The organism is Kitasatospora sp. NPDC056531 (genome assembly GCF_042794375.1).
In the GTDB taxonomy this organism is placed as follows: Bacteria; Actinomycetota; Actinomycetes; order Streptomycetales; family Streptomycetaceae; genus Kitasatospora.
In genome coordinates, this window is sequence record NZ_JBHTTU010000017.1 from 1 (window position 1) to 57671 (window position 57671).

Annotated in this window: 33 protein-coding genes and 3 pseudogenes (1 of these 36 running past the window's edge); 11 read left to right on the top strand and 25 right to left on the bottom strand. The window is 70.0% G+C overall.

The window, feature by feature from the left end:
* Both ACFQ87_RS17310 and ACFQ87_RS17315 read right to left on the bottom strand, forming a co-directional pair.
* On the bottom strand, window positions 1-374 hold a 374-nt coding region (locus ACFQ87_RS17310; protein WP_380611610.1), incomplete at its 3' end, for an IS3 family transposase.
* Window positions 371-682 (bottom strand): transposase, encoded by a 312-nt coding sequence (locus ACFQ87_RS17315; protein ID WP_380611611.1) that lies wholly within the window; start codon window positions 680-682, stop codon window positions 371-373. The genes ACFQ87_RS17315 and ACFQ87_RS17310, both read right to left, overlap by 4 nt.
* 74 nt (window positions 683-756) lie before the next feature.
* Between ACFQ87_RS17315 and ACFQ87_RS17320 the strand changes: the two are divergent.
* Window positions 757-1104, top strand: a pseudogene (locus tag ACFQ87_RS17320) (transposase family protein); the annotation flags it as partial.
* A gap of 420 nt (window positions 1105-1524) precedes the next feature.
* Here the strand turns inward: ACFQ87_RS17320 and panD are convergent.
* The 4 genes and pseudogenes from panD to ACFQ87_RS17340 form a co-directional block, all read right to left on the bottom strand.
* Window positions 1525-1974, bottom strand: a complete 450-nt coding sequence (gene panD, locus ACFQ87_RS17325) for an aspartate 1-decarboxylase (protein WP_380611694.1) — start codon at window positions 1972-1974, stop codon at window positions 1525-1527.
* 128 nt (window positions 1975-2102) lie between these two features.
* Window positions 2103-2279: pseudogene (locus ACFQ87_RS17330) on the bottom strand (transposase); the annotation flags it as partial.
* A 180-nt stretch (window positions 2280-2459) separates the two neighbouring features.
* Window positions 2460-4427 (bottom strand): B12-binding domain-containing radical SAM protein, encoded by a 1968-nt coding sequence (locus tag ACFQ87_RS17335; RefSeq protein ID WP_380611612.1) that lies wholly within the window; start codon window positions 4425-4427, stop codon window positions 2460-2462.
* Window positions 4428-5129: 702 nt separating this feature from the next.
* Complete coding sequence (locus tag ACFQ87_RS17340) at window positions 5130-7469, bottom strand: amino acid adenylation domain-containing protein (RefSeq protein WP_380611613.1); 2340 nt, start codon at window positions 7467-7469, stop codon at window positions 5130-5132.
* A gap of 590 nt (window positions 7470-8059) precedes the next feature.
* Between ACFQ87_RS17340 and ACFQ87_RS17345 the strand changes: the two genes are divergently transcribed.
* Window positions 8060-9268, top strand: coding sequence for a MalY/PatB family protein (locus ACFQ87_RS17345; RefSeq protein WP_380611614.1), 1209 nt, complete (start codon window positions 8060-8062; stop codon window positions 9266-9268).
* Window positions 9269-9896: 628 nt separating this feature from the next.
* The gene (locus ACFQ87_RS17350) at window positions 9897-11189 is read left to right on the top strand and encodes a condensation domain-containing protein (RefSeq protein ID WP_380611615.1); all 1293 of its coding nucleotides are present in this window, start codon (window positions 9897-9899) and stop codon (window positions 11187-11189) included.
* A gap of 236 nt (window positions 11190-11425) precedes the next feature.
* Here ACFQ87_RS17350 and ACFQ87_RS17355 read toward each other — a convergent pair.
* The 19 genes and pseudogenes from ACFQ87_RS17355 to ACFQ87_RS17445 form a co-directional block, all read right to left on the bottom strand.
* Window positions 11426-14083, bottom strand: a pseudogene (locus ACFQ87_RS17355) (amino acid adenylation domain-containing protein); the annotation flags it as partial.
* 134 nt (window positions 14084-14217) lie between these two features.
* The gene (locus ACFQ87_RS17360; RefSeq protein ID WP_380611616.1) at window positions 14218-17658 is read right to left on the bottom strand and encodes an amino acid adenylation domain-containing protein; all 3441 of its coding nucleotides are present in this window, start codon (window positions 17656-17658) and stop codon (window positions 14218-14220) included.
* 55 nt (window positions 17659-17713) lie between these two features.
* Window positions 17714-18466 carry a thioesterase II family protein gene (locus tag ACFQ87_RS17365; RefSeq protein WP_380611617.1) on the bottom strand — a complete coding sequence of 251 codons (753 nt, stop codon included), beginning with the start codon at window positions 18464-18466 and terminating at the stop codon, window positions 17714-17716.
* On the bottom strand, window positions 18463-18678 hold the full coding sequence (locus ACFQ87_RS17370) for an MbtH family NRPS accessory protein (protein ID WP_053690741.1): 216 nt from the start codon (window positions 18676-18678) through the stop codon (window positions 18463-18465). Before ACFQ87_RS17370 ends, ACFQ87_RS17365 begins: the two co-directional genes overlap by 4 nt.
* Window positions 18679-18714: 36 nt before the next feature.
* Window positions 18715-20103: a condensation domain-containing protein gene (locus ACFQ87_RS17375; protein WP_380611618.1), complete on the bottom strand. Its 1389-nt coding sequence runs from the start codon at window positions 20101-20103 to the stop codon at window positions 18715-18717.
* Window positions 20104-20325: 222 nt separating this feature from the next.
* The gene (locus ACFQ87_RS17380; protein WP_380611619.1) at window positions 20326-21009 is read right to left on the bottom strand and encodes a hypothetical protein; all 684 of its coding nucleotides are present in this window, start codon (window positions 21007-21009) and stop codon (window positions 20326-20328) included.
* A 44-nt stretch (window positions 21010-21053) separates the two neighbouring features.
* Entirely contained in the window at window positions 21054-22760 is a 1707-nt protein-coding gene (locus ACFQ87_RS17385; protein WP_380611620.1) for an amino acid adenylation domain-containing protein, read from the bottom strand.
* Window positions 22760-22942: a hypothetical protein gene (locus ACFQ87_RS17390; RefSeq protein WP_380611621.1), complete on the bottom strand. Its 183-nt coding sequence runs from the start codon at window positions 22940-22942 to the stop codon at window positions 22760-22762. The genes ACFQ87_RS17385 and ACFQ87_RS17390 overlap by 1 nt, the downstream gene beginning before the upstream one ends.
* Before the next feature lie 34 nt (window positions 22943-22976).
* On the bottom strand, window positions 22977-24167 hold the full coding sequence (locus tag ACFQ87_RS17395) for a cytochrome P450 (RefSeq protein ID WP_380611622.1): 1191 nt from the start codon (window positions 24165-24167) through the stop codon (window positions 22977-22979).
* A gap of 2 nt (window positions 24168-24169) precedes the next feature.
* Window positions 24170-24430, bottom strand: a complete 261-nt coding sequence (locus ACFQ87_RS17400) for a hypothetical protein (RefSeq protein ID WP_380611623.1) — start codon at window positions 24428-24430, stop codon at window positions 24170-24172.
* Window positions 24427-25122, bottom strand: coding sequence for a thioesterase II family protein (locus tag ACFQ87_RS17405; RefSeq protein WP_380611624.1), 696 nt, complete (start codon window positions 25120-25122; stop codon window positions 24427-24429). Before ACFQ87_RS17405 ends, ACFQ87_RS17400 begins: the two co-directional genes overlap by 4 nt.
* Window positions 25119-26786: an AMP-binding protein gene (locus ACFQ87_RS17410; protein ID WP_380611625.1), complete on the bottom strand. Its 1668-nt coding sequence runs from the start codon at window positions 26784-26786 to the stop codon at window positions 25119-25121. The genes ACFQ87_RS17405 and ACFQ87_RS17410 overlap by 4 nt, the downstream gene beginning before the upstream one ends.
* A gap of 32 nt (window positions 26787-26818) precedes the next feature.
* Window positions 26819-27592: a thioesterase II family protein gene (locus ACFQ87_RS17415; protein WP_380611626.1), complete on the bottom strand. Its 774-nt coding sequence runs from the start codon at window positions 27590-27592 to the stop codon at window positions 26819-26821.
* A 49-nt stretch (window positions 27593-27641) separates the two neighbouring features.
* Window positions 27642-29399: an ABC transporter ATP-binding protein gene (locus ACFQ87_RS17420; RefSeq protein WP_380611627.1), complete on the bottom strand. Its 1758-nt coding sequence runs from the start codon at window positions 29397-29399 to the stop codon at window positions 27642-27644.
* Window positions 29396-31132, bottom strand: a complete 1737-nt coding sequence (locus ACFQ87_RS17425; RefSeq protein WP_380611628.1) for an ABC transporter transmembrane domain-containing protein — start codon at window positions 31130-31132, stop codon at window positions 29396-29398. Before ACFQ87_RS17425 ends, ACFQ87_RS17420 begins: the two co-directional genes overlap by 4 nt.
* 210 nt (window positions 31133-31342) lie before the next feature.
* Window positions 31343-32608, bottom strand: a complete 1266-nt coding sequence (locus tag ACFQ87_RS17430; RefSeq protein WP_380611629.1) for a condensation domain-containing protein — start codon at window positions 32606-32608, stop codon at window positions 31343-31345.
* 20 nt (window positions 32609-32628) lie between these two features.
* Window positions 32629-33771, bottom strand: a complete 1143-nt coding sequence (locus ACFQ87_RS17435) for an acyl-CoA dehydrogenase family protein (protein WP_360345797.1) — start codon at window positions 33769-33771, stop codon at window positions 32629-32631.
* A 76-nt stretch (window positions 33772-33847) separates the two neighbouring features.
* The gene (locus ACFQ87_RS17440) at window positions 33848-35059 is read right to left on the bottom strand and encodes a pyridoxal-phosphate dependent enzyme (protein WP_380611630.1); all 1212 of its coding nucleotides are present in this window, start codon (window positions 35057-35059) and stop codon (window positions 33848-33850) included.
* A 221-nt stretch (window positions 35060-35280) separates the two neighbouring features.
* Window positions 35281-36213, bottom strand: a complete 933-nt coding sequence (locus ACFQ87_RS17445) for a TauD/TfdA dioxygenase family protein (protein WP_380611631.1) — start codon at window positions 36211-36213, stop codon at window positions 35281-35283.
* 314 nt (window positions 36214-36527) lie between these two features.
* Here ACFQ87_RS17445 and ACFQ87_RS17450 point away from each other — a divergent pair, with 314 nt between their 5' ends.
* From ACFQ87_RS17450 to ACFQ87_RS17485, 8 genes are all read left to right on the top strand, one after another.
* Entirely contained in the window at window positions 36528-36740 is a 213-nt protein-coding gene (locus ACFQ87_RS17450) for an acyl carrier protein (RefSeq protein ID WP_380611695.1), read from the top strand.
* A 328-nt stretch (window positions 36741-37068) separates the two neighbouring features.
* On the top strand, window positions 37069-39060 hold the full coding sequence (locus ACFQ87_RS17455) for a carbamoyltransferase C-terminal domain-containing protein (protein ID WP_380611632.1): 1992 nt from the start codon (window positions 37069-37071) through the stop codon (window positions 39058-39060).
* Between the two features lie 160 nt (window positions 39061-39220).
* Window positions 39221-39829, top strand: a complete 609-nt coding sequence (locus tag ACFQ87_RS17460) for a class I SAM-dependent methyltransferase (protein WP_380611633.1) — start codon at window positions 39221-39223, stop codon at window positions 39827-39829.
* A 64-nt stretch (window positions 39830-39893) separates the two neighbouring features.
* Window positions 39894-42434 (top strand): amino acid adenylation domain-containing protein, encoded by a 2541-nt coding sequence (locus ACFQ87_RS17465; protein ID WP_380611634.1) that lies wholly within the window; start codon window positions 39894-39896, stop codon window positions 42432-42434.
* Window positions 42427-47016 carry an SDR family oxidoreductase gene (locus ACFQ87_RS17470; RefSeq protein WP_380611635.1) on the top strand — a complete coding sequence of 1530 codons (4590 nt, stop codon included), beginning with the start codon at window positions 42427-42429 and terminating at the stop codon, window positions 47014-47016. Before ACFQ87_RS17465 ends, ACFQ87_RS17470 begins: the two co-directional genes overlap by 8 nt.
* Window positions 47013-51563 (top strand): SDR family NAD(P)-dependent oxidoreductase, encoded by a 4551-nt coding sequence (locus ACFQ87_RS17475; RefSeq protein ID WP_380611636.1) that lies wholly within the window; start codon window positions 47013-47015, stop codon window positions 51561-51563. The genes ACFQ87_RS17470 and ACFQ87_RS17475 overlap by 4 nt, the downstream gene beginning before the upstream one ends.
* The gene (locus ACFQ87_RS17480) at window positions 51563-56962 is read left to right on the top strand and encodes an SDR family NAD(P)-dependent oxidoreductase (RefSeq protein WP_380611637.1); all 5400 of its coding nucleotides are present in this window, start codon (window positions 51563-51565) and stop codon (window positions 56960-56962) included. The genes ACFQ87_RS17475 and ACFQ87_RS17480 overlap by 1 nt, the downstream gene beginning before the upstream one ends.
* Before the next feature lie 44 nt (window positions 56963-57006).
* Window positions 57007-57671 carry the 5' portion of a 3-hydroxyacyl-CoA dehydrogenase family protein gene (locus ACFQ87_RS17485; RefSeq protein WP_380611638.1) on the top strand. Its footprint extends 187 nt past the window's final position, so 665 of the gene's 852 nt are visible here — the first part of the coding sequence; it begins with the start codon at window positions 57007-57009; its stop codon lies off the right edge, out of view.

Genomic DNA, 57671 nt, shown 5'->3' on the forward strand with positions numbered 1-57671 from the left:
AGCTGGTTCGGGCGCTCGGCGGCGAAGTGCCGGTTGACCAGGTCCGACGGGCGCGGGGCGGCCGGCTCGGGGAGGGTGGTGCGGCGGCGCTGTCCACGGATGACGCCCTCGATGCCGATCTCGCGCATCAGCCGCTCGACGGTGCACCGCGCGACCCGGTGGCCGGCGCGGACCGGGGCGCGGGTGACGCGGCGGGCGCCGCAGGTGCGGCCGGAGTCCTCCCACGCGGCTGTGACCAGCGAGATCAGCTCCTCGTCGCGCAGGCGGCGGGCCGACTTCGGCCGCTGCTTGCGCGCGAAGTACGTCGACGGCGACAGCTTCAGCACCCGGCAGACGGGATCGACCCCGAAGCCGTCTCGCAGGTGGTCGATCACCTGCTCGGCCTCGTCCGGGGACGGTCGATCTCCTGGGCAAAAAACACGCTGGCGGCCTTGAGGATCTCGTTCGCGCGCCTCAACTCCGCGACTTCCTTGCGCAGTTCCCTCAGTTCGTCGCGCTCGGCGGTGGTGAGGCGATCGTCCCGCTCTCCGGAGTCGGCCTCGGCCTGGCGGACCCAGGACCGCAGGGCTTCCTTGTGGATGCCGAGGTCACGGGCCACGTGAGCGACAGGCCGGCCAGTCGACCGGACCTCGCGCACGGCGCGCTCACGGAGCTCATCCGGGTACTTACGTGGTGCTGGCACTGCTCGTGGTTCTCCTTACGCCTGGATCGTAACAAACCCAGACATCAGGGACTCCACGAAAGCCAGAGCAGCTCAAGCTGCTGTGGATCTCACCCGCGTTGCCCGGCCGCACTCACGACCTGACCGCGGCCCGAACCCACCGCATCATCCGGATCTGCGAACGCCAGGGTGTTCCGATCCTCGCCGACCGCGCCTACATCAGGGCCGGCGCCTGGGTGACCACACCGATCAGACGGCTCCCGAACCGGGGCCTCACCACGACTCAGCGAACGATCAACCGGGCCCTGTCAGCGGCACGAGCACCGGTCGAACGAAGCATCGCGCGACTCAAGTCCTGGCGGATCCTCCGCAGATCCCGTTGCAGCCCCAACCGGATGACCGTCATCGCCGCAGCCATCCTCACCCTGGAGCGGCAACGCTGAAAGCGCTCACTGATCAAAAGAACCGCTCCTGGACGAAACACTGCGGGAGCTGGGCGTCGCATGGGCATAGCCGTGCGGATGAGTAGCCGGGCTGGGCAGCAGCGCGGCTCTGCGTCCATCGGTCTGGCATGCACAGGCGGTGCTTCGAGGACGGCCGGGCGTGGTGACAGGCCCATGTGCCCGAGCCGAGGGGGCGGTCTCGGGAGCCGGACGCGTGGTGCGCGGGCTTTTGGCCCTGGTCACACCGCTCAGCGCACAGACTCCGCGACCGTCCCCAGGACTCTCCCCAGGACTCACGAAGAGACCGTGTGAGACGGCCAGGAGTACACCGTGAAACTGGGAGTGTGGCTGTCGAACACCAAGACCAGGCGCACCAAACTCACCACCGAGCAGCTCCAGGCGCTGGCCGCAGAGGCCAGGTCAGCCAGCGAGTCGGCTCTGCCGGCGTGCCATGTCTTGAGAGGAAGGAGGAACGATCCTGTCGCCACGCAGGAGTCCGCTGTCCTGTGGGGCCTCCGCGGGGTCATGGCCGGCAGTGATGATTCGGTTGTCCTCGTCAACGAAGACAACCTGGGGCTTCATGTCGCGGGCCTCCTCATCAGATACCTGCGCGTAGGAGATGATGATGACGAGATCTCCTGGGCTGATGAGTCGCGCAGCGGCACCGTTGATGCCGATGATTCCTGTGTTCCTCGGCCCTTCGATGACGTAGGTGGAGAGGCGGGACCCGTTGTTGATGTCGACGATGTCGACCTTCTCGCCGGGCAGTAGATCTGCGGCCTCCATGAGGTCGGAGCTGATGGTGAGCGAACCAACGTAGTGGAGGTCGGCCTGTGTGACTGTGGCTCGGTGGATCTTGGACTTCATCATGGTGCGACGCACGGCGATTGATCCTCGTCGTTCCTGTTCAGGCAGCGGCTAGGAAACAGCTGCGGTATGTACGTATGATCTTGGTCAACAGGCCGGTAGCTCAGATGATTAGAGCGCACCCCCGATAACAGCACATCGTCGGATATCGCCGGCACATCGCCGATCAGAGCCAGCAGTTCAGTCTCGTCGTTCTCGATCCGGCGGGACAGCAGCCACTCGCCCTCCTCGTTGATCACCACGACATGGGGGTGCGTTTTGCCGATATCCACCCCGGCCCAGATCTTGGTCACGTCCCCTCCCGCCAGCTCGACTCACATCGATCCCGCGGACGACCTCGCCGGCGTTGTCCTACAGCAGCGATCGAGTCGCGTATCCCCATCAGCCGTCGAGTCGTCACGGGGCTCCGGGTGGGCACGTCCCGTAAGCCATCCAGCGGCTCAGCCCTCACAGCCATGCCCGGAGCCTCTGGGCGCCTTTAGATGTCGTCATAGTCCGGCGTGGACATGCCGGGGACTGTCGGATTGCTCTTCCTGGACAGGAACTACGGCAGCATCATTGCGGGCCCCACCCCAGCGTTTCTCGGTCTCCCTGTGAATGTGCCAGATGTCGTCCTCGGTGAGGAGGGCGGAGACGACACCGGGAAAAGCTTCCTCGAAATAAATATAGGGCTTTCGGTTGTCGATGCGCGGGGAGTGGTAGTCGAGTTGGTCCTGCATGCCGTGCTGGCGCGTGACCGGTGTCGCGGGGTGATAGGTGAGTATATTCGGGCTAGCCAGATCGATCAGCTTGTCGTCGATGAGACGGCCCACTTCATGGATGGTCTCGTCGATACTGTCCCGCGTCTCACCGTCGAGGCCGAAAAGAACGGAAGTTCCCAGCTGCAGGTCCTGCGCCTTGACGAGGGCCGCAGCTTCCCTGACCTTTTCCCTCCAGGGCTTCCGTTCGTCCCGGCGGATATTCTTGTGGATGTTGTTCATGACTTGCGTCGACATGCTCTCGATGCCGATGTAGATGTAGCTGCATCCGGCATCCTTCATCTTTCGCAGGATTTTTGACGACTCTTCAGCCGTATGCAGCGCGACGAGGGTGTCCACGGTCAGCTGAGCACCCCACTGGAGGTCGCGCAGCCGCTGGACATCGTCTTCCTCGCGAACGAATCTGCGGTAACGCGGTTCGAGTGAACCGCTCTCGTCCCGGCGGATCCGGCTGAGCTCTTCGCAGAAGTTCTCGATGTCCCGATACCGACCGCTCCAGAAGACGGAGTCGTCGAAGAAGAGCGACTCGGCTCCGTAGCTGACGTACTCACAGACCCGCTCCGCCGCCGCACCTATCGCATCGTCCTTGAACCGCTTGAGCCCAGTACCGAGTTGCGACGACTCGGAGCAGAAATTACATCGGTACGGACAGGCGTTGGACACCATGAAGTGCGCGGTGCGCATCACCTCCCCCGTCCCGGGGCGAGTGAAGATGGGGAATCGGGATCGGATCGCGAATGCCTCGTACGGCGAGGGTAAGGACGCGAGGTCGATCGTTCGGCCACGGAGCGGAACGGCGTCGAAGGTCTCCCCCGCCGCCAGGACGACGACCGACGTGCCGGCCACGGGACCCTCTTCGGCGAGCAGCCCCTGTAGGCACGGCAGGACCTGGTCACGGTCCACCCAACGCCGGTCGAGATCGGTGGCAAGGGCGAGGGCCCGCATGAGCAGGTCCACGGCGAAGTAGGCCTCGCCGCCGACGACGGCGTCGACCACTCGGGGAGCCTTGCCCTCCTGAATGACTGCCACCGTGCTGCTGGGTTCGAGCACGAGGGCCTGGCCGTCGGGGGTGCAGGTGACGGTCTCGTCCACATGACGGCCTCCGAGTATGACGAAGGCATCCGGGACCTCGCGCTTGACCAACCTCGCGATCTCGAGCGCGTAGCGGTGCGCGGGTGACACGGCGCTGATGAGCACGACCCTGGGCTGGACCTCGCGCAGTAGCCGCAGCCATCTCGTGCGCGCCGCGTCGTCCCAGACCCGGGGGTCGAAGACCGTCTGGTCGGTGTTGGGTGACGTGCCGTAGGCCCGGTATCCGTCGTCACTGGCGGAGAGCCGGTACTCCTTGGACGGGAACCGGGTCCACTCGGGCGCGAGGTCGCTGTAGTGCACGGCTTCCTCCAGCGGGCCGGCGTCCGCCACGGCACGGTGCACGGCAGCGCTCAGCGCTGTGTAGAGACACATCGGGTCGCCCGGATAGGTGATTTCACCCTCGGATTGGGTCATGACGGGCGCCAGTACCGACAGCACAGGGAAATAACGGGTGTCCGTTCTCGCACTCGCCAGATCATCTGACAGCCGGCGCCTGCGCGTCAGACGCCGTTCCCGAAACGCGTCCAGATCGGACACTTCCCCCGGGCGGTGCATCTGAATGCCGCCGCCCCCCGAACGTATCTTCTGAATAGCGTGCGTGGCCATCAGTTCCCCCTGATTCTGGCTCTTCCAGGATCTTATCCCCGAACACGGACATCGATGGCGCGATTACTCCGGCGGGCCACCGACGGACGTTCCCGTCCTTCCCCGAAAAACACACATCCCGATCCGTCACGGATTGGGACATCCTCAAAGCCCGGCCGCATTCTTCTTGTGGCGGTCCAGCAACTCTTCAATCGAGGGCCCACTCGGTGCGACCTCGAACTCACCCGCGATCTTACTCGACCCTACTAGGTCATGTCTTCAAATGTCACGTCCACATCAGTCCTCAATCGTTCACGTGCGCGCGCCGGCCTGAGGGCTTCGACCGGGGTTTCTGCGAACGCGAACTGGCCGACCAGGCCAGGCAGTTCCGGGCCCGCATCGAAGAACTCACCCGGCAGCCGCGGCTGTTGCGAAGACCGATGCAGTTGTCGAGGTGTCCGTTGTCGCTCCGTGCCCGTTCCGGTGGGCAAGTCCCGTCTCCGACCGCGCAGATCGCGCGGGCGGGCAACCCGGGCGGTACGACGGCGATGTGGGTGAGAGACCGGCGGGACGGGCTGTGGTGCGACGAGGACTTCGCGGGCTGGTACCCGCGCGACGGACGCCCGGGCATCTGGCCCGCCCAGCCGGCCACCGTCTGTGTGCTGCGGTGCCTGCTCGGTCTGTCGGACCGAGCAGGCAGCGGAAGCAGCTCGCTGCCGTCCCTTACGCTGCGCCGCTCGGCCCGGGGTCAGAGTTCCCCGCCCCGGGCGGAGCGGCCGTGGCCTGAAGATACGCGGCCAGGCTCTGCAGCGTCGGATGGCGGTGCAGAGCCACCAACGTCAGCTCGGGCACCTGCGCCATACTGCGCATGGCCTTCATCGAGTCGCCGCCCAGGGCGAAGAAGTCGTCGTCACGCCGGATCGCATCGATGCCCAGAACGTCCTGCCATGCCGCGGCGATCCGCTTCTCCCAGGGACCGCTGGGCTCGGCACCCACGGGCACGGTGGCGCCACGGCGCTCCTCGTGCGGTGAGGGGGCCGTGGGAAGCGACTTGCGGTCCAGCTTCCCGTTGGGGCTCAGCGGCATGGCCGGCAGCACGAGCACAGTGCCGGGAACCATGTGAGCCGGGAGGCTGGCCGCGAGGGTCCTGCGGATGTCCTCCGGGTCCAGGACCTCGCCGTCGCGCGGCACGGCATATCCGACCAGGACCGGGACGCCGACGGCATCGGTCTGTGCGGTCACCGCCGCTTCTTTGACCTGAGGATGGTCGCGGAGTACGGACTCGATCTCGGTCAGCTCCACCCGCAGCCCGTGAATTTTCACCTGAAGGTCGGCCCGGCCGATCAGTTCGATCAGTCCGTCGGCACCGAACCTCGCCAAGTCGCCGGTGCGGTACAGCCGCTCGTCGGCCACTGTGCCATACGTCCACTCGATGAACCGCTCGGCGGTGAAGGCGGGCTGGTCCAAGTAGCCGAGCGCGAGGCCGACGCCGGCGAGGTACAACTCGCCTGTTACACCCGGCGGAACGGGTTGAAGTGACTCGTCCAGGATGTATGTGCGCTGATTGGCCATCGGGCGCCCGTACGGAATGCTCCTCCAGGTGGGTTCGGTGGTTTCGACCTCGAATATCGTCGAATAGATCGAGGCCTCGGTGGCCCCACCGAGGGAGATGAACCTGGCGTCGGGCGCGGCTCCGCGGGCGCGTCCGGGCAGCTTCAGCGGGATCCAGTCTCCGGCGACCATGATCAGCCGCAGCGCGTTCACCGGTGAGGGACCGTCACCCCCGCCGCGCTCGACATGATCGAGTACCAGTTCCAGCAGCGCCGGTGCGGTGTTCCACACCGTGACGCCGTGGTCCGCCGCCAGTTCGGCCCAGTGCGCCGGATCCTTGGCCCGGCCGGGCGCAGGAAGGACGAGAGTGCCGCCTGCCGCCGTCATCCCGAGGAATTCGTAGACCGACATGTCGAAACTCGGGGATGACAGGCCGAGGACACTGTCGCCGATGCCCACAGCGAAGCGGGAGTTGAGATCCTCGATGTTGTTCACCACGCCCCGGTGGCGCAGCGCGATCGGCTTCGGCTTTCCGGTGGAACCGGAAGTATGGATGACGTAGCAGAGGTTGTCCGGCCCGGCCTGGGCCTTCGGGTCGTGATCGGGCCGAGCGGACAGGGCGGCGGTCTCGCGGTCCAATAACACCAGGAGTTCCTGCCGTACGGAGTCCTCCCCGGTCAGAGCGGCAGCGAGCTTGCCATGGCTGATCAGAGCCTTGCAGGAAGCACCGGTGATCATGGTGGACACCCTGGCCTGCGGATAGCCGGGGTCGAGCGGCACATAGGCCCCGCCGGCCTTGAGCACCCCGAGCATCGAGATCAGCAGATCGGGCGAGTGCTCAAGGTAGAGGCCGACGCGGTCGTCGGGGCCGACGCCCAGGTCCCTCAGATGATGTGCCAGCCGGTTCGCCGCGACGTTGATCTCCTGGAACGTCAGCCGGGTCGCTCCTTGGATCACGGCGACGGCCTCGGGGGACCGCGCGGCCCGCTCCTCGAACGCCTCGTGCAGACAGCTCTCCTCGCGGGACAGCTGGGCAGCGGTGTCGTTCCATTCCACGAGGATCCGGTGCGCCTCGGGCCCAGTGAGAAGCACGAGATCCGCCAGCGCCTGGTCCGGCCGATTCGCGCCGTCCTCAAGCAGGTTCTGGAAGTGGGCGAGCAACTGGTCGCCGGTCGCCGTTTCGAAGAGTCGCTCGTCGAAGCGGAGAGCGGCCGACCGGGACGCCGCCTCGGCCACGGGCAGCACGAGCTCGGCCTCGTACGGCTGATCGCCCTCGCCGGCCCGATCCGCACCGAAACGTACGCCGATGCGCGCGGGCTCCTTCCCGGGGGCCGCCACGGTACCGGCCGCACTGGTCAGTCCGCGGAGCGTGCTCTCCCCGGTGACGGAGAAGCGGAGCAGCGAGTCCTCACCTCCTTCGCGGCGCACGTGGAACTCAACCTGGTTCTGGCCGGAATACCGGTACAGCAGCGCGGCGAAGCCGGCGAGCAGCACACTCTCCGGTGCGGTCACACAGGACACCGCCACATCCCTGACGGCACTGGCGTAAAGACCGGGAATGTCTCGGTGCACTACCCCCGTGCAACGGGGTGCTTCGACGCCACGCGGCCGGTCCGCAGGGATTTGGGCGGCATGGGAGGACAATTCCTGTCTCCTGTCACAGATTCTCGACATCGCAGATGTAATTCGACTGTGAATATCGGATGGGCGCATGGGCGCACCGACTGCCGGGCCAGGAAGCTCCAAGCTTTGCGAGCGACTAGCCTCAGCGTCTAATCCGGGCTGAGGAAAGCGCTGTTGGCGACAGTACCGGCGGGTTGCGAACGCCGCAATGTGGCCGACATCACACTTCGCGGCCGAAGTCTGCCGCATAACCTTGTGTGCTCCCCTCATAGGGCAACCATGACGTACTCGGGGAACTCCCCTGCGGCCCAACAGGACTGTGGGGATGCGATTGGAGGGCCAGGGGCCCCGCAGGAGTTCTGCCGAGCGATCGGTTTCCTGCCGCCGACTTTCCGTACCAGCCTCCTCTCCGTCGTGCGGCACTGCACCGACATTGGTCCGCACAGCGCTGTGCCATCCAACCGACACCGGACAGGACTATGAACGCCGACACTTCGTTAACTGCTCTCGACTCCCTCGAACTGAGCCGCCTGTCACAGCGGGACGGGGAGAAGTGGGCCACCGCGGGAGACGGCATGCTGGCCTCTTGGGTCGCGGACATGGACTTTCCGACCGCACCCGCGATACGCCAGGCCCTGCTGCGCCGCGCCGACGGCGATCTCGGCTACCCCCCGTGGTTCGATGAGAGCCGCGGCGGCCCGCTCGGCGAGGTGTTCGCCGAGCGGACGCGGCAGCGGTACGGCCACAGGCCTGATCCCACGCACGTCCGGCTGTTCACGGACATCAACCAGGCAATGCTCGCGACGCTCCAGGTCGCCACCGACCCAGGCGATGCGGTCCTTCTGCACACCCCCGTCTGCCCGCCGTTCGTCGATGTCATCGAGCGGATCGGCCGCAGGGCGCTGACCGTTCCGATCCAGGAGGGCGAGGGCGGGTGGGAGTTCGATCCCGCGCTCATGGAGCGGACCGCGGCGGACGAGGGCTCGGGGCGCTGCCGTGTGCTTTTCCTCGTCAACCCCCACAACCCCACCGGCCGGGTATTCCGCCGTGACGAGCTGGAGTCACTCGCGGAACTCGTGCTCAGGTTCAACCTGTTGGTGATCTCCGACGAGGTGCACGCGGACCTGACCCATGCCCCGCACCAGCACATTCCCTTCGCCTCGCTCAGCCCGGAAATCGCTGCCCGCACCGTCACCCTCACCTCGGGGAGCAAGGCATTCAATCTCGCCGGGATCCGCTGCGCGCTGGCACACATAGGACCGCGGGCCGTACGGGATGCCGTCGACGCCCGGCGCGGGCTGCTTTTCGGCCAAGTAGGAGTGCTCGCGGTCGAGGCACTGAAGGCCGCCTGGACCTCGGGCGATGCCTGGCTGGACGAAGTGCTGGCCATCTTGGACCGGAACCGGCGGCTGCTGGCCGAGCGGCTCCCGGAGGGGATCCGATGTCAGACTCCGGAGGCCACTTTCCTTGCCTGGCTCGACTGCCGGCAGCTGGGGATCGGTCCGGACCCCATGCCCTTCTTCCGCGACGAGGCCAAGGTGCTCCTCTTCTCCGGTCCGGCCTTCGGGGCCGGCGGCGACGGATTCGTACGGCTCAATTTCGGTACGTCCCCGCAGGTCCTGGAAGAGACCCTGGAACGTATGAGCGCCGCGTTGCGACGGCGCGGACGTGATGGAAAACCGCGTTAGCCTCGATCGTTCATGAGTCCTCGTGCGCCGGCTTCCGGAGGCCTGAGCCCCTCCGGATGAACCCCCATCAGAATTCGTCGAGTCAGGCCGCGAAGGCGTTTTGATCTCATTGAGGGAAAATTCACGGAGGCCGCATTATCAAAGGAGTGAAATCGAGAAAAAGGAGGGAAATCAAGAAAAACAGCCACAGTCGGGCAATGTGATCCGCATCACATTGATCGTTTTCCCTGCAACGCTGTAGCGTAGACGAAACCGTTGAGCCAGGCCATGCGTCCTGCGGTCGTGAAAACTGGACGGAGCCGACCACCTCCGGTGAACCGTGACACAAGGTGACACAGCGAGGGATTCGGCCCCATTCAGGAATCGGAGGCGACCGAATGGGATTCGACTCCGATCCCGCCAAAATCCCGTCTGGAAATTCAGCAGAGGTGGCGGAGAATCTCTGGAGGCAAACCCGCAGGGGCGGTGCGATCGCCCGCCCGCTCGCGGCCGACACCCCGGGGAGCCCGGACCTCACTGTTCGAGCCCGGGACCATCGACCGCCTCGCCCGGCTGCTGCCGCGACGCGTGGAACTCTTCGCTCCGATCAGCACCAACAACCCCACAGGCGCAAACAAGGAGCTTTCCTGTGACTGACCACGCGACGGTGCGGGTTCAGCTGGCCTCCGCTCTGGAAATGCAGTTCTGGCTCGGTGAGCAGATCGACCCGGCGAGCCGCGCCGGCTGGATCCTCGCCCAGGTCCGCGTCGACGGCCCGCTCGATCTCCCTGCCCTCGACGCAGCGCTGTCGGCAGTGGCCCGCCGCCAGGAGGCGCTGCGCACCGCCTTCGACTTCGAGCATGAGCAGGTGGTCCGCAAGGTCCTCGCGGAGCCGGTCACAGAGCCGCTGCTGCGCCTCGAGTCCGGCACCGGCTTCGAGGAGGCGGCCGCCACCCTGCTGAACGCCGACACCTTCGATCTCGCCGCGGGCCGCGTCTACAGGGCCGCAGTCGCCCCGGACGCACAGGGCGCCACCGTCTTCCTGGCGGTCCATCACATCGCTTTCGACGGTCTCTCCCAGGAGGTGTTCGCCGCCGATCTGGCGTGCGCCTACGCGCGGGCCGTCGACGGCGTCGCGACCGATCTGCCCGTGCTGGAACGAGTGGAGGCCGCAGAACTCACGCCGGCGCAACACGCCGAACTCACCGCACACTGGCGCGCCTTGCTGACTGGGGCGGCCGACCTGCCTACCCCGGACGGCAGCCCGGCGCCGAACCAGCACGAGCTCGCTGTCGGTGGGTCGGCCGAGCTCCGAACCACCTATCCGCCCAGCACCTGGCAAGCGGTGCGCGACCAGGCCAGGCGCAGCGCCTGCTCACCATTCGCGGTGCTGCTGGCCGCGTACGGCCGGGCTCTGGCCGAGATCACCGGCGGCTCCGACTTCTGCGTCGGCACACCGGTGGCCACCCGCTCGGCCGGGCAGGAGGACGAACTCGGCTGCCTGATCAACATCCTGCCGGTGCGGATGCCCGAGCTGTCCGCACCCGGGGTGGTCGAGCGGGTCTGGGCTGCCGTGCGGGAGAGTGTCCTGGGCTCCGCGCTGCCCCGTTACGAAGTCGTCCGGGCCGTACCTACGGTCGCCGGTGGTCGGATGCCCGTCTACCAGGTGCTGTTCGCCTTCGAGAACTGGCAGCGCGTCGAGCATGCGGCCGGTCCGGTGAGGATGCACGCCGTTCCGGTGCCGCCGGTCGGCGCGGTCGCCGAGGTTCAGCTCCAGGTGTGCGAACTGCCCGACGGGACCCTGAAATGCGTCGTCCAGGCTCCGCTGACCGGTTCCTGGCCGCAACGGCTCCCTGATCTGCTGCGCGCCTTCGACAGCCGACTCGCCGAAATCGCCCCGTCGGCCACGCCTCACTCCTTCTCCTCGGAGGCTCCCGCATGACCACCACGTTGATGTGCCTGCCGTACGCCGGTGCGGGAGTTCGACGGGGACGGCGCCGAGGTGCAGCAGACCCCGCTGTCACGTTGTCGAGTGTGTGAGTGCCTGACGGTGTGTCGGGTGTGGTGGGGCCGGGTCCCGGCTCAAGGCTCAGGCTGCGGTGGGCAAGGCGGTGGCGGCGGGGCCTGAAGTGGGGTGAGGTACCGCGTACGGGCGGTAGCGCGGGTCCCGGTCCAGGATCAGCGGCCCGGACACGGGGCTCCGTCGGATCCGTGGGCCAGCAGTTCGGCGAAGGCGGCCACTGTCGGGGCCTTGAACAGGCTCGGGACGGTCACGTCGATACCCAGCGCCTCACGGATCCGGGCCACCAGGCGGATCGCATCGAACGAGTTGCCGCCCAGACGGAAGAAGTCGTCATGGATCCCCATGTCGGGTGCGGCAAGCACGTCGGCGAACAAGGAGCGGAGCAGCGCCTCGGTCGTGTCGCGCGGAGCGGCCGGTCTCCCGGTCGGTCGGCGCCGGGGCGCAGGGAGTGCCGCCCGGTCGAGCTTGCCGTTGGCCGTCAGGGGAAGCGCGTCGACGATCACGAAGTGGTCCGGAACCAGCTGTGGCGGGAGCCGGAGCTCCGCTTCTCGCCGCACGTCCTCGACGTACAGTTCCGGGGACGACCAACCCGGTCCACGGCGCGCCGGTGCGGCGCTCTCCCCGCCACCGGAGGCCGGCTGCCCGCCGCGGACTGCGTAGAGGGTGACCAGACCGGTCTCCGAGAGCATCGCCAGCCCGTCGACGGTGACCCGGTACCCCCGCTCCTCCAATTGGTCCCGGATCCAGTCGATCCGGCCCGGGGCGTTGTGTGCTTCGATCACCAGCTGGCGGACCAGGTTCCAGTGCTCCTCACGGAGCCCCTGAAGCACCGCGCGTTCGCTCTTCTCCGCATCGATCTTGAGCAGGTCGATCCGTTCCACACCGGTCTCGTCGATGACGTCCGACAGCGTGCGCAGCTCGCAGGTCACGTCGGTGTGTTGCAGCCGCTCTGTGAGCAGACTGTCGAGGTCCGCCGCACCGCTCTGCGGGAGGGCTTCCCGCATCGGCTGCTCGTTGCGGACGAAGGCCTCCAGGACACCGCGCTCCTCGGCGATGTCACCGAATCGCCCCGACATTATCGAAAGTTGCGGGTAGTAGGTGAACGACGCTGTCCCCGCCGCTTCGGCGAGGCCGCACGGAAACAGCCTGGCGTCGACTCCGTGCAGCCGGGTGTTGAGTTCGAGCATGCGGAACAGCTGCGGAATCGGCTCGAACGAATGGACCACGCTGCCGGGACGGGAGCGGGCCACCGCGAGCGCGAAGAACCCGATGTGCGCGCCCACGTCGAAGACGCAGGCCCCGGTGTCGGGCAGTGTGATCCCGTGCCGCAGGTACTCGCCCTCTTCGAAGATCTCGCGGTACAGGAAGTCCGCCTCCGCCCGGTTGGACGCGACGACGGCCATGCCGTTCGGTAGGGTCTGCAGGTCCTTCCGGTCGAGGAGCCCGGCTTCTTCAAGGCGGCACAGGTTCCGCAGCGCGGCGGCCTCGACGGGGTCGGGTACGAGGTAGGCGGTCAGCCGCGTCTCGCCGGCCTCGTCGGGCCTCGCGGCCACCACCGCGTCGGCGACCGCGGCGTGCCGGGCCAACGTCGCTTCGATCTCGCCGAGTTCGACGCGCACGCCTCCCACCTTGACCTGGTGGTCGTTGCGGCCCAGGTAGTGCAGGACCCCGTCAGGGTCCCGCCGGGCGAGATCCCCGGTTCGGTACATCCGGCTGCCTTCGGGGCCGTAGGGATCGGGGATGAATCGCTCCGCTGTCAGCCCCGGCCGGTTGACGTACCCCCGGGCCAGCTGGACACCCGAGATGTAGAGCTCGCCGGCCACACCGGGCGCGGCCTGGTTCAGCTGCTCGTCCAGAACGTACAGCCGGGTGTTCCACACCGGGGCGCCGATCGGCACCGGGCCGGGTGGGTCGCCGGGGCCGCAGCGCCAGTAGGACACATCCACCGCGGCCTCGGTGGGCCCGTAGAGGTTGTGCAGTTCGGCGTCCAGGAGGCGGAAGAACCGTGACCGCAGATCGGCCGAGAGCGCCTCGCCGCTCGCGAACACCCGGCGCAGCGAATCACATTGGGCCGTCGTCGGCTCTTCGAGGAAGTGACGCAGCATGGACGGGACGAAATGCACGGTCGTGATCCGCTCCGCCCGGATCAGCTCGGCGATCCGGGTGGGATCCCGGTGCTCGTCCGGCCCGGCCAGGACGAGGCGCGCACCGACGCACAGCGGCCAGAAGAACTCCCACACGGAGACGTCGAATCCGGCGGGGGTCTTCTGCAGGACGTGGTCGTCGTGGCCCAGCGGATACTCCGCCTGCATCCAGCGCAGGCGGTTGACGATGGCCTCGTGGGAGACGGCCACCCCCTTGGGCCGGCCGGTGGATCCCGAGGTGAAGATGACGTAGGCGGTGCTCGACGGGTGCAGCGAGGGCCACCCGGTCTCGTCTGCCTCGGGCGCGCCCTCCTCCGACATCCGCCGGACGTCCTCGCTGTCGAGCGTCAGCACGGGCCGTGCGTCCTCGGTCATCTCCCGTACGCGCTCGGCGGGCAGCAGCGGATCGACCGGAAGGTATGCGGCCCCGGCCCTGTGCACCGCGTAGAGGGCGACCAGCAGTTCCACGGATCGCGGCACCGCGACCGCCACGATCGTTTCGGGCCCCGCCCCCTTGGCCATGAGCAACCGCGCCAGTCGGCCGGCCCTGGCATCCAGCTCGGCGTAAGTGAGGGATGCATCGACGCCGACGACCGCGACGGCGTCAGGGGTACAGGCCACCTGGGCCGCAAACAGATCGGGCAGAGTCTCTGCCGCCATGTCGTGAGCCGCGGTGTCGCTCATGACGTCACTTCCCATCGTTGTCGAACTGACCGCCGGACCGGGACAGGTACCGACGAGGCCGAGAAGGATTCGTCGCCCGGCGGCGGACCCGCAGGGGCGTACGGCTTGCCGGGGGTCGGCTACGGGAGGGACGCTGCGGACGGATCGAAGGCCGCCCGGCGCAGTGCCTCGATGTGCGCGGCGAGCGTCTCGACGGTCGGCGCGTCGACCAGGGCGCGTACCGGGATGTCCAGCTCGAGCTCGGCCCGCAGTCGGCTGACGACCGCCAGCAGGGAGAACGAGTCCCCGCCGGCCTCGAAGAAGTTGGCCCGCACGTCCACCTCGGCGAACCCGAGCACCTCCGCCCAGGCCGCCGCGACGGTGCGCTCCGTCTCCGTGCTCGGCGGCGTCACGGCCGTCGGAAGCACGGGAATCGGCTCGGGTCGGGGCAGCCGCTGGCGGTCCACCTTGCCGGTCGGGGAGAGCGGCATGGCCTCGAGCCACATGACCACGGCCGGCTGCATGACGATGGGCAGCTTCGGGGCGAGGTGGGCACGGAGCGCGGCCTCGTCGAGCCCGCTGCCCGGTGTCCTGACCACGTGGGCGACCAGCCGCTGGTCGGGCTCCAGGAGCACCACGGCGTTCGCCACCTCCGGGTGACCGCGCAGCACCGATTCGATCTCCTCCAGCTCGACCCGCACGCCGCGGATCTTGACCTGACTGTCGACCCGGCCCAGGAACTCCATCTCCCCATTGGGCAGGCGGCGCACCAGGTCACCCGTGCGGTAGAGGCGTCGGCCGGGCCGGGCCGGGTCGGGGGCGAACCGGTCGGCGGTCAGGGCGGGCTGGTTGCGGTAGCCGCGAGCGACGCCGTCACCACCGATCCAGAGCTCGCCGGGCACGCCGATGGGCTGCAGGTTCCCCCAGCGGTCGACCACCGCGCAGGAGGCATTGGCGATCAACTCGCCCAGCGGCATGGAGCTGCGCTCCAGCGGCTCGTCGCCCATCCGGCCGACCAGGGCCGCGCCCGCGGTCTCCGTCGGCCCGTACTCGTTCCAGATCTCGCACCCGGCGGAGACGACCGCACGGGTCCGCGCCACCAGGTCGGCGTCCAGGTTCTCGCCGCCCATGGACACGTGCCGCAGCGTCGGCATGTCGAGGCCGGCGTCGGTGATGCCGCGCATCTGGGTCGGCGTCAGGTACAGCATGTGGATCGACTGCTCGTTGATGAACCGGGCGGTGGCCCGGCCGTCGGCCTTGACCTCACGGGGCAGCATGACCAGGCAGGCGCCTGCGGTCAGTGCGTGGAACATCTGCTCGACAGACCAGTCGAAGTGGTAGGAGAGGTTGTGCACCACCCGGGTGCCGGGCCCGATCGGACGGATGTCCTGGGCCCACTGGATCCACGGGGTGATCGCGGTGTGCGGCAGGCCGACGCCCTTGGGCCGGCCGGTGGTCCCGGACGTGTACATCAGGTACACCAGCTGCGAGGGATGCAGCGCGGACCCCGGGGCGCCGCCCCCCGCGCCGTCCTGCGCGGTGCTCACCACGTCCACGCTCTCCAGGACGGCCGCCGGCAGCTGGTCCCGCAGTTCCGGGGTGGTGACCAGGATCTTCATCCCGCTGTCCGCGACGACGTACGACATCCGGTCGACGGGGGCGAGCGGATCGATCGGCACGTAGGCGGCACCGGACTTCAGGATGCCGAGGATGCCGACGATGAGGTCCACCGACGGGTCCGCGCACAGGCCGACCAGATCGTCGGTGCCGATGCCGCGCGCCGTCAACTCGTCGGCCAACCGGGATGCTCTGCGGTCGAGTTCGTGGTAGCTGACCCGCTCGTCGCCACTCTCCACCGCGTCCGCGCCCGGGGTCCTGAGCGCCTGCGCCTCGAACAGCCGGTGCAGGAAGAGGTCCGTGGGGTAAGGACCGCAGGCGGCGGTGGACCACTCCTCGAGCTGACGACGCTCCTCCTCGGGAAGGATGGTGAGCTCGGAGAGGCGCTTGGCGGGAGCGGCCACCGCGTCGGCCGCGAGCACGGCCAAGTGGTCGAGGATGCGCCAGGCCTTGTCCTCGAGGAACAGGTCGGTGTTGTAGTCGACCGCGAGGCGGTACGTGAATTCGGTCTCGACGACCCGGAACACCAGGTCGAACTTGACCGCCTTCAGGCTCAGGCCCAACTCGACGTCGTTGACGGTGATCCCGGCCAGCTCCGGCGCCGGGACCGCGTGCTGGTACGCCAACATGACCCGGAACGGCCCCTGCCGGGAGGAACGGTCGGTCGAGACCGCGTTGGCCACCCGCTCATAGGGGACGTCCTGGTGGGCGAAGGCCTCCAGGATCCTGCCTCGGACCCGGCCGAGCAGCTCGGCCAGCGTCGGGTCGCCGGACAGGTCGCTGCGCACGGCGAGGGTGTTGAGGAAGCACCCGAGCATGGACTCGAGCTCCGGCAGATCACGGTTGGCGCTGGGGATGCCGACCACGATGTCCGTCTGGCCGCTGTACCGGCTGAGCAGCACGTTGAGCAGCGTGAACACGGTCATGAATGGAGTGGCGTTGTGCTCCCTGGACAGCTCGCGGATCCTACGCGACACCGCTCGGGGCAGCTCGATGTCCACCGACGCCCCCTTGCTCGTGCCGGCCTCCCGGGGCGGCAGGTCGGTCGGAAGGTCCAACACGGGGAGCGGGCCGCGCAGTCGGTCCTTCCAGTAGTCCAGTTGGCGTTCGAGCGTGGTCCCGGTGACCGTGCGCCGCTGCCAGGCGGCGTAGTCGGCGTACTGCACCGGCGGTTTCACGGCCGCCGGGATCCCGCCGTCGGCGGCGGCGGCGTAGAGCTCCAGCAGCTCGGCCATGGCGAGTTCGAAGGAGTACACGTCGGTGATGATGTGGTGCAGGTTGATGAGCAGGACGTGCCAGTCCTCGTCCAGCCGGTACAGCTCGATCCGGAGCAGCGGCCCCCGCTCCACGTCGAACGGCCGCTGGGCGGAGTCGAGGAGCAGACCGGCCAGGACCTGCTCCTGCTTCTCCTCCGGCTCGTCCCGGAGGTCGACCACGGTCAGCGGAAATTCGGCCCTGGCCTGAATCACCTGCTCGGGGATGCCGTCGACCGCCTTGATGGTCGTGCGGAAGACCTCGTGCCGGTCGACCAGCGCCTGGACGGCCTGCCCCAGGGCCGTGATGTCGAGCGGGCCCACGAGCTCGTTCGCCATCGGGATGTTGTAGCGGGAGCTCGGACCCTGGATGTGCTCGTCGACCCACAGCCGCTGCTGGGTGAACGAGGTGGGCGCGTGGAAGACCGCGCCCGAGCGTCCCTCGAACGGCTCGATGGTCTGTTCCGCCCCGGGCTTCGTCTCCCGCATCGCCTCGATGGCCGCGGTCAGCTCGACGAGGGTCTGGGCGTCGAAGAGCACGCTGAGCGGGATCCGGATGCCCAGCTCCTCGCGCAGCCGGCTGATCGCTCGGGCGCCTTTCAGTGAATTTCCGCCCAGCGCGAAGAAATTGGCGTCGGGACCGGATATCTCGGTGTGCAGGACAGCCGTCCACACATCCGAGACGACGTCCATCACGGACCGCTGCGACATGTCGTTCCACCTAAATCCGTCGATCGAGAGGATGGTTGTTTCGAAGGGCTTCGGGTCAGTGACCGTTCTGGCGGGGCACGGCAGCGAGCCGCCCGGCGATCTCGGCGAGCACTGCCGGACGGGCGGAGTGCAGGAAGAAGTGGCCGCCGGGAAACATTCGCAGGTCGAAGCCGCCGGCTGTGAGCTCGCCCCAGCGCGGCATCGCCGCAATGCCCGCGGGATCGTCCTCGGTCCCACCGAACGCCGTGACCGGGCAGGTCAGCAGCGGCCCGTCGGTGAACCGGTGGGTCTCGACCACCGCGAGGTCGGCCCGGATCACCGGGAGCACCAGGCGCATCAGTTCCGGGTCCGCCAGAACCGCTTCCGGTGTCGCGGACCAGGAGCGCAGTTTCCCGATCAGCCCCTTCTCCGGACCGGCGTGGTACGCGGTCTCCTTCCGGGCTTGGGGCGGTACGCACCCCGAGACGAACAGCCGGGTGGGTGAGCCGATCTCCATCCGCTGCAGGGTGCGGGTGAGGCTCCAGGCCACCAAGGCGCCCATGCTGTGCCCGAAGAATGCGAACGGACGGTCCAGGTGCTGGATGACCGAGGGCACCAGGGCGTTGAGCACCGCGCCCATCCGGTCGAACGGCGGATCGCCCAACTGGTCTTCTCTGCCGGGAAGTTGTACCGACCACGGCTCGATGTCGGCGGGCAGGGCGGCGGCCCAGTCGCGGAACACCGAGGCACCGCCGCCGGCGTACGGGAAGCAGAACAGCCGCGTGTCCGCCTGTGGCCGCTCGGCGAGCGGCCTGACCGTCACCCTCATCGGCCGGTCCCGCCCGCCATCTCCCGGCGCAGGGTCAGCGGACGCATGTCCGTCCACACCTCATCGACGTGCGCGAGACAGGCCTCCTTCGAGCCCCGCTCGCCCGTCTCCCGCCAGCCGGCAGGCAGCTCGCGGCCCTGCGGCCAGATGGAGTACTGCTCCTCGGAGTTGATCACCACGACATAGCCGTCGTCGTCACGCTGTCCGTCCATGGGCCCTTCCTTTCGGTGAGATGGCGGAATACCGGCTCAGGCGTTCGGCGTCCCGGGCCGGGAGGCTCGCAGGGCCCCCAGCCGACGACGGCCGGCGGGTACGGTCCGCGCCGCCCGCCGGGCCCGCGCCAGCGGCTCCGCCAGGGCGGCCAGCGAGACCGTCACGTCCTCGACGACCGTCCGCAGGACGGCCAGGAAGGCCGACCGGACCTCCTCGGCCTCGGACTTCGCCAGCCGTCGGGAGTTGTAGTTGAGCCGCAGACTGAGCCGGTCGCCGTCCGGCTTGCCGAACAGGCAGAGGTCGAGCTGCGAGGTCTGCCGGGCCGGGGGCAGGAAGTCCGCGAACTGGAAGGAGGTCGAGAAGACCGGGTTCCGGCCGGGCCGGGATTCCACCTCGAGCTTCTCGAGCAGCAGGGCGAACGGATAACGGCTGTGCGCATAGGCGCCGATGCTCACGGCCCTGGTCCGGCGCACGACCTCTTCGAAGGGGTCCGCACCCGACATCCGCACCCGGACGGAGAGCGGGTTGACGAAACTGCCGAACATGCCGTCCAACTCCTTGGTGTCCCGGCCGGAGAACGGGACGCAGACCACGATGTCGTCGTCGGCGCTGATGTCTCGCAACGCGACCGCGTAAACGCTGAGCAGCAGGATGTGCGGCGTGACGCGCAGCTTCTTGACCAGTGCCGCCAGCCCTGCGGCCGTGTCGGCCTCGACGTCGAACTCCAGCGTCTCGTTCACCACCCCATCGGCGGGCGCATCGTAGTCCCCGATGCGCAGCCGCGGCAGCGGGGCGGCCAGCTGGTCGAGCCAGTACTTCTCCATGGCCTTGCTCTGGTCGCTCGCCAGCCACTCCCGCCGCCCCCGCACGAAGGCGTCGTAGGTCGTCGGGAGCGGGGGCAGCTCCGGCTCTCCATCCGCGGCGAAGGCTCGGTAGCAGAGCAGCAGTTCGCGTATGAAGATGCCCATGCTGGTGCCGTCCGCGACGATGTGGTGCACGTTCACGTAGAGGCAGTGGTGGTCGGCAGCCAGCTTGAACACCTTGAGCCGCACCGGCGGGGTGGCGAGTTCGTCGAAGGGGGTCGCGTTCTCGGCCCGGACGCGCCGATTCAGTTCGGCCGTCGGATCAGCCGCGCCGGTCAGGTCGACGAGCGGCACGTCCAAATCGAATTCAGGCAGGACACGCTGGCGCGGACCCTCGGGAGTGTCCCGGAAGGACAGCCGCAGCGCTTGGTGCCGGTCCATCAGGAAGGCTGCGGCACGGCGCACGGCGACGATGTCCACCGCCTCGTACAAGTGCTGACAGTACGGGAGGTTGGGTTCCGCCCGGCCCTCGTCCAGCTGATGCTGGAGCCACAACCCCCTTTGACCGTTCCACAGTTCGAACCAGGCCCCATCACCCTCGAAATCGTAGGGGTCTTCCACTTGGCCAACCAATCTTCAAATCAATGGTTTACGAAATGCCCGGACCGACGTGACCAATTCAGAGAGACTTTCCACTGCTTCCGAGGATGTCAACAGGCATGAGTTCCGGCCAGTCGGCCACCGGTCCGGGGGTGGCGGCGATGTCGGCGCCCGACTCGACCGGCCGCTCGCCGGGGATACGCGACCACTGGGCCGCCGCCAGGGGGTCGACGGCGTCACGCTCTACGAGGGCGGGCCGCACGGCTCCTCCTTCTCCCCGGTGGCCAGCAGGTTGGTGAGCAGGGCCTTCACAGCAGGCGCGTGGAACAGCTCCGCCGCCGTCACATCGACCCGGTGCACCGCCCCGGAGCCCGGCCAGTCGAGCGCCTCGCTCAGCAGGACGTGGGTGGGAGCCGGCGGGGCCTCCGGTGGCACCGCCGCGGTCAGAGTGAAGCTGAGCCAGGCCCGCTGCCCCTCGGTCAGTTCGACCAGGATCTCCTCGTCGAGCCCGGGCGAGCAGCCGACGATCACCGAGAGCAGGAAGGAGCCGGCCAGGGTGAGCGCGTCACCGGACGGCAGGCCGGTGATCGTGGGCACCTCGGCGGACTCGTCCATGGCCAGGGCGAGGTCGGCCAGCAGTTCCTGGGGAGCCTTGGGATCGGCCGGTGCCGGGTCGAGCACGATGAGCGGGACGTCCGGCCCGGGCAGCGCCTCCACCAGTGCCGAGGCCAGGCCGACGGCCGAACAGTAGGCCAGCACCGCGACCGGGAGCGGCCCGGCAGCGGTGATCCGCTCGGCCCAGTGGGCGGCCTGCTCGGCCGTCCCGACGACTCGGTCGGCGAGGCCGGGGTAGTGCAATGGATCGATCCTGAGGATCCGCTCCTGCCAACCGTCGGGCAGGATGCCGCCGAAGGTCCTCCGAGGCACCTCGTTCCCGAACTCCACTATCACGAGGGGCCGTTGGTCCTGCATCACTCCGCACTCCTGACGGCTTCGTCGACCTCGGCGGCGAAGTCCGCGAGGACCGGATGGTTGAAGATGGCCTGCAGCCCGATCTTGATGCCGAACCGCTCACGCGTCCGGGACACCGCCCGGGCGGCGATCAGCGAGTGCCCACCGATCTCGAAGAAGCTGTCCCCGGAACGGGGGAGGTTCCCGGTCAGCTCAGACCAGATCTCGGCGATCCGCGCCTCGGTGGCGCCGAGGGGGGAGGGCTCGGCCGCGGCTGCGACCGGAGTGTCCGGCAGGGCCTTCCGGTCGATCTTGCCGTTGGGTGTCAGCGGCATCGCGACGAGCCGGTGCAGCCCGGTGGGGTGCATGTACACGGGCAGCCGACCGGTCAGTGCGGCGCGGATGTCGCCCGGCTCGGCCTCGCCGCAGAAGAAGGCGCGCAACGATCCGCCGTCCTGGTCCGGCACGTGGACGACGGCCGCCTGGTCCACTCCGGGAACGGCCAGGATCTCCTGCTCGACCTCGGCCGGCTCCACCCGGTGACCGCGGATGCTGACCTGGGCGTCCCGCCGCTCGACGAACTCCAGCTCGCCGTCCGCCGTCCAGCGGCAGAGGTCGCCGGAGGAGTACCAGCGGTTCCCGTCCTGGTCGGCGACGAACTTGCGGCCGGTGAGCTCCGGGTCGCCCCGGTAGCCGAAGGCCAGGACATCGCCTCCGATCAGCAGTTCCCCGGGCACACCGGGCTCGGCGACCTCGACCCCGTCGGCATCCACCAGCCGGACCTTCGCGCCGGCGATGGGGCGTCCGATCACCGGCGCGCCCTCGGTGGGGCAGCGGCGCAGGTCCGCGCTGGCGGTGGTCACCACGGTGGCCTCGGTCGGCCCGTAGTGGTTGAAGACCGCGGCGGGGAAGCCGGCCGGCGGGCTCACCCGAAGACGGTCCCCGCCGGTCAGCAGGACGGCCAGGCCGACGGGCGGGGCCGGGAGGGCGAACAGCTGCTCGGCGAGCGGGGTGCTCAGGAAGCAGTGCGTGATGGCGCTCCGCTCGACGAACTCGGCGATCACCGCGCTGTCGACGATCAGCCGTTCGGTCGGCAGCACCAGCGTCGCCCCGCTCGCGAGAGCCGCCCAGACCTCCCAGACCGTGGCGTCGAACCCCAGCCCGGCGAAGGCTCCGACCCGCACCCCGGGCCGGGTGCCGTAGGTCTCCCGGTGCCAGGACACCAGGTTCGCCAGGCCCGCGTGGCCGACCTCGACGCCCTTGGGCGTACCGGTCGAACCGGAGGTGTAGATGACGTAGGCCAGCGGGGCCGGCGACACCGACGCCGGGGCCGCCCCGGTGCTGTCGAGTACCGGAACACCCGCGGGCACCCGTCCGGCGAGCCCCTCCTGCGCGAGCACGGCCACCGGCCGGGCGTCGTGCAGGATCGCCTCCACCCGGCCGTCCGGCAGTGCCGGGTCGAGCGGCAGGTACGCGGCACCCGCGAGCCAGCTTCCGAGCTGCGCCACGATGCCCTCGATGCCGCGCTCGAAGAGCAGACCGACGAGGCAACCGCTCCGGTGGCCCTCGGCCTGCCGTATGCGTCCGGCCACCGCGGCAGCCGCGTCCCAGAACTGACGGTAGGTGAGCTTCTGCTCGCCGCACTCGACCGCAACCACGTCCGGATGCGCGTCGACGATCGCGCCGAGCATCCGGACCACCGTCCGTTCGTTCACGATGCCCTGCATCAGAAACCACTCCTGTCCCCGGCAAGCAGTTCCTGGTCCGCCCGGGCGACGCGCTCCACCATGTCCCTGTCGCCCCGGTGATCCTGGTGGGTGAGGAAACGGCGGACGTGGTGCCGCGACACCCGCTCCCCACCGATGAGGCTGTCCGCCGGCTCCGGGGAGCCGCTCGTCACTCGTGTCATCCCAACTCTCCTTTCAGGGATGTGCGGTCGGCCGTCAAGAGGCCGTGCCGCGCACGGCCAGGCGTTCCAGGACGGTGATGCCGAAGTGCTGCCTCGTCACCGGCGGCCCGTCGAGGGCGAGATCCGCCCACCTGCCGGCGAGGCGCTCCAGTACGATCTCGGACTCCATCCGCGCCAGCCCCGCCCCTAGGCAGTAGTGCGCGCCGAAGCCGAAGGTGAGGTGCCGCCTGATCTCGCGGTCGTAGTCCAGAAGGTCCGGGTCGGCGAAGACGGCCGGGTCGCGGTTGGCCACGCCGAGCATCAGCAGGACGAGGTCCCCCTCCGCGATCAGGTGACCGGCCGCCTCCACCGGCGCGGTAGCCACCCGGGCCACCTGCTGGACGGAGGTGTCGAAACGGAGCAGCTCGTCGACGGCCGAGCCCGGTTCACGGCTCCGCAGTCCAGCCCAGGCATCGGCGTGCAGCGCGGCCCGAACGGCCTTTCCGATGAAGGTCGAGGTGGTCTCGAACCCGGCGTAGATCAGCAGGCTCGCGGTGGCCCAGACGTCGGCGGCCTCGATGACGCCCCCCTGGTGGGCGTTGCGCAGCAGCCAGAGCCCGGTGCCCTCGCGGACCTCCGAGCGCAGGGCCTCGTCCACCACGTCCGCGATTTCCCGCAAGGCGCGATGACCCCTGGTCCTGACCTCCGGCAGGTAGTCCGCCATCAGCAGCGCCGCGATGTCGGGCGACCAGTCGTGCAGCCGGGGCGCGACCTCCCCGGGCAGACCCAGGATCCGGCAGATGACCCGGCTGGAGAGCGGGACGGCGAGTTCCGCCATCACCTCCAGCCCGTCCGTCCGCCCCGCCAGGAGCTCGTCGACCAGCTCTTCGACGACGGGACGCATCGCGGCGAGCCGGTCGGCCGCGAAGAGCGGCGCGACGACCCGGCGGGCCGCCGCGTGCTCGGGGTCGTCGTTGAACATGAACCACCTGCGCACGACCTCTGCGGCCCGCCCCCCGCCCTCTCCCTCCCGGTGCAGGGTGGTGGTGCCCCGCTGCGGCCAGGCAGCCGACAGAGCGGGGTGCCGCAGCAGGGCCGTCGTCTCGCGGAACCCGGAGACGATCCACACCTCCAGGTCCTCGTCCCAGCGGACCGGCTCCTCCTCCCGCAGCGGGAGGTAGTCCGCGCAGGGGTCGGCCGCCGGACGGTCGTCGTCGCGGTAGGGGCAGCCTGCGGCCTGTGTCACGGTCACTTGGTACTCTCCGGGTTCCGGTCGACCCGGCGCAGCGGGGCGTAGTCGATCTCGTCCAGGGTGTTCGGCGCCCATGCGATGCCGTCCGGGAGCGGCAGTGCCGGCCGGGCGGCCGTGACCTCGGCGGCGGTGGTCCGTGGCCGGCGGCGCGTGGACCGCGTCAGGATCCCGTCGCTCTGCTCGTCCGGCGCGGACGGCTCCGGGTCGCGGATGACCGGCAACCGGCCGAGGGTCACCGGTGCGACGGCCGGACTCAACACGGCTCCCCCTTCGTACAGACCGCCTCGACGGCGGCCACGAGCTCACGCTCGGCGGAGTGCAGGAAGAAGTGGTCGCCGCGGATTTCCTCTACTCGGAAGGGACCATCCGTGTAGTCCGCCCACGCCTCGACCGAAGACAGGTCCGCCTCGTCGTCCGTGTCCCCGTAGAACGCCACCACCGGGCAGCCGACCGTACCTGGGGTGCCGGTGCCGTACTCGTCGAGGATCCGGTAGTCGGCGCGGATGACGGGGAGGTAGATCTCCATCAGCTCCTCGTTCTCCAGCAGCTCCTTCGGAGTCCCGCCCAACGCGGCCAGTCGCTCGATGAGTTCGGCGTCGGAGAGTAGGTGGCTGTCCGCGTCGACGGCCGGCAGCCGGGGTGCGCGGCTGCCCGAGACCAGCAGCGCCGACGGCTCCGGAGCACCCTTGGAGCGGAGCAGCTTGGTCAGCTCGAAGGCGATCACGGCGCCGTAGCTGTGGCCGAACAGCACGTACGGCGAGGTCGGGTCGAGCTGCTGGTACAGGTCCGCGAGCAGGGCTGCCAGCTCGTCGATCGGCTCCTCCACGCAGCGTGAGCCCCGACCGGGGAGCTCCAGCGGCACGACGGTGACGCTGTCCGGCAGGTGCCGCTGCCACGGGTCGTAGACGCGTGCCGAGCACCCGGCGTAAGGAATGCAGTAGAGGTTCACTTGGGCATCTCCGTACGGAGGATGTGGTCGGTCAGCGAGGCGACGGTCGGGTACCGGAAGATCTCCTTGATCGGCACCCGGATGCCGAGGCCGTCGGTGAGCCGCTTCTGGAGCACCGTCAGGAGGACCGAATTCCCGCCGGCGTCGAAGAAGTTGGTGTCCTCGTCGACGGAGTCCGCGGCGAGCGTCTGCTGCCACGCCTCGGCCACGAGTGCCCGGACGTCCCCCGAGGGCGCTGCGGCGGGCGATTCGGCAGCCTGCACCACCCGGTCGCCGACGGCCAGGCCGGCCGCCAACCCGATCCGGTCCACCTTTCCCGTGGTGGTGCGGGGCAGCGCGGACAGGGCGGTGATCCTGGCGGGGTGGTGGCTCGGCGGCAGCCGGTCCTTCAACCAGCCCTGGAGGTCCGCCTCGGCGCGCCGTACCACGAAGGCCACCAGCGCCGCGGTGTCGGGCCGGTCGGCGTCCTGGACCAGCACGACGGCCTGCGAGACCTCCGGGTGCTCCTCCAGGACGGCCTCCACCTCGCCCAGCTCGATCCGGTGTCCGCGCAGCTTGACCTGGCTGTCCAGGCGGCCGAGGAACTGCAGTGCGCCGTCCGGCCCCCGTGCGACCCGGTCCCCGGTGCGGTAGACGCGGCGGCGGCCGTCGGGGGTGTCGCTGTGCAGAAAACGCTCAGCCGTCAGCTCCTCGAGGTTGAGGTAGCCGTGCGCCAGCCCCTCCCCGTAGAGCAGGAGTTCACCGCTCTCGTCGGTGAGGAGGCCGACCCCGGCCACCGGCTCGCCGAGCGAGATCCGCTCGGCGGAGTCCACCCGCGCCGCCGTGGCCCAGAGGACTCCCTCGGTCGGGCCGTACACGTTCCAGAGTTCACCGCAGCGCGGCAGCAGCTCCCGGGCGAGGCTCGGGGTGAGCGTCTCTCCGCCGGTCCACAGTCGGCTGCCGGGCGCACCCTTCCAGGCGGAGGCCGTCAGCATCCGCCAGAAGCTGGGGGTGGCCTGGATGACGTCCGGCGCGGCCCCCGCCACCAGCTCCGCAAAGGCGAGCGGATCCGCCCTGATCTCCTCCGGGACCACCGTGAAGGAGGCTCCCACGGTCAGCGGGAGGATCAGCTCCACCAGCGAGATGTCGAAGGACAGCGCGGCCATCGCGAGTACGCTCTCGCCGGCCGCCAGCCCCGGCCGCTCAGCCAGGCCGGCGAGGCGGTCGATCAGGGCCTCGTGGCCCACCATCACGCCCTTGGGCTGCCCGGTCGAGCCGGAGGTGTACAGGATGTAGGCGATCTCCCCCAGCTCCGGTTCCCTCGGCGGCGACGGAAGTCCGTTCCCCTCCAGGGCGAACTCGCCCTCGGCCAGCTCGCGCAGCAGCAGGGCAGGGCGGGCGTCGTCGAGGACCCGGGCCCGCCTGGCCGGCGGGCTCTGCCGGTCGAGTGGCAGCACGGCGCAGCCCGCGGCATTCGCGGCGAGGATGCCGACGGCCCCACTGAACCGGCTGGACGCGTCGAGCGCCACGACGGAGCCCGGCCGGACCTTCGCCGCTATCCGCTCGCCGAGGTCTCCGGCCAGCGCGGCGACGTCACGGTAGGTGTAGGTGCGTGCCGTCCGCGCGGCCACGGCCTCGGGCGTCCGCTCCACCTGAGCCTGGACGACATTCCACACTGTCTCCACGCGAGCCCCCTGGGTTCGAAAAGAAGTACTGGTCAGTGGCCGACGGCCGGGAGCGCCCGGGACACGCTCCGGAGCACGGCCTCCCGCTCGTCGTTGAGGAAGAGGTGGCCGCCGGGGAAGACCTCCACCTCGGTCCGGCCGGTGGTCAGCTCGGCCCAGCCCTCGAGGTGCTCCTCGGCGACCCTGGGGTCCGCGTCACCGCCGAAGGCCGAGACGGGGCAGGTGAGCAACTCCCCCGGCCGGTAGACGTAGCCGGCGAACAGCGAGAGGTCGGCCCGGAAGGTCGGCAGGATGAAGGCGGCGAAGTCCGGGTTCTGCAGCAACGTCTCCGGCGTGCCGTTGAGACGGCGGAGCTCGTTGATCAGCTCCTCGTCGGAGAGGTCGAGTTCACTCACCTTTCTGGACTCGTGGGCCGGTAGCGCCCGGCAGCCGGACACCATGATCCGAACCGGCTCCAGCCCCTGCTCACGCTGCAGCCTGCGGGCGAGCTCCCAGCTGACGATGGCGCCCATGCTGTGCCCGAAGAAGGCGAACGGCCGGTCCGGGTAGGGAAGCAGGGCGGGGAGAAGGACGTCCAGCAGCTCTTCCAGGTCCGCGATCGGCCGGTCGAAGAACCGGTCCTCCCGACCCGGCAGCTGCACGGCGAATGCCTCCACTCCTTCCGGGAGTCCGGCGCCCCACCCCCGGAAGACCGAGGCGCCTGCCCCGGCGTACGGGAAACAGAAGAGCCGGAGGGCGCCGGGCTCGGTCCGGCCGGGAACCGGCCGGACCCAGCTCTGGGCCGTCTGCGGTGGTGCCGAGTGCATGGGGTTCCGCTCCTACGGGTCGAGAGAGGCCGAGAGGGCTGGGACGCGCTCAGGCGCCGTGCCAGGACTTCCACAGCGCGGCGTATCCGCCGCCGGCCGCCAACAGCTCGTCGTGACTTCCCAATTCGGTCACCCGGCCGCCGTCCATGACCGCGACCCGGTCCGCGTCGTGGGCGGTGTGCAGGCGGTGGGCGATGGCGATCACGGTGCGTTCCTTGAGCACGGCCGCCAGCGAGCGCTCGGTGTGCCGGGCCGTGGTCGGGTCGAGCAGGGAGGTGGCCTCGTCCAGGATCAGCGTGTGTGGATCGGCCAGGACCACCCGGGCCAGGGCGAGTTGCTGGGCCTGCTGGGCGTCCAGACGGAGCCCACCGGCACCGAGTTCGGTGTCCAGCCCGTCCGGCAGCTCGTCCACCCAGTCGATGTCGACGGCGGCCAGCACCGCGTGCAGGTCCTGGTCGGTCGCGGCGGGCGCGGCGATCAGGAGGTTGTCCCGGACGGTGCCGAGGAAGACGTGATGCTCCTGGGAGACCAGGACGACGTGTCGGCGCAACTGGGCCGGGTCGAGCTCGGCGACAGGCACCTGTCCCACCGTCACCCGTCCGGTGCGGGGCCTCTCCGCCCCGGCCAGCAGCCGGCCCAGAGTGGACTTGCCGGCTCCGGACGGGCCGACGATCGCCAGCCGCTCGCCCGGACGGACGGTGAGGTCGACGCCGTGCAGGACGTCCCGCTCACCCTGGTAGGCATACCGGACGTCGACCACGTCGATCCGGTCGTCCTCGGGCCGGCCGCCGCCGGTCGCGGCCGGCGCGTCCACCTGGCCGATGCCCTCGACTCGGGCGAAGGAGGCGTTGCTGCGCTGGAGTTGGTCGAGCCAGAGCAGGACCTTGTCCAGCGGCTCGGAGAGCTTCCAGAAGTAGAGAGCACAGGCAACCACCGCGCCGGTGGTGACCGCGCCGGTGTCGCGCAGGGCGGCGCCGAGCAGCAGGATGCCGGCGACCGGGGCGATGTACGAGAACTCGACCACGGGAAAGAGCACGGTGCGCAGGTTGAGGGTGTAGGTACGGGTGACCCGGCAGTGCTCGACCGCCTCGGCCGTGGCGGCGATGCGGCGGTCCTGGAGGCCCAGGGCCTCGACGGTGCGGGCCCCTGCCGCGGTGGAGGTGAGGATCTCGATCAGCGCGGAGTTGGCGGCGCCTTCGGCGAGGTAACCCGTGTGTGCACGGCGCAGGTACCAGCGGGTGGCGAACCAGATCCCGGAGAGGCAGAGCAACCCGCAGATGCCGAGCAGCGGGTTGACCACGAGCATGGCGACCAGGATCAGGAGGATCTGGACGAGCGCGACGGAGACCTCCGGCCCGGCGTCGCGCAAGGTGGTGCCGACGGTGGCGACGTCGGCGGTGCCGCGCGTCAGCAGGTCACCGACGCCGGCGCGTTCGGTCACCGAGGCGGGCAGGGCGAGGGAGCGGTCGACGAACCGCTCTCGGATCCGCGCCAGGGTCCGCTCGCCGAAGCGGTGGGCGGCGTAGCGGGCGAAGCGGCCGAGGAGCAACTGTGCGAGCGCGAAGCAGAGGATGCCGAGGGCGAGTCGGTCGACGTGTCCGGTCCCGGCGCCGCCCCGGACGTCGTCGATGATCCGGCCCAGCAGCCAGGGGCCGCCCAGACCGGCGGCCGCGGCCAGTCCGTTGAGGGTCAGCATCGCGGCGACCGCACGGCCGTCCTGCCTCATCAGACGCACGGCGGCCCGGCGGACCTCGGCGGGAGCGGCGATCGGGAGCCGTCCGGGGGCGGTCTCGGTCTGAGCGGTCATCGGACGGTCTCCTCGGCGGGCGTGGACTCGGTGGCGGTTTCGCCGCGAGCCACCAGCGCGCGGTAGCCGGGCTCTGTTGCGAGCAGTTCCTGGTGCGGGCCGGCCGCCGCCAGACGGCCGTCGACGAGGTAGCAGACGGTGTCGGCCTGCTCCAGGAGGGCGGGGGAGGTCGAGGTGAGGGCGGTGGTGCGCCCGGTCCGCGCCCGGCGCAGCCCGGCGGCCATGGCGGCCTCGGTGTGGGCGTCCACGGCGGAGGTGGGCTCGACCAGCAGGAGCACCTCCGGGTCCGCCAGCAGGGCACGGACCAGCCGCAGCCGCTGGCGCTGACCGCCGGAGAGGTTGCTGCCCTGGGCCTGGATCATGGTGTCCAGGCCATCGGGCAGTGCCTGCACGATGTCCTCCGCCGCGGCGTCTCTGACGGCCTGGGCGATGGACGGGCCGGTGTGCTCGGACCGGCCGTCGACCACGGTGCGCAGCGTGCCGGAGAAGAAGTCGGCGTCGTTGTCCGCCACCACGATCCGCCTACGGATCTCGGCCAGGGCAACCTCGGCGAGCGGCACGCCACCCCAGGTCGCAGCGGATGCGCTGTACCGGCCGAGCCGGTCGACCACGGCCGCGGAATCGGCCGGGCGAGCGCTCACGATCGCGGTCAGCCGGCCCGGGAGCAGTTCCACACCGGTGTCGGCGTCGTACAGGACTGATGGCTCGTCATGGGCCGGCCGGAGTGTTGCGGCGTCTTCGAAGGCGGGCTTCAGGTCGAGCATCCGGACGACCCGTCGAGCGGCCACCAGACCCCTGGTGAGGTCGTATCCGCCCTCGATGAAGTTGGAGACCGGTACCACCAGAACGGCGACGTAGCCGTAGACGGCGACCAGCGTGCCGATCGTGATGGTGCCCTCGGCGGCCATCCGGGCGGCCAGCCAGGTCACCAACGCGAGGAAGAGGGCGGGCAGGCCGACCGAGAGCGCTTGGATCCAGCTGGTCACGGCGCCGACCCGGTATCCCTCGGCCTGCAGGTTCTGCGATCCGCGCAGGTAGCGGCCTGCCATCATCTCCTTGCCGCCGATGCCGTTGAGCACGCGCATGCCGCCGACGATGTCCCCGAGCCGGGCGGTCAGCGCCCCCTGCTGCTGGCGGTACTTGGACTCCGCGCCCTGGAGGCGTTCCAGCAGCGGCCCGACCACGACCGCGAGCAACGGCACCCCCAGCAGGACCACGAGGGCGAGCGGGACGGAGACCGACAGCAGCAGCGCGGCCGCCACCAGGTACGCGACGACAGCGCCGACGCCCGGGCCGGTGATCGTCAGTGTCTGGCTCATCTGCGCGACGTCGCCCACACCGATGCTGGCCACCTCGCCGGCCGTCACCTTCCGGGGCAGTTCGGCACCCAGCCGAGTGGAGTGCGCGACCACGACCTTGATGGTCCGGAAGGTGGCGTCCATCCGGACCCGCGTCATGATGCGGTGGCGCATGATGCCGAGCCATGCGTTGAGCAGCGCGGCGCCGACCAGTGCGGCCACCCAGCCGACCAGGACTCCGGTCCTCCCCCGCTGGAGCCCGTCGTCGATCGCACGCTGCATGAGGTACGGCGGCAGCAGGAGGCAGACCATCCAGAGGGTGCCGATCACCGCACCACCCGTCACCCGCCGGCGCTGGCTCATGGTCAGCCACCACAGGTAACGCGCAGCACTTCGGTGATCCGGGGTTCCCGGGTCGGCATACGAATCCGTCATGAGTGAAACCCTAACCGTCCTTCCTGGTCCTTATCCAGAATTTCCTTCCACCTCCCGACCGCCTGTGGCTATAGTCACCACGGACAGGAGGTGTTCATCATGAAGAAGCAGCTTCGCGGAATCTGTGCAGGCTTCTAGAACCGGCTCGACCAAGCCGCGGGATGCCGAAGTGCGGGGGGAGAAGCGTTTCCCCCCGCATTCTGCTGCCCTTCAGAAAATTCGCCAAGGATTATCCAGCGAGACATCCGCCAGGGAGTTCTCGAACCCCTTGGACATATTGATCAGACCAGCCTCGATCGACGCCGCGAGAACGGCTGGGAGATTTCCGTCGAGATAGTCGCGGCTCGCGCCCACTCCGATGAGGATTCCCTTCCCCGTGGCCACTGCCAGGTGGAAGTTCGGCCCTGACCGCTGGGTGGACGGACGCCACTCGATCCCGGTGCGCAGGGGGGATCCGGCGGCCGGCTCGGCGTCCACATCGCCGAGGAAGTTGTAGTGCTTGGCGAAGGCGGTGGGGTCCGTCTCCGGCAGGCCGGCCTCCCGGAGACTCTCCTTCAGCGCATCGACGTCGTAGCAGCCGTTCATGTACGCCGTCATGGACTGGACGTAGCAGGCCCGCAGATACTCCAGCGGGTGGGCCTCCTCGTCGACCGTGACGGTCACCGGGGCGAACTGGTTGAGCGAGCCGACCAGCGGCACCCACCGGGTGGTGAGCCGGTTGGCGGCCATCAGCGCGAAGGTCATCCGCTCGGTGCGCTTGAGCCGGGACAGCGCGAGCGCGCCGACGCCGAGCACCACCGACTGGACCGAGATCTTCAGCCGGTCGGAGAGCTCCTGCGCGGCGGTCAGTCCCTCCAGGCTGTAGAGCGACGCCCGGCGTCGCTCACTGGCGTCCTCCGGATCCCGGTCCGCCGGGACGAGCCGGCCCCAGGCCTCGGTCCAGTGCCGGACGCTCCGGGTGCCCGGTTCCTCCTGCTGCTCCTGCGCCATCTCCAGCGGCTGCACCACCGGCCCGAGCGCCCCGCCCTCCAGGAGGACACCGAGTTGCTCCTCCAGCACCCGCAGCGCACCGTTGTCGGCCGCCACATGGTGGATCACGGTGACCAGGTGGAGCGCATCCCCCTGGTGAGTGGTGACGAACGCGCGCCACGGCAATTCGGTCTCGATGTCGATCGGCTCGACGGCCGCCTCGGCACCCAGCCGCAGGGCCGCCGCAAAGCTGTCCTCGGTCAGCTCCAGCGCAGCCACCCGGGACGGGCGGTACGGGTGGACCGTCTGGGCCGGCGTCGGGCCGCTCAGGTCGTAGGTGGTCCGCAGCGACTCGTGTCTCTCCACCAACTGGAGCCAGGCGTCCATCACTTGGGCCGCACCGAGACCGAACGGCACCTCCCAGACACTGACCAGATTGGCGACCGCCCGATGATCGGGCCCGTGTGTCTCCAGCGAACGCAGGACCGACAGCTGACCGTAGGTCACCGCCCCCGTCCGGAGCTCGCTCACAGCCGGGCCGCCCGGACGGCGAACTGACCGAGCATGCTCTGCTGGATCTGCGTGGTGCCCTCGATGATCTCCATCACCTTGGCGTCCCGGTAGTGACGCTGAACGGACGCCTCCGCCCCGATGCCCTGGGCACCGTGGATCTGCACCGCGTCGGCGGCCGCCTTGACGGCGATCGTCGAGGTCCGGTACTTCGCCAGCAGGGTGTGGTTGACGGACTCCGTCTCCCCCCGCTCCTTGCTCACCCCGGCGTGGTAGCAGAGCAGCCGGGCCGTGATGGTGTCGGTGAGCATGTCGGCCAGCAGCTGCTGGACCAGCTGGTGGTTGCGGATCTCGGTGCCGTACTGGGTGCGGCGGCCGGCGTACTCCGTCGCGGCCTCCAGGCACGTCTGGGCCAGACCGACCGAGCCCCAGGCGGTGCTGTAGCGGCCGAGGTCGAGGGCGCTGGAGGCGACGAAGGTGAGGCCGATGCCGGGACGCCCGACCAGGTTGGCGGCCGGGATCCGGCAGTCGTCGAAGGTGATCCGGCCGAGCATCGAGCCGCGCAGGCCGAGCAGGCCCTCGATCGGCTCCACCGACAAGCCGGGAGTGTCTCGCTCCACCAGGAAGGCGGTGTGCTGCCCGTCGAACGTGGCGAAGACCAGGAAGAGGTCAGCGATCTGCGCGAAGCTGATCCACTTCTTGGTGCCGCGCAGGACGACATCGGCGCCGTCGGCCGTTGCCGTGGTCTCGACGGCGGCGGCGTCACTGCCGACGTCCGGCTCGGTCAGGGCGAAGGCCGCCAGCGTTCGGCCCGAGGTGATCCGGGGGAGCCACCGCTGCTTCTGCTCCTCCGTTCCCCACTTGTGGATCGAGTGGGCGACCATGTCCTCCACGGCCACGAGGTTACGGATCGACTGGCAGCCTCGGCCCAGTTCCTCGGTGAGCAGTCCGTATTCGACCCAGTCCATGCCGAGGCCGCCGAACTCCTTCGGGACAGGCGCGCCAAGGTAGCCCTGCCCGGCAAGGTCGGCGACGATCTCTCGGGAGACCACTTGCTCGCGGTCGCAGCGGTCCGCCTGCGGGACCAGGACACGGTCGGCGAAGGCACGGAACTCGGCGTGGCGCTCGGCCTGCTGCGGGGTGAGGTGACTGAGTATCAACGAATTCCTTGCGAACGTGAGGGCGGGCACATCACTCCGGTGGGAGCGGTGGCATCCGGCTCGGAGAGGGGGAGGCTCAGCCGGCGGTGGTGGCGGCGGCGAGGGCCGGTCCGGCGTCGGCGGCGGTGTACCGCTCACGGCCGGTCAGGTTGACCAGTACGACCTGGTCCGGGGTGATCCGCTGGGCCGCGGCCTCGTTGCGCAGCGCGGCAATGGTCGCGGCCGAGGAGTGGCAGACGTCCAGCCCCTCCAGCTCGCGGAGCATCGTACGGGCTTGGACCAGTTCGTCCTGGCTCACCGAGACGATGGAGCCACCACTCTCGGTCGCGATGTCCCGCATGTAGGGATAGGTGGCCCGGCCGTCGCCGAGCAGGATGGCCCGGGCCAGACCTGTCGGGTGCTCGATGACGTCGTCCTCGGTGAGCTCGGCCCGTCCCTCCCGCCAGGCCACGGCCATCGGCGCGCAGGTATCCTGCTGGACCATCACGAAGCGGGGCGAGGAGGTGAGCCGGCCGCAGGCGAGGTACTCTGCCACGCCCTTGCGTACGGCCATCATCCCCATGCCGCTGCTGATGGCCTGGACGACGACGTCAGGCTTGTCGTCCATGGCGTCGAAGGCTTCCAGGTAGGTGAGCTTCAGGCCCTCGCGACGGGCCCAGTTGAAGAACCCGCCCTCCCAGACCAGCCCCTTCCGAGCTGCGAACTCCTGGGCCACCTGGGTGGCTTGTGCGTAGTTGCCGTCCACCACGGTGAGGGACACCCGGTCGCCGGTCTCGATGTCGTGGTCGCCGGTGAAGTCACGGCCGCAGAAGAAGTGTGCCCGCATCGAGTGGTCGCGCTGCACGGCGCGGGCCAGGGCGGTGGAGCTGTTTCCGGTGCTGGAGGCGACGAACTCCTTGATCTCGAACTGCCGGAACACGGCCAGGACCACGGAGGCCAGCCGATCCTTGGTGGTCCCCGTCGGCTGCTGGGACTCGTCCTTCACCCAGAGGCGGGGCAGGCCGATGGCCGCTCCGAGGCGCGCGGCCGGACGACAGGGGGTCCGCACGCTGACGTCGGCGTCGAGGAAGTGCCCGGACTCGACCGGGAGGAAGTCCAGATAGGTCAGCTCGGGCTGGTCACCGTCACGCGTGGTGACGTTCTCCAGGTTCAGCCTGGGATCGAGTGCGCCCGAACACCGGGGACATCGGAGCCTGAATTCCGGAGCGGACTCCCAGCCACAACTGACGCATAAAAGGCGATACTTGGGTGGTGCTTCGGGTTTTTCACGGTGATTGACGACCGGCATTCTGCGTTCCCCCACAAGTTCCCGGAGAATGAACTGACTGGCCCGGAGCTACGTCGGGTCACGATGCCAGTGCATCTGCTACGACCGAGTTGACTGTACGTGGACTACCTGGCGAACCCGTCAATGACGTTCCTCGGAATGGTCCTTGCGGGGCTCCGGCCAGGGATTCGGTACCGGAGCCAGGGCCCGCACGATCGGCATGGCGTCACGGGCGCCGGCCCTCAGGCCAGCGCCTCGAACCGGCCCCCCATGAGGGCGCGCGAGACGAAGCCGTCGGGCCCGCAGGGCAGGTCGCCGACGACGGTGGTGCGGTGCACGATCCGCTCCTCCTGGAACATCAGGCCGTCCACCGGGCCGGCATGGGCCACGGCGCGGTTGTCCCACATGACGAGGGTGTCCTGCTCCCAGCGGACCCGGGCATGGATCTCGTCCCGCCCGGCGAGCTCGTCGAGAAGGAAGTCCAGCAGGGCCGTGCTCTCGCGAGGCTTGAGACCGCGGATGGCCTGGAGGAACACGGCGCTGACGAGCAGGCTGCGCACACCGGTCTCAGGGTGCACCCGCACCAGCGGATGGACGGCCGCGAGGGGGCCGGCCGGCTTGCCGTCGAAGCGGGGCGCCGCCGACGGGGCGTGCCGGGAGTGTATCGCCTGCAAGGTGTCGAGGTATCCCCGGAGGGAAGGCGAGAGCCCCTCGTAGAGTGCTTCCAGATTGGCGAAGAGGGTGTCGCCGCCGGCCGGCGGAATCTCGACACCACGCAGAATGGTGATGGCGTTCGGATTGACCACGAAGGTGCTGTCAACATGCCACTCGGTCCGCAGGCGCCGCGGCGTCGATCCCTTCAAGGGATGACTGAGGCTGGCCTCGGCCTCGACCAGCGCCCGTCGCTCCTCGGACAATGCGGTCCGCAGCACGGCGGGTTCTTCGCGCAGGCCGTTCACGATGGGATGGGCCGCAGTGGCACCGCCGAAAGCATTGGTCAGTTCGACCTGTTGCGCGTCGTTCATCGGCTGATTGCGGAAAACGAGGACCTTGTGACGTAGCAGGGCCTCACGGAGGCGGGCCACAACGGTCGGCGACAGGTCCGCAGCGAGATCGACGCCTTCCACCTCGGCGCCAGTGATTGGCGTGAGAGGCCGAAAGCTGATTTCTAACACCAGTACCCCCAGTACCGTGGCTGTGCGGTGAGCCCTCGGGCAGCCTACTCCAGGGCAGGCACGGCTTGTCGAGCCCCGGTCAAGGCGAACATACAACAGGGAAGTTCGTTGGCCAAGCCTATTTCGCACCCGGCGCCATCGGCCCTGTTCACCCAGCTCGGCATGGCGCAATTTGGACATCGTGCCACGTATCACCCGATCCAAAGAAGGGTCTTGACGCTGCCACATCAGTAACATAGGGTCAATTACTAGATAGGCCTTGAATAGAAGAGATCTGGGAACACGAAATGTCGAACGCACAGTCCGACAACTTGATGTCGGTGATTTCCGAAGTATTCACTCCCCTTGAGGTCTCACTGGACAGCACTTTCGATGACCTCGGAGCCACCTCAGTGTCGCTGCTCCGCCTGATGGTCTCGGTCCAGAGCACGTTCGACGTAGATCTGGACGTCGTCGACATGTTCACCGTGGCCAACGTCGGTGAACTGGTCCAGCTCGTCGAGCAGCGGATCGCCGCTTCGAAGTAGTCCCTGCCACGGACGGCACGACCGGGCTCAAGCGATCTCGTCGCTTGCCTTGGAGCCGACGTATCCGGATGAGGGGACCGGAGTCCGTCCCCACCGATCCCACCCCGCGGCCCCGTAGACGGCCGAAGGCTCTGCGCATGCGGCCGCCGGGATTCCGGCCCGAGGCCCGATCACGCCCGGGACAGTCCGTCGCACCTGATGCCGCCGGTACACACCGGGGCCCGGTCGAGCACGCCCCGGCAGCCTCGCGACCGCCTGCGCCGACCGCTTCCAGGACCGTCGGGCCCGAAGAACCAGTAGCCACTGTTCAACCGCCGAAGGGGACATCGTGACCGCGTACCCAGCTGCGAAGTACTTCCTGTCGAGCTACATCTCTCCGCCCGGCAGCCTGTCCGTCATAGCGCCGCGCCATGACCAGAACATCGCGCTCTGGCGCAGTCACGACTCGCGGGTCGAACTGGTCAGGGTCTGGGAGCTCGAACGCATCAGCGGGCAGAAGCACCACTTCTGGCCCCTCTTCACCGTCGACCGGTACAACAAAGTGCTGGCCGAGCTGCTCGCGGCCGAGGGGCTCTCCCTGGAGGACGTGAGCCTGTCCTGGGGCACGCCCGGTCTGCCGCACCACGCGGACATCAAGCTGCCGGCCGGCGCCGAGGACTTCCCGGTCCACAGCCTCGCCCACCTCTACAGCGGGCTGCTGCTCGACTCCGAGGCGTTCCGCAGCGAGACCATCATCGGACTGGCCCTGGACGGCCGGCCCGACTTCGGCCTCGACCGGGCGGGCAAGAAGTACTGGTACACCGGCTGCGTGTCCACCAAGGGCGACGTCGACTTCGCTCCGGTCGAGTCCCCGGCCCCCGTCTATGACGCCGCGTCAGCCGAGTTCGGCAAGGAGCCCGGCACCCTGATGGCCCTGGCGTCGGCCTGCCCAACCGAAATCGCCTTCGACACCGAGGCGGCGGTGCGGGAGCTGGAACTGTTCGGAGGCCGGCGGGTACCGCTGGTCGACACGCTTCCGTTCGTCCAGGCCGTGATCCGTGCAGCCGAATCCCAGCTGCCGTCAATGGAGTTGGACAGCCGCTTCAGCGAGCAGGAGCACCTGCAGTCCGCGGTCATGAAGATCGTCCAGACGGCCTGCGAGCTCGTCATGGTGCGCAACGTCGACCGGCTGCTCGAGTCGGCAGGGGTGGACCCGAGCCAGGCGTACCTCTCCCTGAGCGGGGGCTTCGCCCTCAACTGCCCGACCAACTCCTTCCTCCTGCGCCGCTACGGCTTCAAGGGCCTGCTCACTCCGCCGAGCGCGAACGACTCCGGCCAGTCCCTCGGGCTCGGCCTCCTCGGCCTCCTCGGCGAGGGCCTGCTCCCGGACGGTGGCTTCCAGCTCAAGTCCGCCTACTACGGCTCCGAACTGACCGATATCGAGAGCGCGTTGCAGCACTTCGACGACTTCATCGAGGACGTCCAGGACTTCACCGAGGCCCAGTTCGTCGAGGACCTCTCCAACGGACCGCTGGTGTGGGCGGACGGAGCGGCCGAGATCGGCCCGCGAGCGCTGGGCCACCGGAGCATCCTCGCCGATCCCCGCTCGCCCCGGTCGAAGGACCTGCTGAACGACTGGAAGAGCCGACAGTGGTGGCGCCCCGTCGCCCCGATCGTCCTGGAGGAGTACAGCGGCGAGTGGTTCGAGGACCCCTGGCCCTCGCCCTACATGCTCGAGACGGCGTACGTCACCGAGTCCAAGCGCCAGCTGGTCCCGGCCATCCTCCACCTCGACGATTCGGCCCGGCGTCAGACCCTGTCCGCCGAGACCAACCCCCTGCTCTACCGGGCGATCGAGGCGTTCCGACAGGCCACGGGGGTGCCGATGGTGTGCAACACCTCCCTGAACGACAAAGGTGAGCCGGTGGTGGACACGGCGGCACAGGCCCTGAACTTCGCCATCCGCAAGGGCGCCGCCGTCGCCTACATCGCGGGCCGCCGAGTCCGGTTGCGCACGGAGGCACGCGGCCAGAGCCCGGTCCCCACGCGTCGGCACGATCGTCGCGAGGATCTCTTCGCGGGCCAGGAACAGGACCGCGACGCGATCTGGGAGTCCTGGGTCGAGTCGGGCTACACCACCGCGGCCATGGTCCTGATGTCCCGCTCCCCCGAGCTGCGCGATCAGGGGCTGGCGACGCCGGCCATGGTCAACCAGCTGGCCGAGGTCGCGGCCGCCCGGGATGCGAGCGGCACGCTGGCCCTCGCCGCGGCGAAGCACGCCCGGATGTTCGGGCCGACCGCCGTCTACGACCCCGAATCCGCGGAAGGAGCGGCTTTCTGACCGCTCGGCGGGTGCGCTGACGGCAGACCGGACAGCCCCTGGGGCCACCGCGACGGTGTGTTCCGAAGCAGGCCACCGCCCGGTCCGGATCGCGCAACGGTTCGATCGGTGATCGTGCCGCCATGTCCGGCTTCGCTCAGCAGTCTGGAGAGTCAGAGCAGTGAACACCGAATCACTCTGGATGCACACCTCCGAAGTCGCTTACATGAGCGAGGACGGACGGGCCGCGCATCCCTCGCACTTAGCCGTGACCGAGCGGATCGCGGCCCTGCACACCGGGGCGCCGTTCGAACTGCTCGACTGCGGCATCCTCTCCGGGGTCACCTACCGCCACCTGCTGGCGGCCGGCCTGGAGGTCGACTACACCGGCATCGACATCAACGGGCTGGCCCTCGCCGACTGCCGCGAGCTCCACCCGGAGGCGCGGTGGCGGCAGATGAGCATCACCGACCTCGCCTTCCCCGAAGGCTCGTTCGACGTGGTGAACTGCCGCCACGTGCTGGAGAGCCTGCCGTACTACGAGACCGCCGTCCGCGAACTGTTCCGGGTCTCCCGCCGCACCGTGGCGATCTGCATGTTCCAGGTGCCGCGGGATCCCGAGGTACTGCTGCGGCGGGAGACGGCCAACGGCTACATCTGGCTCAACCGCTACGCCCCCGGCCCGTTCGAGGCGCTGCTGCACTCGCTCTCGGAGTCCGTCGAGACCGTGGACGTCACCGCGGACAACGGTCGGAACCGGATCTTCTTCTGCACCAAGCGATCCGCGTAGCCGTGGCCCGCTCCGCAGGACGGGTGACTCACGTCCTCGCCCCGAACTCCCCAAGGCAACCTTCATGACACTCCCGCACCCCGCAACGCCCGTGCCCGGCCCCGTAGTCGGCGGGCACCCCGCCGAGCCGCCCGTCGCGCCGGAGCTCCCGTTGGACCGGGCACATCCGGCCCGGCGCGACCTCCGGGCCGGCTCGGTCCCCTTCGTCGCCCCCGCCGCGGCAACAGCCGCGCTGCGCCAGCTGGGTGAAGCCTGCGGGGCGGGACTCCCGGCGGCGGCCTTCGCCCTCTACCTGGCACTGCTGCACCGGTACAGCGGGCAGTCCGAGCTCGTCGTCGGGGTGTCCAACGGCGCCGAGCTGACCACCCCGGTCCGCGCCGAGGTCGGCGGGAGCTTCCGGGAACTGGTCAGGCTGGCGGGCGCCCGGCTGGCGGAGGCCGAGCAGGCCCGTACCGCGACGCCCGTGCACCTGTGGCCGGGCTTCTCCTGCCGGCCGGCGCCGCTCGTCGCCCCGGAGACCGCATCCTGCGACCTGGATCTGCGCCTCTCATGCGCCGAGCGCGAACTGACCGGCCAGCTGGTGTTCGCGACCGACGTCCTCGATCCCGCCACCGCCCGCCGCGCGGTGGAGCACCTGCTCCGGCTCCTCGAAGGCGCGACGGCCGATCCGGACCGGCCGGTGGCCGAGCTGCCCCTGCTCACCGCCGAGGAGGAGCACACCGTCGCCACGCTGAACGGCGTCGCCGGCGAGCCGACGGACCTGAGCTTCCACCGGCTCTTCGAGGCGCAGGCCGCCCGCACCCCGGAGGCGATCGCGGTCCGAGCGGAGGGCGCCTCCCTCAGCTACCGCGAACTCAACTCCCGGGCCAACCAGTTGGCCGACCTGCTGCGCGAGACCGGGGTCGGCCCCGAGGTGACGGTGGGCATCTGCGCCGACCGCGACGTGCGGCTGCTGGTGGCCGTGCTCGGCGTCCTCAAGGCCGGCGGCGCGTACGTACCGGTGGATCCGAACGACCCGGTCGAGCGGCGGGACGGCATCCTCCGCGACGCGGACGTGCGGGTCGTGGTGGCGACGGCCCCGCTCGGCACCGGACACCAGGTGATCGAACTCGACGCCGAGCTGGCCGTGCTGGCGGGCCGCCCGACGGAGAACCCGCCCCCTGAGAGCTCGGCCTGCGGCGATGCCGCGTACCTGCTCTACACCTCCGGCTCCACCGGCAAGCCCAAGGGCGTGGTGATCGAGCACCGCCAGTTCGTCGGCTACACCCGCGCCGTCATCCGGCGGCTCGGCATCGACGGGCCGCTCAGCTTCGCGATGGTGCAGCCGCTGACGGTGGACTCCAGCGTCACGGCCTTCGCCCCGCCGCTGTGCACGGGCGGCGAGGTGCACCTGATCTCCCGCGAGGCCGCCCTGGACGCCGACCGGCTGGCCGACTGGGTGCAGACCTGGGGGGTCGACTGCCTGAAGATCGCGCCCTCCCACCTCCGGGCCCTCCAGTCCTCCCCGCGCTTCGCCGAGCTCCTGCCGCGCCGTCTGCTGGTCATCGGCGGCGAGGCCTCCGACTGGCGCTGGCTGCGCGCCCTCCAGCGCCTGGTGCCGCACTGCCGGATCTTCAACCACTACGGACCGACCGAGACCACCGTCGGCGTGCTGACCCTCACCGTGGCCGACCACCCGGACGCCGAGTGGGAGACCGCGCCGATCGGTGTTCCGCTGCCGGGCACCCAGGCCCACGTCGTGGACCCCGCAGGCCGGCCCACGCCCGTCGGTGTCGCCGGCGAGCTGCTGATCGGCGGCGACAACCTCGCCCGTGGCTACCACCGCCGGGACGACCTCACCGCCGCGGCCTTCGTCCCGGACACCCTCGGCGGCGGGCCGGGCTCCCGCCTCTACCGCACCGGCGACATCGTCCGCCGCCTGGCCGACGGGACGATCGCCTTCCTCGGCCGGCGCGACGACCAGATCAAGGTCCGCGGCTTCCGGGTCGCCCTGGGCGAGATCGAGGCCGCCCTGAAGAGCCACCCCGAGGTGCGCCACGCCATCGCCGTCGTCCGCGAGGACGTCCCCGGCAACCGGCGGGTGGTCGCCTACATCGAGCCGCACGGCCCCGGGTTCAGCACCGCGGGGCTGGAGCGCCACCTGCGGGCGCGGCTCTCCCCGCACATGGTCCCGCAGGCGATGGTGACGCTGGACCGGCTGCCGCTCTCCGGGCACGGCAAGGTCGACCGCGGCAGGCTGCCCCGGCCCGCCGAGCCCGCCGCCGCGCCGCTGCCACCGCGGAACGAGCTGGAGCGGCTGGTGGCGCGGGTGTGGCAGGAGGTCTTCCGCACCGAGGCGGTCGGCGCCGACCAGAACTTCTTCGACCTCGGCGGGCACTCCCTGCTCATGGTCGAGCTGCACCACCGGCTCCGGGCGGCGACCGGCCGGGAGATCGAACTGCTGGACCTGTTCCAGCACACCACCGTCCGGGCCCAGGCCGAGTTGCTCTCGCGGCAGAAGCAGGGGGCGGCACCCGTCACCACCCGCGGCAGGGGGGCCCAGCAGAACGCCCTACTGAAGCGCCGCCAGCAGCAGCTGCAAGCGAAGCGAGGTCGCCATGAGTGAGTACTCCCCCGAGCCGGAATCCGAACAGGCCGACGGGTTCTCCGAGCTCGACGACAGTCTGGACATCGCCATCGTCGGCATGGCCGGCCGCTTCCCCGGCGCCCGGACGGTCGAGGAGTACTGGAGCAACCTCAAGGCGGGCGTCTGCTCCGTCACCCGCCTCGAGGACGAGGAGCTCGCTGCCCGAGGCGTGGACGCCGCCACCCTCGCCGACCCGAACTTCGTCGGCGCGGGGTATGTGCTGGCGGACAGCGAGAAGTTCGACGCCGCCTTCTTCGGCTACTCCCCGCGCGAGGCCGAACTCATGGACCCGCAGCACCGGGTGCTGCTCGAATGCGCCTGGGCCGCCCTGGAGAGCTCCGGACACGACGCCGAGCGCTACGACGGCCTGGTCGGCGTCTACGCGGGTGCGGGCAACAACACCTACCTGCTCTTCAACATCGCCTCCCAGCCCGGCGCCGCGCAGATCCTCGGCGACAAGCAGACGGTGATCGGCAACCGGCCGGACTTCCTGGCCAGCCGGGTCGCCTACAAGCTCGGCCTGGAGGGCCCTGCCCTCAACATCCAGTCCGCCTGCTCCACTTCGCTGGTCGCCGTGGTCGAGGCGTGCCAGGCGCTGCTGGCCTACCAGTGCGACACCGCGCTGGCCGGCGGTGTCGCCGTCGACGGGACACGGAGCAAGGGCTACACCTACCGCCCGGACGGCATCTTCTCGCCGGACGGCTACTGCCGTACCTTCGACGCCCGCGCCCAGGGGACAGTGGGCGGCGACGGCGTCGGGATGGTCGTGCTCAAGCGCCTCAAGGACGCGATCACTGACAACGACCACATCCACGCGGTCATCAAGGGCTCCGCGCTGAACAACGACGGCTCCCGCCGAGCCGGGTTCAGCGCGCCCAGCGCCGCCACCCAGGCCGCCGTCATCTCCACCGCACTGGCAAACGCGGACGTACCGGCGGAGAGCATCGCCTACGTCGAGCTACACGGGACGGCCACCATCCTCGGCGACCCGATCGAGTTCTCCGCACTCGCCTCGGCCTACTCCGCGGTCGGGGAGCACAGTTGCGCCCTCGGATCCGCCAAGACCAACATCGGCCACCTCGACTCGGCCGCCGGGGTCGCCGGCCTGATCAAGACCGTGCTCGCGGTGGAGCACGGGCAGCTGCCGCCCACCCTGCACTTCGAGAAGCCCAACCCCCGGATCGACCTGGCCGGCAGCCCGTTCTACGTCAACACCGAGCTGCTGCCGTGGCCCGCGGGCGACGGCCCGCGCCGCGCCGGAGTCAGCTCCTTCGGACTCGGCGGCACCAACGCCCACGTCATCCTTGAGCAGGCCCCGGAACTGCCCCGCAGGGCCGAGCCGGCCGACGGCTCCGAACAGCTGCTGGTGCTCTCCGCCAAGAGCCCGGAGGCCCTGGAGGCGGCCACCGACCAGCTGCATGACCACCTCCGGGCACACCCCGAACTCCCGCTGGCCGACGTCGCGTTCACCCTCCAGCAGGGCCGCCGGGCGTTCCCGTACCGGCGGATGCTGGTCGCCGGCAGCACCGAGGAGGCGCTGGCGGCGCTCGACGCCCGCGACGACGGTCGGCTGCTCACAGCGACCGCACCCGAGGCCGCGCACCGGCCGGTGGCCTTCATGTTCACCGGTTTCGGCGCCCAGTTCCCCGGCATGGCGCGCGAACTCTACGCCCAGGAGACCGAGTTCAGGGCCGCGCTGGACGAGTGCGCCGGGCTGCTGGAGCCGCTGCTCGGCACAGACATCCGCGAACTCGTCTTCACCGTCGACGAGTCCGCGGCCGCCGCCCCCGGGCAGCCCTTCGACTTCCGCAAGCTGCTGCTCCAGCCGGAGCGCAGCGACCACCCGCTGGACCAGCCGCGCCTCGGCTACCCCGCGGTGTTCGCCCTCGAGTACGCCCTGGTCAAACTCTGGGCCGCCTGGGGGGTCGAGCCCGAGGTGATGATCGGTCACAGCTTGGGCGAGTACGTCGCGGCCTGCGTGGCCGGGGTCTTCTCGCTGCCCGACGCCCTGCGCCTGGTCGCGGAGCGCGCGCGGCTGATCGAGGAGCAGGGCGAGGGCGCGATGCTCGCCGTGCCGCTCTCCGAGGAGGCCGTCGCACGGTACACGGACGCGGAGGTCTGCCTCGCCGCGATCAACGGCCCGCAGACCTGCGTGCTCTCCGGCACCGTCGAGGGCATCGAGCGGGTGGCCGGCGAACTGCTGGCCGCCGACGTCGCCACCCGCCGGCTGACCACCCGCTTCGCCTTCCACTCCCCGATGATGGACCCGGTCGTCGAGCGCTACGCCGAACTGGTCCGCTCGGTCCGGCTGAACGCTCCGGCCGTGCGGTTCGTCTCCAACCTGACCGGCACCTGGATCACCGACGACGAGGCCACCAGCCCCGAGTACTGGGCCCGGCACGTCCGGGAGAGCGTGCGGTTCGCGGACGGCCTGGCCACCCTGTGGTCCGTCCCGGACATCGCGATCGTCGAGATCGGCCCCGCGCCGACCCTGACCCCCGGGGCCCTCCAGCACCCCGCCGCCGGCACCGACCGGGTCGTCCTCCCCTCCCTCCCCGGTGCCTTCCTCGGGCAGAGCGACCGCACCGCACTCCTGCGGGCCGCCGGACGCCTCTGGCTCGCCGGACGGGAGCGTCCCTTCCCGGCCTCGGCCGGTGCCAGGCGGGTCCCGCTCCCCTCCTACCCCTTCGAGCGGCGCACCTACTGGCTCGAACCCGGCACCGCCCAGCCCGGCAGCGGCTCGGCCCAGAAGCGGCGCGGCGACCTGCCCCAGTGGTTCTACACGCCATCCTGGCAGCGGCTGGCCAGCGCACCGCAGCCCGCCGAGGTCGGCCTGGCCGACGAGCGCTGGCTCGTCTTCGCGGACGAGACCGGTGTCGGCCACCACCTCGCCGACCGCCTCGAAGGCCTCGGCGCCACCGTGCGCACGGTCTCACGGGGAGCCGAGTGGCACCGCAAGAGCGAGCGCGAGTACGTCCTCGACCCTGCCCGGCCGGAGCACTTCGACCGGCTCGCCGAGGCGCTGCGCGCCGAGGGGCCGCTGCCCGGCCGGGTGGTGCACTGCTGGAGCGTCGGTGACGACGCCGACCGGGCCACGGCGCCCGACGACGTGCGGGCCCTGCTGCACCGCTCCTTCGACAGCCTGGTCCACTGGGTCCAGGCCACCGAGGCCGAGCTGATGACGCGGCAGCAGCGCTGGGACGTGCTGTCCTCCGAGGTGCACGCCGTACTCGGGGACGAGCCGCTCTGCCCGCCGAAGGCCGCCGTCCAGGGCCTGTGCAGGGTGCTGCCGCAGGAGTACCCCTCGCTCAGCTGCATCCAGTTCGACCTCCGCCTCGAAGGCCCACAGGCCGTACCCGGGTTGGTCGACCAGCTGCTGGCCGACCTCGCCGCCCCGCCCGGCGAGCGCACGATCGCGCTGCGCGGACGGCACCGCTGGGCGCCGACGTACGTGACCGGCGCGCCGCGCTCGCGGGGTGAGTCCCCGGTCCGCCCTGGCGGGGTGTACCTGGTCACCGGCGGCCTCGGGAAGATCGGCCTGCTGATGGCCCGTGCCCTCGCCGACCGGGCCAAGGTGCGCCTGGTGCTGCTCGGACGGACGGGTCTGCCGCCCCAGGAGAGCTGGGCCGATCCGCAGCACCCGGAAGCAGTCCGGTCCGCGATCCGTGCCGTCCAGGAGGTCGAGGCGCTCGGCTCCGAGGTGCTGGTGACCGCCACGGACGTCTCCGACCGCACGGCCATGCTCGCTCTGAAGGAGCGCGTTCTGCGGGAGTTCGGCCCGATCGACGGCGTGCTGCACTGTGCCGGCACGACCGGCACGGCGGCCCACCGGGAAGTCGCGGTCCTGGGCGCGGAGGAGGCCTCCTGGCACTTCGGCCCCAAGCTCTACGGCATGCAGGTGCTGCACGAGGTGCTGGCCGACCAGCAGTTGGACTTCGCCGTCATCTGCTCCTCGATCGCCTCGCTGCTCGGCGGACTCGGCTTCGGTGCGTACGCCGCCGCGAACGCCGCGCTCGACGCCTTCGCCCAGCGGCACCACAGCGCGGCCCTGCCCTGGACCAGCGTCAACTGGGAGGCCTGGTACTTCTCGCACGAGGACCGGGCGGATTCGGAACTTGGCGCGGCGGTACGCGAGTTGGCACTCACACCGGCCGAGGGCCGACAGGTGTTCGACACCCTGCTCGACGCGGTGCCCCAAGCGCAGATCATCACCTCCACGGGTGACCTGGCGCTGCGCCAGGAGCTGTGGGCCGACCCGGTGGCCGAGGTGCCGGCCCCGGCCGCACGGCACGAGCGCCCCAACCTGCGCAACCCGTTCGTCGCCCCGAACGGCGAGACCGAACACCAGGTGGCGGAGATCTGGCAGGAGCTGCTCGGCGTGGAGAGTGTCGGCGTACAGGACAACTTCTTCGAACTGGGCGGCAGTTCACTGCTCGGCCTCCAGGTCGTCCACCGACTGCGTCAGGAGCTGGCGGTGGCCGTACCGCTGACCATCGTCTACGAGGGCCCCACCGTGCGCACCCTCGGCGCGCTCATCGACAACCTCCGGACAGCGCAGTGACGGCGGCGCGCGATGGTGTCGCGATCATCGGGATGGCGGGGCGCTTCCCCGGCGCGGGGGACCTGACCGAGTACTGGTCGAACCTGCGCGACGGCGTCGAGTCGATCCTCCCCCTCACCGACGAGGAGCTGACGGCGGCCGGGGTGTCGCCCGAGGTCTTAGGGCAGCCGAACTACGTCAAGGCCGCGCCCGCCTTCGCCGGCAGCGACCTGTTCGATGCGGAGTTCTTCGGGTACACCGCCCGCGAGGCCGAGGTGATGGACCCTCAGCACCGGCTCTTCCTGGAGACGGCCTGGGAGGCGCTGGAGCACTCCGGCTACGACGCCGCCCGGTACGAGGGCAGCATCGGTGTCTTCGGTGGCGCGGGGGCCAACCGCTACGTCCAGCACGTCTACTCGCACCAGCAGATCGTGGACACCCTGGGCCAGACCCAGATCCTGGTGGCCAACGAACTCGCCTTCCTGGCCTCCCGGGTGTCGTACAAGCTGGACCTGAAGGGCCCCGCGGTCTCGCTGCGCGCCGCCTGCTCGACCGCACTGGTCGCCGCCCACACCGCCTGCCGGAGCCTGCTCGCCGGGGAGTGCGACCTCGCCCTGGCGGGTGGCGTCCACGTCGACCCGAACCCGGGCACCGGCTACCTGCACCAGGACGGGTCCTTCGTGTCCCCCGACGGGCACGTCCGCCCGTTCGACGCGGACGCCCGCGGCACGGTCTTCGGGACGGGTGTCGGTCTGATCGCGCTGAAGCGGCTGGAGGACGCGCTGGCCGACGGCGACACCGTCCACGCCGTGATCAGGGGCTCGGCGATCAACAACGACGGCGCGGTGAAGGTCGGTTTCACCGCCCCGAGCGTCACCGGCCAGGCCGCGGTCATCTCCGCCGCGCTCGCCAGCGCGGGCCTCGCACCCACGGACATCGACTACGTCGAGGCGCACGGCACGGGCACCTCGCTGGGCGACCCGATCGAGGTGCAGGCGCTGTCACGGGCGTTCGGCGACACCGGCTCCTGGGCCCTCGGCTCGGTCAAGGGGAACGTCGGCCACCTCGATGCCGCCGCCGGCATCTCGGGCCTGCTCAAGACCACGCTCGCGCTCAAGCACGAACTCCTCCCCGCCTCGCTGAACTACACTCGCGGCAACCCCGACATCGACTTCGCCAACAGCCCGTTCCACGTGCAGGCCACCCTCGGCTCCTGGCCGCGCACTGACGGTCACGTCCGCCGCGCCGGGATCAGCGCCTTCGGCTTCGGCGGCAGCAACGCCCACCTCATCCTCGAAGAGGCTCCGCTCGCCCCCGCCTCTCCGGCCAGCCCGCGCCCGACCGAGACGCTGGTCCTCTCGGCTCGCACCCCGGCGGCACTCGAACAGGCCACCGACCGGCTGGCCGGCCACCTGCGCCGCGAGAAGCCCAACCTCGCCGACGCCGCCCACACCCTGGCCACCGGCCGCCGTGTCTTCCCGCACCGTCGCACCGTCACCGGCGCCGATCTGGACGCCGTCGCCGCGGCCCTGGAGACCCGCGACCCGGCCCACGTCACCACCAGCCACGCGACACGCGAGACCGCGCCGTTGGTCTTCCTCTTCAGCGGCCAGGGCTCCCAGCACTCCGGCATGGCCCGCGACCTGTACGAGCAGGAAGCTGTCTTCCGCGCCTGCGTCGACGAGTGCGCCGAGCTGCTCAGGCCACAGCTCGACCAGGACATCCGCGAGGTGATCTTCACCGAGGACAGCCGCCTCGACCAGACCCAGTGGGCCCAACCCGCCCTCTTCGTCATCGAATACGCCCTCACCCAGCTCTGGCAGTCCTGGGGCATCACCCCGACCGCCATGCTCGGCCACAGCCTCGGCGAATGGGTCGCCGCCTGCGTCTCCGGCGTCTTCACCCTCCCCGACGCCCTCTCGCTCGTCGCCCTGCGCGGCCGCCTCATGCAGGCCCAGGCCCCCGGCGCCATGCTCAACGTGATGGCCGACCGCTCCACCGTCGAAGCCGCCCTGCCCGACGGCCTCTCGCTCGCCGCCCACAACGGCCCCCGCGACTGCGTCGTCTCCGGCCCCCACGAGGCAATCCAGGCCTTCGCCGCCCTCGCCGAAGAACGCGGCTGGGCCACCCAGCCCGTCACCACCTCCCACGCCTTCCACTCCAGCCTGATGGAGCCGATGGTCGGGGAGTTCACCACCGCGGTCGCCGCCGTCAACCGTCAAACCCCGCAGACCCCCTTCGTCTCCAACCTCACCGGTACCTGGATGACCGACGAGCAGGCCACGGACCCGGGCTACTGGAGCCACCACATCCGCGCCACCGTCGAATACGCCACCGGCGTCCGGACCACCACCACCGAGCCGGGCACCACCCTGCTCGAGATCGGCCCCGGCCAGACCCTCAGCAGCCTCGCCCGCCGCATCCTCACCAACACCGGCACCCAGGCCACCACCCTCGCCTCCCTCCCCCACAAACGCGACACCCGCACCCCCTCCGAAACCATCCAGCGCACCCTCGCCACCCTCTGGCTCACCGGCACCACACCCGACTGGCCCGCCTACTACGCCCACCAACAACGCCGCCGCATCCCCCTCCCCACCTACCCCTTCCAACACAAGCGCTACTGGCTCGACCGACAGGCCACCACGACCCAGGCCGTCGGTAGTGCCACAACGCGCCTCGACGACATCACGCAGTGGTTCTACGCCCCGTCCTGGCAGCGGGCGGCTCTCCCGGCCGGGGAGCAGCCGGACTGCACCCGGCACTGGCTGGTCTTCGCCGACGGCCTGGGTGTGGGCGAGGCGGTGACCGAGCAGCTGCGGGCCGCCGGTGCCACCGTGACCGTGGTGGCGGCGGCCGACGCCTGGTCCGACCGAGGAGACGGCCGCTACGCCATCGACCCGGCCGACAGCTCCGACTACGAGCGGCTGATCAGCACCCTGCGGAACAGCCCCGCCGGCGTGCCCACCCGCATCGTCCACGGCTGGGGCGTCACCGCACCGGACGAGGAGGGCAGCCTCCAGCACGGTTTCGAGAGCCTGATCCGCCTCACCCAGGCCCTCGTTCACTACCCGGGCAGCGAGCCGCGCCGGATCTGGGTGCTCAGCAACGGCCTGCACAACGTCACCGGCGCCGAGCCGCTCTCGCCGCTGAAGGCCACCCTGCTGGGCCCGTGCCGCGTGCTGCCCCGCGAGCTGCCGGGCACCACCTGCCGCAGCGTCGACCTCGACTGCCTGACCGCTCCCACCGAGGCTGAACTGGGGCGCCTGATTCAGGAGTTGGCCGCCGAGCCGAAGCAGGTCCCGGAGACGGTGGCGCACCGCGGAGGCCACCGCTGGTCCCAGCACTTCGTGCCGCAGCCACTGCCCCGGGGCGACCGGTCACCGGTGGTGCGCAAGGGCGGTGTCTACCTGGTCACCGGCGGCACCGGCGGCCTGGGCCTGGCCCTGGCCGGGCACCTCGCGGCAGCGGGGGCACGGATCGCGCTCACCGCGCGCACCCGGCTGCCCGACGCCGCGGAGTGGGACTCGTGGCTCGCCCGTAACCGGGGCAAGAGCCGACTCGCTGATACCGTACGGGAGTTGGTCCGCCTGCGGGACGCAGGTGCGGAGCTCCTGGTGTTCCAGGCCGACGTGAGCGACCAGGCGGCGATGAGCGAGGCCGTCCGGCAGACCACCCAGCGCTGGGGGGCCATCCACGGCGCCTTCCATACGGCGGGCGTCGCCGGTGGCGGCCTGATCCAGCTCAAGGACCTCCAGGCGGCCGCCGAGGTCCTGCTCCCGAAGGTACGCGGCACCCTGGTGCTGGAGGAGGTACTGGCAGACCAGGAGCTGGACTTCCTGGTCCTGTTCGGCTCGAACGGTGCGAACATCGGCAGTGTCGGCCAGGTCGACTACTGCGCCGCCAACTGCTTCCTCGACGCCTTCGCCCAGGACCGCGGCCGCACCCAGCGGGTGATCTCGATCGACTGGGGTCCGTGGCGGGAGATCGGCATGGCGGTCGGTACCGCCGCACCGTCCGGCATCGAGCAGGTGGACCAGCGCGCCATGTCGGCCGCCGAGGGGCTGTGGGCCCTCGACACGATCCTGGCCGGCGTCTCGGAGTCGCAGGTCATCGTGTCGCCCGCCGAACTCTCGGCGCTCTTCGAGAACGCCTTCTCGCTGGAGCAGGGCGCCACCGCGGAGCCCCCCGGCGCCGCGCACGAACGCCCGGACATCCTCACCGAGTTCGTGGCACCGCGCAGCGACACCGAGCGCGCGATCTGCGCGGTGTGGCAGGAGCTGCTGGGCATCGAGAAGGTCGGCATCCAGGACAGCTTCTTCGATCTGGGCGGCAACTCCCTGATCGCGATCCAGCTGGTGAGCACCATCAACACCCGGCTGGGCACGAAGCTCGCCCTCGGCGACCTGTACGAGGGACTGACGGCGGCACACTTGGCCGGCCTGGCCGAGAAGCCCGTACAGCAGTCAACGGGCGACAGCCTTAAGGCACTTGAGGACCGCAGAGAAAAGATGCAGCAGCGCCGGCGTCAGCACCAGCAACGGCGTCGGACGGCAAGGGGCGAATGATGACCACTGAGTTCACGGATCTCCCGGCACGGGACGGAGTCGCGATCATCGGGATGGCGGGACGCTTCCCCGGCGCGGGGGACCTGACCGAGTACTGGTCGAACCTGCGCGACGGCGTCGAGTCGATCGTCGCCCTGACCGACGAGGAGCTGGCGGCGGCCGGGGTGCCGACCGAGGTCTTCGGCCGGCCCCACTACGTCAAGGCCGCACCCAAGTTCGAGGGCATCAGTCTGTTCGATGCGGAGTTCTTCGGGTACACCGCCCGCGAGGCGAAGATCATGGACCCTCAGCACCGGCTCTTCCTGGAGACGGCCTGGGAGGCGCTGGAGCACTCCGGCTACGACGCCGCCCAGTACGACGGCAGCATCGGCGTCTTCGGCGGCGCTAGTACCACCGCCTACCTCGGGAACATCCTCAGCAACCTGGAGCAGGGCGAGGCCATCAAGGGCGAGAACGTCGGCCTCGGCTTCGAACTCGCCTTCCTGACCAGCCGGGTGTCGTACAAGCTCGACCTGCGGGGGCCGAGCTTCCCGGTTCAGACCGCCTGCTCCAGCTCGCTGGTGGCGCTGCACGCCGCCTGCCAGAGCCTGCTCAACTACGAGTGCGACATGGCCCTTTCGGGTGCGGTCTCCTACAAGGTGCAGGAGAACACCGGCTACCCCTACCAGGAGGGGGCCTTCCTCTCCCCGGACGGGCACATCCGCCCGTTCGACGCGGACGCCCGGGGCACGGTCTTCGGCAACGGTGTCGGCGTGGTGGCCCTCAAGCGGCTGGAGGACGCGCTGGCCGACGGCGACACCGTCCACGCCGTGATCAAGGGCTCGGCCGTCAACAACGACGGCGGGGTCAAGGCGAGTTTCACGGCACCGACCGTCGGCGGTCAGGCCGAGGTGATCACGGAGGCGCTGGCCGTCGCGGAGGTCGACCCCGAGGACATCGACTACGTCGAGGCGCACGGCAGTGGCACCGTGATCGGTGACTCGATCGAGGTGCAGGCGTTGTCACGGGCGTTCGGCGACACCGGCTCCTGGGCCCTCGGCTCGGTCAAGGGGAACGTCGGCCACCTCGACGCCGCCGCCGGCATCGCAGGCCTGCTCAAGACCACGCTCGCGCTCAAGCACGAGCTGCTGCCGCCTTCGCTGAACTACACCCGCGGCAACCCCGACATCGACTTCGCCAACAGCCCCTTCCGCGTCCAGGCCGCGTCCGGCTCCTGGCCGCGCACCAACGGCCACGTCCGCCGCGCCGGGATCAGCGCCTTCGGCTTCGGCGGCACCAACGCCCACCTCATCCTGGAGGAGGCCCCGCTCGCCGATCCCTCTCAGGCCAGCCCCCGCCCGACCGAGACGTTGATCCTCTCGGCTCGTACGGCCGAGGCCCTCGAACAGGCCACCGACCGGCTGGCCGCACACCTTCGCCGCGAGAACCCCAACCTCGCCGACGCCGCCCACACCCTCGCCACCGGCCGCCGCGCGTTCCCGCACCGCCGCACCGTCACCGGCTCTTCCGCCGAAGCCGTCGCGGCCGCTCTGGAGGCACGGGACCCGGCCAACGTCGTCACCGGTCACGTCGCGGGCGGCGCCACACCGCTGGTGTACGTCTTCAGCGGCCAGGGCTCCCAGCACTCCGGCATGGCCCGCGACCTGTACGAGCAGGAGGCTGTCTTCCGCGCCTGCGTCGACGAGTGCGCCGAGCTGCTCAGGCCACAGCTCGACCAGGACATCCGCGAGGTGATCTTCACCGAGGACAGCCGCCTCGACCAGACCCAGTGGGCCCAACCCGCCCTCTTCGTCATCGAATACGCCCTCACCCAGCTCTGGCAGTCCTGGGGCATCACCCCGACCGCCATGCTCGGCCACAGCCTCGGCGAATGGGTCGCCGCCTGCGTCTCCGGCGTCTTCACCCTCACCGACGCGCTCTCGCTCGTCGCCCTGCGCGGCCGCCTGATGCAGGCCCAGGCCCCCGGCGCGATGCTCAACGTGATGGCCGAGCGGGCAGAGGTGGCGGCGGCGCTGATCGACGGTCTCTCGCTCGCCGCCCACAACGGCCCGCGTGACTGCGTCGTCTCCGGCCCCTACGACACCATCCAGGCTTTCGCGGCCCTTGCCGAGGAGCGCGGCTGGGCCACCCAGCCGGTCGCCACCTCGCACGCCTTCCACTCCAGCCTGATGGAGCCGATGGTCGGGGAGTTCGTCGCCGCCGTCGCCGCCGTCGAGCGCCATGCTCCGCAGGTGCCGTTCGTCTCCAACCTCACCGGCACTTGGATCACCGACAGCCAGGCGGTGGACCCGGGTTACTGGGGCAACCAGATCCGCGCCTGCGTCGAGTACGCCACCAGCGTCCGGACCGCCGCCGCCGAGCCGCACGTCACCCTGCTCGAAGTCGGCCCCGGCCAGACGTTCAGCAGCCTCGCCCGGCGCATCCTCACCAGTGCGGGCATCGAGGCCACTGCTCTCGCCTCGCTCCCCCACAAGCGCGACCGCCGTACTGCCACCGAGACCATCCAGCGCACCCTCGGCAGCCTCTGGCTCACCGGCGCCCGGCCCAGCTGGGCCGCCTACTTCGCCCAGCAGCAGCGCCGCCGGATCCCCCTGCCCAGCTACCCCTTCCAGCGCAAGCGCTACTGGCTGGAGCCCCAGATCCCGCAGGCCGCGGTCCGGCACACCCCCGGCCCGCACCCGTTGCTGGACCAGGTCCTGCTCCGGACGATGGGCCAGTCCGTCTTCCTCACCGAGTTCTCGCTGGAGCGGCACTGGGTGCTCTCCGAGCACAAGCTGCTCGGAGAGGCAATCGTCCCCGGAACCACCTATCTGGAGATGGCCCGCGCCGCCGCCTCGCTGCACTTCGGCCGGCCGGTCACCGAGCTCCGCGACGTCACCTTCCTCGTCCCGCTGCTGGTGCAGGAAGGCACCCCGCGTACCGCGCACACGACCGTCCGCGAACTCGACGATCTGCAGGCCGAGTTCACCGTCGCCAGTCACGACTTGGCAAGCGACCGCTGGACGGTGCACGTCCAGGGCACGGTCAGCGTCAAGCCGCACACCGCACCCGCGCCGCAGCAGGATCCGGCGGCTCTGCATGAGCTCTGCTCGCTGGAGAGCGTGGACATCGCCCTGCGGCAGGCCGAGCACAAGGTGATGGAGTTCGGCGACCGCTGGCGGAGCAGCCTCCCGACCGTGCACGTCGGCATCCGGGCCGCCCTCGGCGTACTCGACCTGCCCGAGCAGTACCGGGCCGAGTGCCAGGACCACCCCCTGCACCCGGTCCTGCTCGACCAGGCCACCGGCTTCAGCGGATTCGCCGTCCTGGAAACCGCCGATGACCGCCGACTCGCCCTCGGTGACCGGGACTTCTTCCTCCCGGTCGGCTACGACTCGCTGCTCCTGCACGGCCCGCTGCCCGCTCGGGGCCTGAGCTTCGTCCAGCCGCATCCGGGCTATGTCAACAATGCCGAGTTCCGCAAGGTCGACGTGGTGATCTGCGACGAGTCGGGGGCCACCGCCGCCGAGATCCGCGGCTTCACCGTCAAGCGCGTCACCGACGCCAAGCACACGGTCGCCCGGCTGCGCCCGCACAACCGCCACCACACCCTCCGATGGGTCCCGGTACCGGCGCCCGAGGAGCACCAGGCGCCGCCCGCCCGGGTCCTGGTGATCGGCGAACAGGGCAGTATCAGCGCCGAGTTGAGCGCCGCACTGCGCGCGCACGGCATCAGCGTCGCCGAGGCGGCACTCGCTGACCGGTGGCGGCAGCCCGCTGCGGACCGGTACGAAGTGCCGCCCACCCAGGAGGGTTTCGGCCGGCTGCTGGACGCGCTCGGTGCGGAGCTCCCGGACGAGGTCGTGCACGTCGCGGCCCCTGCCGACGACGGCGTCCAGCAGGATCTGGCGGTCCTGGAGGCCAGGCTCGGCCACGGCGTCCACAGCCTGTTCCACCTGGCCCGCAGCCTCTCCGAGCGCGGCGTCGCCCCGGCCAGGTTCAGCGTGGCCGCCCCGTCGGTGGCACGGGTGACCGGCACCGAGCCGGAGACTGCCGCGGTCCACGCGACGCTCTTCGGCCTGGCGAAGGTGATCGGCCAGGAGTACGAGAACACCGACGTGTTCTGCCTCGACATCGCCGGCGACACCGGCGCCGAGGCCGTCTGCGCCGAACTGCTCGGCGCCCGTACACCCACCACCGTCGCACTGCGCGACGGGCTCCGGTACGTCGCGGAACTCGCGCCGGTGCACCTGCGGAATCAGCCGAGGTCCATGCCGGTCCGCCCGGACGGGGTGTACCTCATCACCGGCGGCCTGGGCGGGCTCGGACTGGCGGTCGCCCGCCATCTGAGCCGTTCGGTGCCGGGTGCGCGGCTCGCCCTGGTCAACCGCACTGAACTGCCGCCGCGCGAGCGGTGGGACGGTGTCACCGACGCCAAGCTGCGCAGGCAGATCGAAGCGCTGCGCGAACTGGCGGGGAACGGCGCCGAGGTGCGCAGCTACTGCGGTGACGTCACCGACCTGGCGGCCATGGAGGGCGTCGTCGCCAAGGTCCGCGCCGAGTTGGGCGCGATCGGCTGCGTCGTCCACGCGGCCGGCGTCGCCGGGGACGGCTTCCTCTTCCGCAAGGACGCGGAGACCTTCCGTCGAACACTGAACCCCAAGGTGCTCGGCGCCACCGTGCTGGACCTCGTCACCCGGGACGATCCGCCGGAGTGCATGGTGAACTTCGGCTCCACGGTGGCGATCTTCGGTGCGGCCGGGCAAGGCGACTACACTGCCGCCAACAGTTACTTGGACCACTTCGCCGAGCAGCGCTCCGCGCGCGGCCGGTGGACGGTGACGGTCGACTGGAGCGACTGGCTGGACACCGGCATGGCCTTCGACCACGGAGTCCAGCAGGACCAGGGCTTCTTCCGGTCGGTGTCGGTCGAGGACGGTCTCAGCAGCTTCGAGGAGATCCTCGCCTCGGCCTGCACCCCGGTGATCGTCGGCGAGGTCAACTACCCGAAGATGGGCGGGTCCAGCGCGCTCACGGAGCTGTTGCGCCGCGCACCGCTGGTGCTCGCCGCCCCGATCCAGCAGGCCATCGCCGCCGCCCGCAGCAGCGCCGACGGATCCGCCGCGACGGCGGATGACACGCCGTCCGACGGCGAGCCGAAGCTCTTCGGCAAGGAGAGCAGCGAGTTCAGCGACACCGAGCGCGCGCTCGCCCGGATCTGGGCCCGCGAGCTGGGCCTGACCGAACTCAACGTGCATGACACCTCGTTCGCGCTCGGGGTGGACTCGCTGGCCGCACTCCGGATCGCCCAGAGCATCCAGAAGATCATGGACATCCGGGTCTCCATGGTCGACCTGTTCCGCTACGTCACGATCGCGGATCTCGCCGATCACCTGGACACCAGGGACGCCCAAGGCTGACCAGGCACCCCACCCCCCTTCTATCCCACAAAGGTGGTACCCCCGTGAGCATCCGAACCGTAGGCGTGATCGGCGCCGGCACGATCGGCCGTGGCGTCGCCCAGTCCTTCGCGGAGTCCGGGTTCGAGGTGATCCTCGTGGACATCTCGCAGGCCCAACTCGACAGCGCGGTGGCTCAGATCGGCCGTGACTTGCTGGTCCAGCCGATGCTGCTCGGCAAGCCGCTGAAGGAGGACGCCAAGTCCGTCCTCGCCCGAATCACCACCGGCACCGAGCTCACCGCGCTGGCCGACGCCGACTTCGTGGTCGAGAACGTCACCGAGAACTGGGACGTCAAGCGCGCGGTCTACGAGCAGATCGACGCCATCTGCCGCCCCGGCGTGATCTTCGGCGTGAACACCTCGGCCGTGCCGATCACCCGGGTGGGCTCGGTCACCGGGCGCCCGGCCGAGATCCTCGGGCTGCACTTCATGAACCCCGTCCCGATGATGGACACCGTCGAGGTGGTCAGCGGCCACTTCACCAGCGAGGAGACGCTGGACACCGCACTCGGCCTGCTGTCGGAGATGGGCAAGGAGGGCATCGTCGTCCAGGACGCCCCCGGCTTCATCACCAACCGGGTCCTGATGGTGACCATCAACGAGGCCATCTTCTGCGTCCAGGACCAGATCGCCTCGGCCGAGGACGTCGACAAGATGTTCCGCGGCTG

Bases quoted from the DNA above. Each gene is read 5' to 3' on its own strand.
- ACFQ87_RS17425 (WP_380611628.1), bottom strand. From the start codon at position 31,132: ATGACGGATTCGTATGCCGACCCGGGAACCCCGGATCACCGAAGTGCT.
- ACFQ87_RS17440 (WP_380611630.1), bottom strand. From the start codon at position 35,059: ATGCCGGTCGTCAATCACCGTGAAAAACCCGAAGCACCACCCAAGTAT.
- ACFQ87_RS17450 (WP_380611695.1), top strand. From the start codon at position 36,528: ATGTCGGTGATTTCCGAAGTATTCACTCCCCTTGAGGTCTCACTGGAC.
- ACFQ87_RS17385 (WP_380611620.1), bottom strand. From the start codon at position 22,760: ATGCAGGGCATCGTGAACGAACGGACGGTGGTCCGGATGCTCGGCGCG.
- ACFQ87_RS17420 (WP_380611627.1), bottom strand. From the start codon at position 29,399: ATGACCGCTCAGACCGAGACCGCCCCCGGACGGCTCCCGATCGCCGCT.
- ACFQ87_RS17370 (WP_053690741.1), bottom strand. From the start codon at position 18,678: ATGGACGGACAGCGTGACGACGACGGCTATGTCGTGGTGATCAACTCC.
- ACFQ87_RS17390 (WP_380611621.1), bottom strand. From the start codon at position 22,942: ATGACACGAGTGACGAGCGGCTCCCCGGAGCCGGCGGACAGCCTCATC.
- ACFQ87_RS17365 (WP_380611617.1), bottom strand. From the start codon at position 18,466: ATGAGGGTGACGGTCAGGCCGCTCGCCGAGCGGCCACAGGCGGACACG.
- ACFQ87_RS17345 (WP_380611614.1), top strand. From the start codon at position 8,060: ATGAACGCCGACACTTCGTTAACTGCTCTCGACTCCCTCGAACTGAGC.
- ACFQ87_RS17480 (WP_380611637.1), top strand. From the start codon at position 51,563: ATGACCACTGAGTTCACGGATCTCCCGGCACGGGACGGAGTCGCGATC.
- ACFQ87_RS17335 (WP_380611612.1), bottom strand. From the start codon at position 4,427: ATGGCCACGCACGCTATTCAGAAGATACGTTCGGGGGGCGGCGGCATT.
- panD (WP_380611694.1), bottom strand. From the start codon at position 1,974: ATGATGAAGTCCAAGATCCACCGAGCCACAGTCACACAGGCCGACCTC.
- ACFQ87_RS17415 (WP_380611626.1), bottom strand. From the start codon at position 27,592: ATGCACTCGGCACCACCGCAGACGGCCCAGAGCTGGGTCCGGCCGGTT.
- ACFQ87_RS17360 (WP_380611616.1), bottom strand. From the start codon at position 17,658: ATGTCGCAGCGGTCCGTGATGGACGTCGTCTCGGATGTGTGGACGGCT.
- ACFQ87_RS17465 (WP_380611634.1), top strand. From the start codon at position 39,894: ATGACACTCCCGCACCCCGCAACGCCCGTGCCCGGCCCCGTAGTCGGC.
- ACFQ87_RS17470 (WP_380611635.1), top strand. From the start codon at position 42,427: ATGAGTGAGTACTCCCCCGAGCCGGAATCCGAACAGGCCGACGGGTTC.